General features: G+C 63.3%; 38 protein-coding genes (1 of these 38 cut by a window edge). 19 read left to right on the forward strand and 19 right to left on the reverse strand.

Going from position 1 to position 44,958, the window contains the following annotated elements:
• The 3 genes in view from nirB to VGH41_RS06210 are tightly spaced (at most 45 nt apart) and all read left to right on the forward strand, a layout consistent with a single transcriptional unit that may run on beyond the window.
• Positions 1 to 1,026, forward strand: the 3' end of a protein-coding gene (gene nirB / locus VGH41_RS06200; RefSeq protein WP_331596471.1) for a nitrite reductase large subunit NirB. The gene continues 1,524 nt to the left of window position 1, outside the view; only the last 1,026 of its 2,550 coding nucleotides appear in the window; its start codon lies off the left edge, out of view; the stop codon is at positions 1,024 to 1,026.
• A gap of 32 nt (positions 1,027 to 1,058) precedes the next feature.
• The gene (gene nirD / locus VGH41_RS06205) at positions 1,059 to 1,406 is read left to right on the forward strand and encodes a nitrite reductase small subunit NirD (protein WP_331596472.1); all 348 of its coding nucleotides are present in this window, start codon (positions 1,059 to 1,061) and stop codon (positions 1,404 to 1,406) included.
• A 45-nt stretch (positions 1,407 to 1,451) separates the two neighbouring features.
• A complete protein-coding gene (locus VGH41_RS06210) occupies positions 1,452 to 5,660 on the forward strand; it encodes a bifunctional nitrate reductase/sulfite reductase flavoprotein subunit alpha (RefSeq protein ID WP_331596473.1) in 4,209 nt (1,402 codons plus the stop codon).
• Positions 5,661 to 5,783: 123 nt separating this feature from the next.
• Here VGH41_RS06210 and VGH41_RS06215 read toward each other — a convergent pair whose 3' ends face one another.
• Positions 5,784 to 6,311 (reverse strand): hypothetical protein, encoded by a 528-nt coding sequence (locus VGH41_RS06215; protein ID WP_331596474.1) that lies wholly within the window; start codon positions 6,309 to 6,311, stop codon positions 5,784 to 5,786.
• A 515-nt stretch (positions 6,312 to 6,826) separates the two neighbouring features.
• Here VGH41_RS06215 and VGH41_RS06220 point away from each other — a divergent pair.
• Positions 6,827 to 8,866, forward strand: a complete 2,040-nt coding sequence (locus tag VGH41_RS06220; protein WP_331596475.1) for an arabinofuranosidase catalytic domain-containing protein — start codon at positions 6,827 to 6,829, stop codon at positions 8,864 to 8,866.
• Here VGH41_RS06220 and VGH41_RS06225 read toward each other — a convergent pair.
• On the reverse strand, positions 8,845 to 9,285 hold the full coding sequence (locus VGH41_RS06225) for a YkgJ family cysteine cluster protein (protein ID WP_331596510.1): 441 nt from the start codon (positions 9,283 to 9,285) through the stop codon (positions 8,845 to 8,847). The genes VGH41_RS06220 and VGH41_RS06225 overlap by 22 nt on opposite strands.
• A gap of 672 nt (positions 9,286 to 9,957) precedes the next feature.
• Between VGH41_RS06225 and phoU the strand changes: the two genes are divergently transcribed.
• Positions 9,958 to 10,665, forward strand: coding sequence for a phosphate signaling complex protein PhoU (phoU, locus tag VGH41_RS06230; RefSeq protein WP_331596476.1), 708 nt, complete (start codon positions 9,958 to 9,960; stop codon positions 10,663 to 10,665).
• A gap of 11 nt (positions 10,666 to 10,676) precedes the next feature.
• Here the strand turns inward: phoU and pstS (VGH41_RS06235) are convergent, their stop codons facing one another.
• Together pstS (VGH41_RS06235) and pstS (VGH41_RS06240) are read right to left on the reverse strand one after the other, a co-directional pair.
• Complete coding sequence (gene pstS / locus VGH41_RS06235; RefSeq protein ID WP_331596477.1) at positions 10,677 to 11,711, reverse strand: phosphate ABC transporter substrate-binding protein PstS; 1,035 nt, start codon at positions 11,709 to 11,711, stop codon at positions 10,677 to 10,679.
• 163 nt (positions 11,712 to 11,874) lie between these two features.
• Positions 11,875 to 12,912: a phosphate ABC transporter substrate-binding protein PstS gene (pstS, locus tag VGH41_RS06240; RefSeq protein ID WP_331596478.1), complete on the reverse strand. Its 1,038-nt coding sequence runs from the start codon at positions 12,910 to 12,912 to the stop codon at positions 11,875 to 11,877.
• A gap of 602 nt (positions 12,913 to 13,514) precedes the next feature.
• Here pstS (VGH41_RS06240) and VGH41_RS06245 point away from each other — a divergent pair.
• The gene (locus tag VGH41_RS06245; protein WP_331596479.1) at positions 13,515 to 14,054 is read left to right on the forward strand and encodes a hypothetical protein; all 540 of its coding nucleotides are present in this window, start codon (positions 13,515 to 13,517) and stop codon (positions 14,052 to 14,054) included.
• A 495-nt stretch (positions 14,055 to 14,549) separates the two neighbouring features.
• Here VGH41_RS06245 and VGH41_RS06250 read toward each other — a convergent pair whose 3' ends face one another.
• Positions 14,550 to 14,810, reverse strand: coding sequence for a hypothetical protein (locus VGH41_RS06250; protein WP_331596480.1), 261 nt, complete (start codon positions 14,808 to 14,810; stop codon positions 14,550 to 14,552).
• Between the two features lie 345 nt (positions 14,811 to 15,155).
• Between VGH41_RS06250 and VGH41_RS06255 the strand changes: the two genes are divergently transcribed.
• Together VGH41_RS06255 and VGH41_RS06260 are read left to right on the forward strand one after the other, a co-directional pair.
• A complete protein-coding gene (locus tag VGH41_RS06255) occupies positions 15,156 to 16,511 on the forward strand; it encodes an MFS transporter (RefSeq protein ID WP_331596481.1) in 1,356 nt (451 codons plus the stop codon).
• Positions 16,512 to 16,705: 194 nt separating this feature from the next.
• Positions 16,706 to 17,164, forward strand: coding sequence for a CHRD domain-containing protein (locus VGH41_RS06260; RefSeq protein ID WP_331596482.1), 459 nt, complete (start codon positions 16,706 to 16,708; stop codon positions 17,162 to 17,164).
• Positions 17,165 to 17,206: 42 nt separating this feature from the next.
• Here the strand turns inward: VGH41_RS06260 and VGH41_RS06265 are convergent, their stop codons facing one another.
• The 3 genes from VGH41_RS06265 to VGH41_RS06275 form a co-directional block, all read right to left on the reverse strand.
• Entirely contained in the window at positions 17,207 to 17,899 is a 693-nt protein-coding gene (locus VGH41_RS06265) for a cytochrome b/b6 domain-containing protein (RefSeq protein ID WP_331596483.1), read from the reverse strand.
• Positions 17,900 to 17,964: 65 nt separating this feature from the next.
• The gene (locus tag VGH41_RS06270; protein WP_331596484.1) at positions 17,965 to 19,287 is read right to left on the reverse strand and encodes a TIGR00366 family protein; all 1,323 of its coding nucleotides are present in this window, start codon (positions 19,285 to 19,287) and stop codon (positions 17,965 to 17,967) included.
• Between the two features lie 200 nt (positions 19,288 to 19,487).
• Entirely contained in the window at positions 19,488 to 20,426 is a 939-nt protein-coding gene (locus VGH41_RS06275; RefSeq protein ID WP_331596485.1) for a LysR family transcriptional regulator, read from the reverse strand.
• A 296-nt stretch (positions 20,427 to 20,722) separates the two neighbouring features.
• On the opposite strand from VGH41_RS06275, the gene VGH41_RS06280 reads away from it, so the two are divergent.
• Positions 20,723 to 21,781 (forward strand): aldo/keto reductase, encoded by a 1,059-nt coding sequence (locus tag VGH41_RS06280; RefSeq protein WP_331596486.1) that lies wholly within the window; start codon positions 20,723 to 20,725, stop codon positions 21,779 to 21,781.
• A 112-nt stretch (positions 21,782 to 21,893) separates the two neighbouring features.
• Here VGH41_RS06280 and VGH41_RS06285 read toward each other — a convergent pair whose 3' ends face one another.
• The 10 genes from VGH41_RS06285 to VGH41_RS06330 all read right to left on the reverse strand — a co-directional run bounded on the left by VGH41_RS06285 (position 21,894) and on the right by VGH41_RS06330 (position 31,928).
• Positions 21,894 to 23,066 carry a porin gene (locus tag VGH41_RS06285; RefSeq protein WP_331596487.1) on the reverse strand — a complete coding sequence of 391 codons (1,173 nt, stop codon included), beginning with the start codon at positions 23,064 to 23,066 and terminating at the stop codon, positions 21,894 to 21,896.
• A 486-nt stretch (positions 23,067 to 23,552) separates the two neighbouring features.
• Complete coding sequence (locus VGH41_RS06290; protein WP_331596488.1) at positions 23,553 to 24,578, reverse strand: substrate-binding domain-containing protein; 1,026 nt, start codon at positions 24,576 to 24,578, stop codon at positions 23,553 to 23,555.
• Positions 24,579 to 24,787: 209 nt separating this feature from the next.
• Positions 24,788 to 25,732 carry a ribose ABC transporter substrate-binding protein RbsB gene (rbsB, locus tag VGH41_RS06295; RefSeq protein WP_331596489.1) on the reverse strand — a complete coding sequence of 315 codons (945 nt, stop codon included), beginning with the start codon at positions 25,730 to 25,732 and terminating at the stop codon, positions 24,788 to 24,790.
• A 150-nt stretch (positions 25,733 to 25,882) separates the two neighbouring features.
• Entirely contained in the window at positions 25,883 to 26,836 is a 954-nt protein-coding gene (locus tag VGH41_RS06300) for an ABC transporter permease (protein WP_331596490.1), read from the reverse strand.
• A 102-nt stretch (positions 26,837 to 26,938) separates the two neighbouring features.
• Positions 26,939 to 28,435 carry a sugar ABC transporter ATP-binding protein gene (locus VGH41_RS06305; RefSeq protein WP_331596491.1) on the reverse strand — a complete coding sequence of 499 codons (1,497 nt, stop codon included), beginning with the start codon at positions 28,433 to 28,435 and terminating at the stop codon, positions 26,939 to 26,941.
• Between the two features lie 10 nt (positions 28,436 to 28,445).
• Entirely contained in the window at positions 28,446 to 28,844 is a 399-nt protein-coding gene (rbsD, locus tag VGH41_RS06310; RefSeq protein ID WP_331596492.1) for a D-ribose pyranase, read from the reverse strand.
• Positions 28,841 to 29,731, reverse strand: coding sequence for a ribokinase (gene rbsK, locus VGH41_RS06315; RefSeq protein WP_331596493.1), 891 nt, complete (start codon positions 29,729 to 29,731; stop codon positions 28,841 to 28,843). Before rbsK ends, rbsD begins: the two co-directional genes overlap by 4 nt.
• 221 nt (positions 29,732 to 29,952) lie before the next feature.
• A complete protein-coding gene (locus tag VGH41_RS06320) occupies positions 29,953 to 30,726 on the reverse strand; it encodes a glycosyltransferase family 2 protein (protein ID WP_331596494.1) in 774 nt (257 codons plus the stop codon).
• A gap of 147 nt (positions 30,727 to 30,873) precedes the next feature.
• On the reverse strand, positions 30,874 to 31,590 hold the full coding sequence (gene fabG / locus VGH41_RS06325) for a 3-oxoacyl-ACP reductase FabG (RefSeq protein WP_331596495.1): 717 nt from the start codon (positions 31,588 to 31,590) through the stop codon (positions 30,874 to 30,876).
• A gap of 77 nt (positions 31,591 to 31,667) precedes the next feature.
• On the reverse strand, positions 31,668 to 31,928 hold the full coding sequence (locus tag VGH41_RS06330; RefSeq protein WP_331596496.1) for a phosphopantetheine-binding protein: 261 nt from the start codon (positions 31,926 to 31,928) through the stop codon (positions 31,668 to 31,670).
• Positions 31,929 to 32,616: 688 nt separating this feature from the next.
• Here VGH41_RS06330 and VGH41_RS06335 point away from each other — a divergent pair.
• The 10 genes from VGH41_RS06335 (at position 32,617) to VGH41_RS06380 (ending at position 43,111) form a co-directional block, all read left to right on the forward strand.
• Entirely contained in the window at positions 32,617 to 33,279 is a 663-nt protein-coding gene (locus tag VGH41_RS06335; protein WP_331596497.1) for a hypothetical protein, read from the forward strand.
• Between the two features lie 4 nt (positions 33,280 to 33,283).
• Complete coding sequence (locus VGH41_RS06340) at positions 33,284 to 35,032, forward strand: AMP-binding protein (protein WP_331596498.1); 1,749 nt, start codon at positions 33,284 to 33,286, stop codon at positions 35,030 to 35,032.
• Complete coding sequence (locus VGH41_RS06345) at positions 35,029 to 36,048, forward strand: acyl-CoA synthetase (protein ID WP_331596499.1); 1,020 nt, start codon at positions 35,029 to 35,031, stop codon at positions 36,046 to 36,048. Before VGH41_RS06340 ends, VGH41_RS06345 begins: the two co-directional genes overlap by 4 nt.
• A gap of 3 nt (positions 36,049 to 36,051) precedes the next feature.
• Positions 36,052 to 36,690, forward strand: a complete 639-nt coding sequence (locus VGH41_RS06350; RefSeq protein ID WP_331596500.1) for an outer membrane lipoprotein carrier protein LolA — start codon at positions 36,052 to 36,054, stop codon at positions 36,688 to 36,690.
• The gene (locus tag VGH41_RS06355; RefSeq protein ID WP_331596501.1) at positions 36,690 to 39,239 is read left to right on the forward strand and encodes an MMPL family transporter; all 2,550 of its coding nucleotides are present in this window, start codon (positions 36,690 to 36,692) and stop codon (positions 39,237 to 39,239) included. Before VGH41_RS06350 ends, VGH41_RS06355 begins: the two co-directional genes overlap by 1 nt.
• Complete coding sequence (locus VGH41_RS06360; RefSeq protein WP_331596502.1) at positions 39,236 to 40,099, forward strand: polysaccharide deacetylase family protein; 864 nt, start codon at positions 39,236 to 39,238, stop codon at positions 40,097 to 40,099. The genes VGH41_RS06355 and VGH41_RS06360 overlap by 4 nt, the downstream gene beginning before the upstream one ends.
• Positions 40,100 to 40,207: 108 nt before the next feature.
• On the forward strand, positions 40,208 to 41,476 hold the full coding sequence (locus VGH41_RS06365; RefSeq protein WP_331596503.1) for a beta-ketoacyl-[acyl-carrier-protein] synthase family protein: 1,269 nt from the start codon (positions 40,208 to 40,210) through the stop codon (positions 41,474 to 41,476).
• The gene (locus VGH41_RS06370) at positions 41,473 to 42,294 is read left to right on the forward strand and encodes a beta-ketoacyl synthase chain length factor (protein ID WP_331596504.1); all 822 of its coding nucleotides are present in this window, start codon (positions 41,473 to 41,475) and stop codon (positions 42,292 to 42,294) included. Before VGH41_RS06365 ends, VGH41_RS06370 begins: the two co-directional genes overlap by 4 nt.
• A complete protein-coding gene (locus tag VGH41_RS06375) occupies positions 42,291 to 42,848 on the forward strand; it encodes a hotdog family protein (RefSeq protein WP_331596505.1) in 558 nt (185 codons plus the stop codon). The genes VGH41_RS06370 and VGH41_RS06375 overlap by 4 nt, the downstream gene beginning before the upstream one ends.
• A gap of 11 nt (positions 42,849 to 42,859) precedes the next feature.
• Positions 42,860 to 43,111, forward strand: a complete 252-nt coding sequence (locus VGH41_RS06380) for a hypothetical protein (RefSeq protein WP_331596506.1) — start codon at positions 42,860 to 42,862, stop codon at positions 43,109 to 43,111.
• Between the two features lie 422 nt (positions 43,112 to 43,533).
• Here VGH41_RS06380 and VGH41_RS06385 read toward each other — a convergent pair whose 3' ends face one another.
• Positions 43,534 to 44,565, reverse strand: a complete 1,032-nt coding sequence (locus tag VGH41_RS06385) for an aldo/keto reductase (RefSeq protein WP_331596507.1) — start codon at positions 44,563 to 44,565, stop codon at positions 43,534 to 43,536.
• Positions 44,566 to 44,958: the final 393 nt, after the last annotated feature.

Genomic DNA, 44,958 nt, shown 5'->3' on the forward strand with positions numbered 1-44,958 from the left:
AAGCACGGTCACGGTCTCGGCTGCGATATCTGCAAGCCTGCTGTCGCGAACATTCTGGCCTCATGCTGGAACGATTTCGTGCTGAAGAAAGAACACGCCGGTCTGCAGGACTCGAACGACTACTACCTCGCGAATATCCAGCGCGACGGCACGTATTCGGTCGTGCCGCGTATGCCGGGCGGTGAGGTCACGCCCGAAGGCTTGATTGCCGTGGGTCAGGTGGCGAAGAAATACGGCCTCTATACGAAGATCACCGGCGGCCAGCGCGTCGATCTGTTCGGCGCGCGCGTCGAGCAACTGCCGCTGATCTGGGAAGAACTGATTGCCGCCGGCTTCGAATCGGGCCATGCGTATGGCAAGGCGCTGCGCACGGTGAAGTCGTGCGTCGGTTCCACATGGTGCCGGTATGGTGTCGATGATTCGGTCGGCCTCGCGATTGCGCTGGAGAACCGCTACAAGGGTCTGCGCGCGCCGCACAAGATCAAGTTCGGCGTGTCGGGCTGCACCCGCGAATGCGCGGAAGCGCAAGGCAAGGACATCGGCGTGATCGCCACGGAGAAGGGCTGGAATCTCTATGTGTGCGGCAACGGCGGCATGAAACCGCGTCACGCTGAACTGCTCGCCTCCGATCTGGACCGCGACACGCTGATCCGCTATATCGACCGCGTATTGATGTTCTATGTGCGCACGGCCGACCGTCTGCAACGTAGCAGCGTATGGCGCGACAACCTGGAAGGCGGTCTCGACTATCTGATCGACGTAGTCGTGCACGACAGGCTCGGTGTCGCCGCCGAACTCGAAGCGGAAATGAAGCACGTGGTCGACACCTATGAATGCGAGTGGAAGAAGGCCGTCACCGATCCCGAAACCCGCAAGCGCTTCCGCCATTTCGTCAACAGCGATGCCGCGGACAACAACGTGGAATTCGTCGAGGAGCGTGGCCAGATCCGCCCGGCCACGCCCGCCGAGCGTGCCGCGCAGCAGCGCAAGCCGATTGCGATTCCGGTCGTCGTCGAGACCGTTTGATCAAACCCGTGAGTTATCCAAAGGAATTCATCATGAACAACGACCGCATGGCGAACGCGTGGGTGCCCGTGTGTGCGCTTGACGATATCGTGCCCAACACCGGCGTCTGCGCGCTCGTCGACGGTGAGCAGGTTGCGGTGTTCCACCTCGATGCGGGCGAGAGCAAGGTATTCGCGATCGAGAACTTCGATCCGGCTTCGCAGGCGTCCGTGCTGTCGCGCGGGCTCGTCGGCAACCTCGGCGAACGCGTCGTGGTCGCCTCGCCGATCTACAAGCATCACTTCGACCTGCGTACCGGCGAATGCCTCGAAGCGCCGGAGCATTCGGTGAGTGCCTTCGCGGCGCGTGTCGAAGACGGCCGCGTGTGGGTTTCCCTCTGATTCCGGACAGGCACCGAAGACCCGATTGGGCAGGCCAGGCAAACGATGAGCAGCAGCGTCAAAACGGTGTGTCCTTATTGCGGCGTCGGCTGCGGCATGGTCCTGCAAGTCGCGGACGGCCAGGTCGTCAAGATCTCCGGCGACCGCGAGCACCCGAGCAACTACGGGCGGCTGTGCACCAAGGGCAATTCCGCACACGTCGCGCTGCGCAAATCGGGGCGTCTGGAAAACGCGTACGAGCGCCGCGATCGCAATAGCGATCCGATTCCGCTGCCCGCCGACGACGTCATCACGAATACGGCGCGCCGCCTGCGCGGCATTCTCGATGCACACGGCCCGGATGCGCTGTCGTTCTATGTGTCCGGCCAGATGTCGATCGAGGCGCAGTATCTCGTCAACAAGCTCGCCAAAGGCTTTGTCGGCACCAACAATATCGAATCGAATTCGCGCCTGTGCATGGCGAGTGCGGGCAGCGGCTACAAGCTTTCGCTGGGGGCAGATGGGCCGCCCGGCTCTTACGAGGACTTCGACAAGGCCGATCTGTTCTTTGTGATCGGCGCGAATATGGCCGACTGTCATCCGATCCTGTTCTTGCGGATGATGGACCGCGTGAAGGCCGGCGCCAGACTGATCGTCGTCGATCCGCGCCGCACGGGTACTGCGGACAAGGCCAATCTGTTCATGCAGATCAAGCCCGGCACCGATCTCGCGCTGCTCAACGGCCTGCTGTATCTGTTGCACGAAAACGGCCACACGGATGCCGCTTTTATCGCGGAGTCCACCGAAGGCTGGGACGCCATGCCCGCGTTCCTTGCCGACTACACGCCTGAGAGAGTCGCCGAAATCACCGGCATCGCCGCGGCGGACCTGCGCACCGCCGCGCAATGGATGGGCGAAGCACGCGAGTGGATGAGCTGCTGGACCATGGGCCTGAACCAGAGTACGCACGGCACCTGGAACACCAATGCGATCTGCAATCTGCATCTGGCAACCGGCACGATCTGCCGTAGAGGGAGCGGGCCGTTTTCGCTGACCGGCCAGCCGAATGCGATGGGTGGCCGTGAAATGGGCTACATGGGGCCCGGTTTGCCGGGACAGCGTTCGGTGCTGGTGGAGGCAGACCGCGCGTTTATCGAAGACCTGTGGCAAGTCCCGCACGGCACGCTGAAGACGAAGTTGGGGCAAGGCACGATCGACATGTTCTCGCGCATGTCCGAGGGCGACATCAAGGCCTGCTGGATCATCTGCACCAATCCGGTCGCGAGCGTGGCGAACCGGCAGAACGTGATCGCCGGTCTGCAGGCGGCCGAACTGGTGATCGCGCAGGACGCGTTTCTCGACACCGAGACCAACCGCTACGCCGACGTGTTGCTGCCGGGCGCGCTGTGGGCCGAAGCCGAAGGCGTGATGATCAACTCCGAGCGCAATCTGACGCTCATGCAAAAGGCGATTGATCCGCCCGGCGCCGCGTTGCCGGATTGGCAGATCATTGCGCGCGTGGCCTGCGAAATGGGCTTTGCCGAGGCGTTCAGCTATGCGTCGGCAGAAGAGGTCTTCGCGGAGATCGTGCGCGCATCGAATCCGAAGACGGGCTACGATCTGCGCGGCGCGAGCTATGCCCGACTGCGCGAAACGCCGCTGCAATGGCCGTGTGCGCCTGAGGCCGGGAGCGATCGCAATCCGCTTCGCTATATCAACGACGGCGTCAGTCAAACGCTCAGGCAGAACGTGGACGGCAGCGTGCCACGCGTCGCCTTCCCGACGCCGAGCGGCAAGGCCGTGTTCCTTGCGCGTGCGCATGTCGAGCCGGCCGAAATGCCGGTGCCCGAATTTCCTGTCGTGCTGAACACCGGGCGGCTGCAACATCAATGGCACACGATGACGAAAACCGGCAAGGTGGCGACGCTCAACAAGCTCAACCCCAAGCCGTTTGTCGAGATTCATCCGGACGATGCGGCCGCGCTCGGCATCAGTGAACAAGACGGCGTGGAAGTGCGTTCGCGTCGCGGCCGCGCGGTGCTGCCCGCCATCGTGACGGACCGCGTGCGCCCCGGCGCATGTTTCGCGCCGATGCACTGGAACGACGTGTACGGCGAAGAGCTGTGCATCAATGCGGTGACGAACGACGCGATCGATCCAATCTCGCAGCAACCCGAACTCAAGTTTTGCGCGGTGGCGCTCGCTCCGGTTACCCGCGCCGAGCCTGTGCCGATGAACTCAGAGAGTGACAAGGCGAGCTTCGGCGCGGCGCTGCCGGCACCGCCTGTGTATGCCGATTCGAATCAGGAAATGGATATGCCCCGTGTCGATGCGTTGCTTTCCCAGCTCGGGATAGCCGAGATGTCTGCACCGCAACTGAGTGACGCGGAACGTGCCTATGTCTCGGGCTTCATCAGTGCGCTGCGTTCCGCTGAAGGCGCGAGGAGCGTGGCTGGCGTACCGGTTCTGCCGGTCAGCGCGCCGTTGCAGGCCGCCACACGACTGTGGTTCGACGGCATGCTGGCGGGGCTGTATAGCCGCGTTGAAACAGCTTCGTTGAATACGACGCCCGGGCCAGGAGAGCAGGGCGGCGCGCATATATCGCCTTCTGCTGAAGCGGCATCGTCCAGTACGGTTCGAATCGTGCGGCCGCGGCCGAAGGTGGTGCTGCTGTGGGCCTCGCAAACCGGCAACGTCGAATCGCTCACCGAGCCATACGCGACGCAATTGATGAACTCGGGCTTCGAGATCCGGACCTCGTGCATGGCGGACTATGCCGTGACGTCGCTGCAAAAAGCACAATACGTGCTGCTGATGACCAGCACCTTCGGCGACGGCGATGCACCCGACAACGGCGCGGCATTCTGGAGTGCATTGATGGCCGAGTATGCACCGCGTCTCGACGGCTTGCGTTTTGCCGTGTTAGGTTTTGGCGACCGCAATTACGATCGGTTCTGCGGCCACGCGCGCGAGCTCGATGCACGGCTCGCGGAGCAGGGCGCGTTGCGCCTGCTGGAGTGCGTCGACTGCGACACCGAGTTCCAGCCAACGGCAGATCAATGGCTCGAACGCGTGACCGCGCGCATCAAGGAAGAAGACGCGGCGCTCTATGCAGTTGCCTCTGATGGCATGATTCCGGCGATGTTGCCCGGCACGGTGCCGACAAAGGCGCGGCCCGCTGCCTCAAGGCTCGTGCAGAATCTGCGCCTGAACCGCCAGGGCGCTGCCAAGGACACCCGCTACTTTTCGCTGGCTACGGCGGATTCCGGCCTCGAATACGAAGTGGGCGACGCGTTGGGCGTGTGGCCGAGCAACTGCCCGGACCTCGTCGACGAGCTGATCGATCTGACCGGTCTTGCCGCGGATAGTGCGGTGCACGTGAGCGGCGTCGGCGACATGCGGCTCGCCGACGCACTCGCGAGGCACTTCGAAATTGCCCGACCGAATCCCGATGCACTGGCGTTCATTGCGTCGCGTCGCCCGGACGACGGCTTGAAAAAGCTGCTTGCCGAAGACAACAAGGCGGACCTGAAGAAATGGCTGTGGGGCCAGCAACTTGCCGATGTGCTGCATGAATATCCCGTCGACCTCAGCGCGGCTGAACTGCTCGCCATGCTCAAGCGTTTGCAGCCGCGTTTGTATTCGATCGCTTCAAGCCCGAAGGCGCATGCGGGAGAAATACATCTGACGGTGTCCGCGGTCCGGTACAGCAATGGCCGGCGCCAGCGCAAGGGTGTTTCGTCGACCTTTCTCGCAGATCGTGCCGACGGCATCAGCGTGCCGGTCTTCGTGCAGAAGTCCGCGCATTTCCGGCCGCCGCGTCAGGGCGATACTCCGATGATCATGGTCGGGCCCGGCACGGGTGTCGCGCCGTTTCGCGGCTTCCTGCACGAGCGCCAGGCGCGCGGCGACACTGGCCGCAACTGGCTGTTCTTCGGCGAGCAGCACGCGGATACGGATTTCTACTATCGCGACGAACTCGAAACCATGCGGAGAAACGGCGCGCTGACGCGGCTCGATGTGGCATTCTCGCGCGACCAGAGCGAAAAAATCTACGTGCAGGACCGCATGCGCGAACACGGTGGCGAACTGTTTCGCTGGCTCGAGGACGGCGCGCATTTCTACGTCTGCGGCGACGCGAACCGGATGGCGAAGGACGTGGATGCGGCGCTGAAGTCGGTGGTCGCGGCGCACGGCGGCATGAGCGCCGAAAGCGCGCTCGATTATGTGAACCGGCTTGCTCGCGAGAAGCGCTATGTGCGCGATGTGTATTGATGAGCCTTGCGGGATTCGTGCTGGGTTCGAAAGCGGCCCCGGGCACGGTCACACGCGCCCGGCGGTGATCAGGCGTGAGCCGGCGGCGTGCGTCAGCGCCTGCAGGCGCGCCCGATCTTCCTTCTAGCCCGCGACACTTTTGGTCGGCTGCGCGCCCGAGGGACCAAAGAACATCCTTTTGAGCCGGTCCCTTCCTATCACGCGGGCCAGTTCCGCGACCATGCAATAGTTGGCGATCAGCGTGACCAGCAGGATCTGGATAGCCCAGAAATGCGCCCAGTTGAGCTCGGCGAACAGCTGATGATTCGCGGCGAGCAGGTTGGGCGCTTCCTTCCAGTAATCATAGAGATGCTCCAGGTAGTGCACGAACAGGGCCACCACCGTGTAGATCAGCGTCCTCCAGCCGGCATTCCAGATCAGCGGCTTCTCAGGAAAGCGATTGACGAAGGGCAGCAGATTGGCAAGCAGCACCGATTTGCCGAGCACCAGCGCGGCGATGGTGACGGACGCCGAGGTCGGCAGGGTGATGCCGGTGCCGTGCGTCATCAGCGAACGGATGATCGCGACGATGTGCAGGATAACGAAGAAAAATATCGTCGGCGGCAACATCTCCAGGAATTCATGCTTCATGGTGGCAGTCAGCTTGCTCATCTTCCTCTCCCGGCGTGGTTGAGTTCGGCAGCATCCGCTAGCACGGCCGCACACGACATCCTCCGGCGTATGAGCCGAAAAGACCCGCGCAGCGCATGGAACACGATAGCACCCCGCGAGCGGGCCCGAACAGTTGAAGCGATACTGAACCATTCAACAATGAAAGCTTTTTATTAGCAATAATATTGGTAGACGCCCAACTATGCCGATTGCTTAAATGACAGCAAAGGGGCGAATCATTTGAATTGCGGCACTGCAGCTAGGGGATTATCCTGGCGCGCTACGGCGATAATATTGCCTAATATTACTAATAGACGAGGGCGCCAGCACTCTGCTGGCATCATGCTCCCTCTGCGCGGCGAGTCGCGTCATGCGGCACAACATTCTCTCAAGCGCCGCTAACGAGTAACGGTTCCGCACACTATCTGCTTGATCAGTGACGATTCTGTGTAAATCAGTTTGCATAACTAAGCTTACCAGGTCTAACCCAAAGGGTGGTTCGATAGGAGGAGGTCATGATGTCCAGAGGAGTGGGATTGCTTTCTGTTTTACTGGCGGCCACTGTTGCACTCGCTGCGTGCAATGGCGATAGCGCCGGCACATCTGCAGCACAAGGCGTGGCGAATCTGAGTGCGTCACCCGCCTCGCAAGCAAACACTGCCCAGTCGGATAGCAGTGCGGAAACGGTAGCGGCGGGTGCGCTCGCCTTACCTTGCGACGCCGCCGCATCGGCCAACACACCATGCTCCGCGGCTCACAGCGTGACACGCCTGCTGACGCGGAATTATCGAGGCCCGCTTTTCCAGCTTCAAAGAGCCTCTGACAATGCAAAGCAGGATATCTATGCCTACACGTCGAGCACCTTGCCGAACGGCGCCGATCGGCAGCAGATCGGCTCGACCAACGTTAAAAGCGCAAACGCGTTCTGCAACAATACCTCGTGTTCGGTCTCTTACATTTACGATCAGATCGACTCGGTTGCGGCGCTGAAGGCCGGCGCGTTTGGCAACGTGCCCGCCGTGCTCACGCTCAATCCGGACGGCACGGAGTCACTGAGTTTCACCAGTAGCGCTTCAGGATCGAACAAGACCACGACCGTACCGGTCATCAATGGCTTTGCGACGATCACGCTCCCCGGCACGGGCGGGACACTGATCGTACAGTTGTCGCAACCGCCCACCGCGCTGACCGCGCAGTCGCCCACGCAGCAGATATCCATCGGCAACGATTTGCCGGCGCTGCCGGGCACGTCGGCAAAGCTGGGTTTTGTCCCGCTCGATGGCGCACAGATTCCGGCGTTGAATACGTTGGCGGGGCAGGCTTATCGCAACAGATTCGGCACGGTGAACCAGTCGATCGGCGATACCGATATCGCCGAATACATGGTGGCAGGCGCCCACTATGACCAGTCGTCCACCTGTTGCGGCACCTACGGCAATATGGAGAGCAGCGCCAACCCCAGCACCTATGTTCATGGCGAAGTCGAGGGCGAAATGTTTGCGCTGGCGTTCTCGAACGGCAACGCGGCGGTGTTCGGCTATTGCGATGGTGATTCGAACCAGCCACCCAACGCGAAAGATCCCGTATGTAACGGCCTGGATATCAACTGGCCGGGTGTCGACGCCGAGGCCGGGGTCTATCTGTACGGCCCGCAGCAGCCTAAAAATGAAAAGTTCGTGACGGTGCTGTCCAAGTATTCGCCGGTGAATGCATCGAATATTTTCGTCGTCAAAGGCGGTTCCGCTTCGCAAAACGTGCTCACCGCACTGTTTGATCAGGCTCCGCCAGAAGCCCTTAACTTTGGCGGCGATGCGGGTCACGCCTTCAACGGTCAATGGCAAGGGGGCCTTTCGCTGGGTGAAGGGGGCGACGGTAGCGCTGCGCCGGTTCAGTTCTTCGAAGGCGCGGTCATCACCAAAGCGACCTCCGACGTGACGGACAACGCGATCCAGTCCAGCATTGCGAGTTTCTACGGGCCGCCTGCCAACAAGACCGCGGCCGCCTGCTCTGCAGACAATCTGGTCAATTCGCCGCTGAGTCTCGCCATGCCGGACGCATGGAGCCAACAAAATGGCGGCACCGCTGTGCCTGCCACCGACATCACAGGCAACAGCCAGCATGCGGCGACGGTGATCGGCACGAACGGCTCTTCAGTTGCGAATATCCGCGAGATCATCCGCGTTCAGGGCGGCCAGACCTATAGCTTTACGGACTACGTTTTGGCCACGACCAACGCAACGGTCTTTCCCGGCGGGTCCATCCAGACTGACGATTCGAGCGGCACGGAATTCGGCTGGGTCGTCAACACCAATACAGGGCAGGTCGTGAGGGGCACCTGGGGCGCGGGGCAAGCGAGTTCGCTGAGCGCGGTGCGAGCGGGCAACTGGTGGAAAGTGACGATGACCTTTACTGCGCCTGCGGGATCGAATAACGCCTCCGTCTTTATCGATCCGCCCACCTCGAGTGCCGCAGGAAACCGGTCACAGCAAGCGGCTTATCTGAGCGCCACGCACTATTGCCCGAGCCTCGCCATTCAGACTGCTTCGGGGATGTAAGGCCCGTCAGGTGGGAGCGGCGGCGCCTTGGGTGTGGGCGCCACCGCGCTCGTCGACGACGCGAGCGCGGCATGACGCTGCAACGGAGCGAGCCCGATATTTTTTCGCAAACGCTGACAATCGGGGTTCGGTGTCCCGTCCTCGCGCCACACCCGATATTCACGGCATGGCGTAGGACGAAGCGGGTATATCTCGCAGCGGATGCCGGGTTTGCCCACGACCCCGCGCAAAGCAACGCAGCGGCCGTGGCCCATTTCCGTTCCCTTCATGCAAACGATGAACGGATTGACGGCGCTGACGAGTTCATCCGGCACGGTACCGCCGGGTGAACTCGCCATTTCGCCCATATACATCGACACGCGAAAGTGCTGGCAACACGCGCCGCACGACAGGCAGGGATTGTCTTCCTGGTCAGCCATATCCGCAAAGACACGACTGTCGGTCTGCACGTGGAGTCGTTGAACGGCCTCGCTGGTGGCCGTTTTACGCCTTGACACGTCTTCTGTACTGACTAACTGCGACGACACCATCTTGGGATCGAAAAAGATTGTCTTGCGTTGATAAAAATAATTCGGCATCCGAATTGTGCAGATGCGTCACTTGCCTGGTTTACGACAGCGAGCCGGACTTTTACTTGCTTCGCACGAGGCGTAAAACTCGTCAGATGTTAGGGGCTCTTCAAAGCGCCGGGCAAGTAAAAAGGTAGTAAACAGGGCCGGGACCAGGGCATTGCCGGGAACTCCATTGAACGGGGGCGTCGCCGTACTGGTGTGAGCCGCACGAGCAGCCCGCTCAAACCGGGCAAAACCAGCAAGCCGCAGACGGTGCCGGCCGTTGTCTTGCCGGACAAGTGACCCGAGATTTTCGGTTTCGTCGCGGCGGCCTTCATTGTTTCGATTCCGCTGAACGCCCGCGCGTGCGCGGTGCGGCTTCTTCCTGTCTATCCGACGCAACCGGTCGGATCGCAGCCACTTCGCGACAACCTCAATCCATTCTGGAAAGCACCCTATAACGGGATATACTGTTTATATCGTTTGTCAGGGTAGGGATGAGGATAAACGCGTCGAGCATCAGGAAGTCGAGGAATGGACATGCCGGACAAACACCTTTCAAGCAGTTTTGACGCTGACCTCAACCTGCTATCCACCAGGTTGCTCGAAATGGGCGGACTGGTGGAAGCACAGATTGCGCTCGCGGTTGAAGTCCTGAACACGTTCGATATGACGCTTGTCGAGCAGGTTCTCGACGGTGAACGTCGGCTCAATGCGATGGAGATTGCCATCGACGAAGACGTGTGCAACATCATCGTTCGACGCCAGCCCACGGCTCGCGATCTGCGATTCTTGATGGCCGTCTCGAAGTGCGTCACCAACCTCGAGCGGGTGGGCGACGAGGCTCGCAAGATTGCGAAGCGAACTCGCCGCATTGCGCTCGACAACGCCAGCCGCAGCATCGACATCACCGAAATCAGGGCTTCCTGCGAAATGGCCTTGACCATCTTGCGCAGGGCGCTGGATGCATTTGCGCGGATGGATCATGTTGGCGCCGCGAAAATCGTCACCGACGACGAGGTCATCGACAACGAGTTTCGCGCCTTCATGCTCAAGCTTGTCACGCACCTGATGGCGGACCCGAAGACCATCTCGATCGGGCTCGACTACCTGGTGATCGCGAAGGCCGTCGAGCACATCGGCGATCATGCGACCCATATAGCCGAGTGCGTCGTCTATGTCGTCAAGGGCACCGACGTCCGGCATGTACCGCGCGACCAGCTGGAACGTCATGTGTCCGGCAGCTAAGGTCCGCCGGCTCACGGACCGGCGACCGGCTTGCCCGCGGCGTCCTTCACCTTGGTCTGCCATTGCGAGCGGATTTCGCTGACTACGGAGTCCGGCAATGAAATGTAGTCCAGGTTTTGCGCGGCCGGACCGCCGTTTTTAAATGCCCAGTCGAAGAATTTCAAGGTTTCCTTGCCGTGGTCAGGCTTGTCCTGCGTCGTATGCAGCAACACGAACGTCGCGCCGACAATGGGCCACGCATCCTTGCCCGGCTCGTTGGTCAGGATCTGATAGAAGGACGTTTTCCAGTCGGCTCCCTCCGCGGCCGCCTTGAATGTTTCGGGACTGGGCTGCACCACGGCACCGGACGCATTCTTCATGGCCGCATAGGTCATATGGTTTTGCTTCGTATATGCCCATTCGACATACCCGATGGCGCCCGGCAGGCGCTGCACGAAGGCCGCCACGCCATCGTTGCCTTTGCCGCCCACGCCGGTTGGCCAACTCACCGTCGTGCCTTCGCCAACCTTGCTCTTCCATTCGGGATTGACCTGCGCGAGGTAGTGCGTCCAGATGAAACTCGTGCCTGACCCGTCCGCGCGCCGGACGGTGGCAATGTCGGTGTCCGGCAGCTTGAGTTTCGGATTGAGCGCGGTGATGGCCGGGTCATTCCACTTCTTGAGCTTACCCAGATAAATGTCGCCGAGGACCTGACCCGAGAGCGTCAGATCTCCAGGCTTGATACCAGGAAGATTGACGACCGGCACCACGCCTCCAACGACCGTCGGGAACTGGAACAGGGCGTCTTTCGCCAGTTCGTCGTCCTTGAGCGGCGCGTCGGACCCCGCAAAATCCACGGTCTTTGCAATGATCTGCTTGATGCCGCCAGACGAGCCGATACCCTGGTAGTTCACCCGGCCGCCGCCGCTCTTCTGGTACGCGTCGGCCCACCTGGTGTAGATGGGCGCTGCGAAGGTGCTGCCGGCACCGGTGATGTCGGCAGGGTGTGCCGCGACGGTGACGAGCGCCGCCGCGAGTCCGGCAGCCAGCGTGAGTGCGAGTCTCATGAGTACCCCTTGGGAAAGCGTGGGGGAAGGGTGAATTGAACGTAGACCTGCCCGATGTCAGATTAATGACAGTAAGGGACAAACCGGGGATGCAGGTGCGCGTGAACAGTCGCGTCGCCAAGTCCGGATCTGGTATGGAGAAACCCCGTGCCGGGCTATCGGTTCATTGACCCGCGACGGCCTTCCCCGAAACGTCCTTGAAGTGGCTGCGCAATTGCGTGCGGACTTCGGTGAGTACTGCTTCGGGCAAGGGGATGTAGTCGAGGGCTTCGGCAGCCTGGCCGCCGTTGGCGAATACCCAGTCGAAAAACTTCAGCGTGGCATCGCTCTGCTCAGGCTTGTCGTGGGTAGCGTGCAGCAACAGGAACGTAGCGCCGATCAGAGGCCATGCGTCCTGACCCGGTTCATTGGTGAGGAATTGATAAAGCGACTTCGACCAGTCGGCGCTTGCGGCGGCCGCCTTGAATGTGGCGGGTCCCGGTTCGACCGCCGCGCCCGTCGAGTTTTTCAGGGCCGTGTACGACATACGGTTCTGCTTGGTGAAGTCCCATGCAACGTAGCCTATGGCACCGGGCACGTGTTGCACGTAGGTGGCCATCCCGACGTTTCCTCTGCCGCCAATGCCGCGCGGCCAGCGCACGCTGGTTCCTTCGCCAACCTTGCTTTTCCACTCGGGATTCATCTGCGCAAGATAGTGCGTCCAGATGAGCGTCGTGCCGGATCCATCCAGACGGCGGACCACGGCAATCGGCATGTCGGGCAGTTTCAGTTTCGGATTGAGTGCTGCAATGGCAGACGCATTCCAGTTGATGATTTTGCCCAGATAGATGTCGCCGAGAACCGGACCGGAGAGCGTCAATTCTCCCGGCTTGATGTCCGGAATATTCACCACCGGCACGACGCCGCCGACCACGGTCGGGAACTGGAGCAAACCATCTTTGGTGAGCTCTTCGGCGGTGAGCGGGGCGTCGGAACCCGCGAAGTCGACCTCTCTGGCGACGATCTGCTTGAGGCCATCCGTCGAACCGACGGCCTGGTAGCTCACCTTGCCGCCGCCGGACTTCTGGTAAGCGTCAGCCCATTTGTCGTAGATGGGAGCGGCGAAGGTGCTACCGGCGCCCGCAATGTCGGTGCCGTGAGCCGCAATGGAGAGCAGGGCGGCAGTCAGGCCGGCGGTCAATATTGTTGGAACTTGTCTCACGAGGACCTCACTTTGAATTCTTGTTGGAGATCGCGGCTGTCTGACCACTCCTTCGTGTCGGGTTGCGACGAACTCGACATCATCAATAGATGCGGGCGGCGCGCAAACATAGATTGCATTACAGGACGATGAAGACCGCGATGCAAATTGAATCGCCCTATCAGGCAGGACGTGCGCGAAGGCTCGATTCCGTCACAACGTCGCGCGTCGGATCCGGTGACCGGCCATTCCCGCGCTTGACCTCTTCAACGCACGACTCATCGAGACGTTTCTACGCGTTTTGTGTGATGCAGCCGGCACCGACCGAATGGGCGAGGGCGCTCATCGCGATCGCGCGGCCGGCGATTTCGCTTCCTGGTCGCCGTGAACTGACATGACGAATTCTCGGCGCCGCCGTGTTCGCGACTAAAGATTCCTTTCAATCAGCCGATAACCCGTCACAACACTCAAGTCGAAACCCGGAGCACTAGTTGAACAATACGAGGTTGGCTTCACCCCTCGCGGCAATCATGGCTGCACTCTGGCTGTCCGGGTGCACAACAGGAGGGCAAAGGCAGGTCCCCGTCCAACCCGTTACGCAATCCACACGGGGCGCTGCGACAGTGCCCGTCGCTTCGGCCGCTCGCCCGGCTGTTGCCACCCGGCCGGTTGTCGTCGAACGGGTACTCCCGGACCCCAATGATGTGTATATCTCCGGCGCCGCTAATAGCGACGTCGTGTTCGTCGCGGGCAGCACGTACATCTGGGTGACCGGTCAGGATGGTCGACGGTATCGGCATTTCTACGGCCACGGCGACCGCCGCCGCGAAGTGTTTCGTCGCCGCGATAATCTGCGCTCGGTCGGCGCGCCGCGGCCCGGACATCCGACGACGCGCTACGCCGTCCGCGAACATGGCCCGCAGCGCGAAAACTCCGGACGCGTGCAGCTATTGCATACTCGCGCGACGCTCGCCCACGGTCATCCAGAACAGAAACATCCTCTGGCCTTGAACAATCCGTCGCGTCACGCCGTTCAACCCGGCCATCAGGCGCCAACACAAAACCCGGGTATTCACACGGCATCCGCCGGCAAAGCCAGTCTTCACACGCAGCCTGAGCCTCGCATCTCCGCGGCGAAAGCCGAGGCATCGCCCAGGTCCTAGCAGATCTCACGGGACACGGTTGGCCTCACGAGACGTTTGAGCGGCGCGTGGCAATCTCATCACGGCTCGTCGGCGCGATCCGTTTCGTTGCAGCCATCGCAGCCTCCGGTGGCGGATAACCGGCCACCGGTCAGTCGACGATGGCCCGAAAAGCGGACATTTCTAATGAGCCAGAACCGGACATTTCTAAAAAGCTCTAACATCAAAAAGCTCGCTAATTTATATTATGTCAAATAATAGAATCGGGTCTTCGTCACGATCCCAGTCCAGCACTGCTCGTCCGCATGCTCGCCAAGTCGAACCGTTGCAGCTCGCCGCATTCACCATCGTCACGAAGCGAGTTCTGCCGGCAAGCGATCTACCGGGCTCAGCGGTTCGCCTGAAGCTACGCCTTGCCTGCACATCAATTGATGCCAGCAGTCCCGCCAGAGTTGATCCGCTTGCCGAAACCGGCCGACGCCGCGTCATTGGCGACGGCTCATCGCGGCTCACGTGTCAATGACGGACGTAAATCGACTTCAGGCCCACGTCAGCGGCGGGATTGAATGCGGAGTCGGAAACGGTGCCTGGGTGCGCGTCAGCGTGGTCACCGATCGAATCGATGTGGAGTGGCTTCTGTGCGGAATCCCCACCGACAGCCTCGTACGCGATCATCTCAGTCTGGTTCTCATCGACGTGAGCGATCGGTTGCGCGAACGCCACGGTGGGCAAAACGAATACAGCGGCAAGCAGTGTGGAACGGAAAAACGTGTTCATGGCGACTCTCCTGCGAGACATCGAGCTTCGATGCGGGTTGGGGTCACTCGACCCATGAAAGCGATACTAGGCGCGGACAATTAGGCCAAAGTGAGCGCCGCGCGCTGACGCGTTTTGCCATGGGGCAAAGCCTTCCAGCCACCCGTCAGCACTGTCGGAAAAGCTCTGGTCCACGCCTTCAGAAACCTCGTCGATACAGAAAATCCGGCTTTGAGCTGCGGATGGAATGAAATCTGCTGCGCCACTCGCCAAGGCGCCCGACGACGTCACCTGGCTGCACAACGCCCTCCCCAACCAATTCATGTTTCACCGGAGCCACGCATCCATGGATGGGCTTGACCCAGAATGCCTGCGCCGTTGCGGCGCCGGTCCAGTCGCGGCTGCCAGGTAGCCCGGATCGCAAGGGAAAACATGCCGAGTCCGTATCCAGAACAATCGCGAGCCCGCGACGATGCACCCCGGTCACCGTCATCACTCAGCTTGCGTGGCCTCGACGGGCTCAACTTCCTGATGGCAGACGTGCGAGACGGCCTTGGCCCGTTCCTGTCCGTCTACCTCAAAGGCACGCAACATTGGGGTTCGGGCAACATCGGACTCGTCATGGCGGCGAGCGGGGTCGCAGCGGCGATCTGCCAGATTCCCGCGGGGCTGCTGGTCGATGCGGTCCGTGCGAAGCGTCTGCTCATCACGATATCCGGCTTGCTGGTGGCCACCGGATGCCTTCTGATCGCATTTTTGCCAACGCTGCCAACCGTGTTCGCAGCACAACTCGGCCTCGGCGCGGCCTCTGCCATCATTCCGCCATGTCTCGCGGCACTGAGCCTCGGCGTGGTAGGGCACCGCTTGCTGCCCGCCCGGATCAGCCGCAATGAGGGATTCAATCATGCGGGCAACTTCGCAGCCGCTCTTCTGGCTGGCGGCCTGGGGCAATATGTCGGGGTCATCTGGCTGTTCTATCTGATCTGCGGCTTCGCGGTCGCGAGCGCGCTCGTGGTTCTGCTCATCAAGCCAAAGGAGATTGACCACGAACTGGCTCGGGGATTCGAAAGCGCCGCCGATGCCGTGGGACATCGCAGCCCCATGCCGTTCGCGCAACTGTGGAAAAAGCGCGACCTCAAGGTGTTCCTGATCGCGGTCGCCCTCTTTCACTTCGGCAATGCGGCGATGTTGCCGCTCGCCGGCCAGGTCGTCGCCAGGCTTCACCCCGGGATGGCCGTCGTCGCGCTGAGTGCGTGCGTCATTTCGGCACAACTGGTGATGGTCGCTGTCGCCGCCACGGTCGGCCACGCGATGCGCAAAGGTGTCGGACGAAAGAAAATCTTTATGGTCGCGCTAGCCGTGCTGCCGGTCCGAGGCATTCTCTTTTCGATGACAGACAGCCCCTATGCCGTGGTTGTCATTCAACTGCTCGATGGCGTGGCTGCCGGCATTTTCGGCGTGATCGCCGTGGTCATCGCCTCTGATCTGATGCGCGGCACCGGGCGTTTCAATTTCGCACAGGCACTCATGGCGCTGGCGGTTGGAATTGGCGCAGCGTCGAGCAACGTGACAGGCGGCTATGTCGTCGAGAAGTTTGGCTTTACTGCGGCATTTCTGACCTTGACCGCCATCAGCGTGCTCGCCCTTCTGTTCTTCGCGGTGTTCATGCCCGAAACCCGGCCAGCCTCGCGTGCGATAGTAGCGACCCATGTTACGAGCTGAGCGGACCGGCCCGCTGCTGCGCCGTCTGCACTAGAGTTGTCATCTGGTTGCGTCTATCCTTGTCTCACCTTTAACTGCCAGCAGCGCCTGCGCCGCATCGTTTGCTTTTCGTAAGAAGCGGGCCTCGAAGCATACGGGAACGCAAGCAATCTACCCTGCTACAGCAAGGTAAAAACCAAACAGGAGAACAGCAAATGACCCATTCGATCTCTCGCCGCGCTTTCACGCTTCTAGCCGGTCTCACCCTCGCCGGCGCCATGACCTTCGCCGAGGCGGCGCCCGTTTCGTTTACCGTGCCGCTCACAGGCGACCAGCAGGTGCCGCCGGTGCAGACCCAAGGCAACGGCACGGCCAACCTCACCTACGATGCCAGCACGCATGTCGTCACGTGGGCCATTACGTTCAGCGGCCTGTCGAGCGAAGCCACCATGGCCCATTTCCATGGTCCTGCGCCTGCCGGCAAGAATGCCGGTGTGAAGGTGTGGATTTCGCAGAAAGGCACCATGTCCATGACCAGTCCGCTCAACGGGCAGGCCACTCTGTCGCCGGAGGATGCGCAAATGTTCGAGGCGGGCCAGATGTACATCAACGTGCACACCAAGACCAATCCGGGCGGCGAGATCCGCGGTCAGGTGGTGCCGCCCAAGGGCTAAAAGCCCCCCAGAAGACGACCCTGCAAACGACCGGTAATCAGCCTAAAGATACGTCGCGAGCAGGGTCACGACAGCCGCGCCGACCGCGAGCAGAACCAGCGCCAACCACGTTGGCCTCTGCTGCGGCACGGCGACGGATGGCGGTAATGGCTTGTAGCCGGTCAGCATGGGGCGCACCAGGTTGTGCCCCTTCACCACCGCGTACAGTGCGATCACCAGCACGTGTACGACGACGGCAGCGAGCAGCACGTCCCACCCCAGCGCATGCACGGACGCGATGGCGTTGGCGAGCCACGCGGGCACCCATTCGCTCAGCGGTCCCTCGTCTGCAATGTCGTTGTTGAGGTAAAGACCGCTCAGCGTCTCGATCAGCAGCAACGCGAGCAGCAGCATGACCATCCAGCCGCCGGCCGCGTTGTGGCCGACCTGCGTATCGTCGTCGCGACGAAACAGATGGCGCAGATGCCCGAGCGCCGCCGCGGGTGAGGCGAGAAAGCGGCGAAAGCGCGCAGTCTCGCTGCCGAAACAGCCCCACAACAGCCGAAAGATCAGCAGCGCGAGCAGCGCTTCGCCCACTCGCACATGCCAGTCGATCCAGTTCAGCTTCAAGGTCACGTAGGCCGCCGTCACGAGCGCGACCACTAGCCAGTGAAACAGCCGCGTCGGCGCATCCCAGACGAGCACGCTCCGACGAACCGGCGGGACCGGCGGCCTGACGGGTTCGTCGGTATTCATGGATTGCGCCTCTTTGATCACAGTCGCTACTCGCGCTTCACGCATGCTCGGCAAACCACCAGCCGTCAGAACAGATACAGCCCGGCGACGAACACCACGCCCGAGAACAGCAGCGCCGTCACGCAATAGCCCATGATGTCGCGCACACCGAGCCCTGCAATCGCAAGCGCGGGCAGCGCCCAGAACGGCTGCGCCATATTGGTCCAGGCTTCGCCGTAAGCAATCGCCATGGCCGATTTGCCCAGGTCGGCGTGCAGCGCCTGCGCCGCCGGCATCACGAACGGCCCCTGCACCACCCAGTGGCCGCCGCCGCTCGGCACCGCGAAGTTGATCACCGCCGAGCTCAGGAAGGCGAGCAGCGGGAAGGTGTGTACGTTGGCGATATCGACGAACCATTTGGTGATCACGCCGGCCAGTCCCGAGTGATCCATCAGCGCCTGAATGCCGGCGTAAAACGGGAACTGGATCATGATGCCGGAGGCGCCCTTCGCCGCCACGCCCACGGCGCGTGCGTAGGCCATCGGCGTCTTGTGCAGCACCATGCCGGCGGCAAGGAACACCAGATTGACCGTGTCGACGTCGAGCACGAAGCCCTTTTGCACCGTACGCACCACCAGAAAGATCGCGCACACCAGCGCAACCAGGATCGCCAGCACGCGGCTTTCTTCGAGTCGCTCAGCAAGCGTCGCGTTGGGCGGCAAGATGCGTTCGACTGAAGGCGGTTCCTCGAGCAAGGCCGGATCCACGGCAACCACGTCTTCGGGCCTGGGCATCATCAGGCGCGCGAGAATCGGCAGCAGCACGATCAGGCCAAAGGTGATGAACGCGTTATAGCCGGTGAAGATGGTATGCGACACGGGAATCAGGCCAATGGTCTTCTCCATTGGATTGCCCTTGGTGGCGGCGACGAGCGGCACCGAGCCGGACAGGCCGCCGTGCCACGTCAGAAAGCCCATATACGCGCTCGCCACCAGCAGCCGGTAGTCGGTGCCCTTCACGCGGCGCGCCACTTCGCGCGCCAGCATCGCACCCAGCACGAGGCCGAAACCCCAGTTGATCGCACAGGCCACCGCGCCGCAAAACGCCACCAGCATGACGCCCTGCGCCGGCGTGCGCGCCGAACTCGCCAGCGCCACCAGCAAACGCTTGACCGGTCCGGAACTGGCCAGCGCGTGACCGGTCACGAGAATCATGGCCATCTGCATCGAAAAGGCCAGCAGGTTCCAGAAGCCGGCACCCCAGAACGTCACGAGCTCGGCCGGTGCCTTCGGTGTCAGGCCGAAGGCCAGCAGGAAGGTGGCGATGGTGAGGAAAATTGCAAAGATAAGGGGATCCGGCAGGACGCGATGCACCACCTGCGTGAAGAAACCCGAAATACGCTGAATCAACTGTCTACTCCTCTTCACCAATGATTTTTTCTAATGGGCAGATTCAGGTTCGATTTGCTTTTGTACCCACTAGCCCGGCCGCGATTCTTGCATAAAACAGCGAGATGTTCTTGCGAACCGGCAATCACCCTGCGCGCGTCGTTCCCGCCGGGTTCCGGCGGGAAACTTCAGACGTTTAAAGAGCGGCGCGGGCAGCCTCTTCAGCCCGCCTCTTCGGTGGCCGCCTCAGTTGCCATTTCAGGCAATTGCAGCAGGTCCAGAAAGGCCCGCGCGACCGGCGTAAGCGGCTCCCCTTGCCTGCCCTTGAAGACGGCAGCCAGTTCCCAGCAAGGTTCGTCGGCCGCGTGCAGCGTCGCGATGGCCACCGGCGCGCCGCGCGTATCGCGCGCGCGGGCGGCGGCGACCGACTCGGGCACCAGCGTGATCGCGAGACCCTGCGCGGCGAGGTCGAGCAGCATGGGCATGTCGTTGACCTCGAAACCGGTGCGCCGCTGCAGTCCGGCAGCGGCAAAGCTTTGATCGATCAGTCGGCGCACGCTCCAGTCGGGGCGCAGATCGGCAAACGTCTCGTTGACGAGGTCGGCGAGCCGCAGGTCGCCGGCACCCGCCAGCGGATGCTGCGCCCCGCACACCACCACCATCCCTTCGCAGGCGAACATGCGCGAGCCAAGATCGTCGGGCGCGGGCATGACCGGCTGCGTGAAGGCGATGTCGATGCGCCCGTCGCGCACCTCGTCGATCAACGCGCGCGAGCCGTCGAGCGTCAGTTCGATATCGATACCGCCGAACGCCGCCCGAAACGTGCCGAGCGACGCCGGCAGGTCGATGAACGGCGCAAGCCCATGGATCGCACCGATGCTCAGGCGCCCGCGCGCCAGTCCGTGAACCTGCGTGACGGCGTTGCGCGCGTCGCGCGCTGCGGCGAGCACATTGCGCGCCTCTTCGAACAGCACCTCGCCGGCGGGCGTCAGCGCGACCCGGCGTGTGCTGCGGATGAACAGCGGGCCGCCGAGATCCTCCTCGAGCGCTCGAATCGAGGCCGACAAGCCCGACTGGACGAGGTTCAGGCGTCGCGAGGCGCGCGTGAAATGGCGCTCTTCGGCGACCGCCACGAAATGTTCAAGCTGCTTCAGGTCCAACGGCTTCTCCTGCTTCGGCATTGCGTTACGACACGGTTTGGGTTTGACTACGGGATTAAGCAGAAATATCGCTTAATGCAAGCATATATTTCTGTTGGAATGATTAGTGTATCTCCGATATCGTCGCGGGGTTGGGCTTGCGTGCAAAGGCGGGTGCAGCGCACACCGCGAGGCAAGCTCGAAACATCACGAAATCCCCCAGACAGGCACGGCGTGTGCACAGCCAACGTGGCAAGCCCTGGCCGTGCGGCGGCACTGTCCCGTCCTGAGTCACATTCAACGGAGATCGCTTCATCATGGAATATCGTCAACTCGGCCGTTCGGGCCTCAAGGTGTCGACCATCACGCTCGGCACCATGACAATGGGCGGCAAGGGCAAGTTCGCAAGCGTCGGCGAAGTGGGGCTGGACGACGCGCGCCGGCAGATCGACATGTGCATCGACGCGGGCGTCAACCTGATCGATACAGCCGACGTGTATTCGAACGGCGCGTCGGAGGAGATCGTCGGCGAGGCACTCGGCGGCAAGCGCAAGGGTGGCGTGCTGATCGCCACCAAGGCGCGTTTTCCGATGGGCGACGGCCCCAATGATCGCGGGGCGTCGCGGCATCATCTGATCGCGGCGTGCGAGGCGAGCCTCAGGCGCCTGAAGACCGACGTGATCGATCTGTATCAGATCCACGAATGGGATGGCCTGACGCCGCTCGAAGAAACCCTCGAGGCGCTGGATCAGCTGGTACGACACGGCAAGGTGCGCTATGTGGGTTGCTCGAACTATTCGGGCTGGCATCTGATGAAGGCGCTCGCCATCAGCGAACGCGACCGCCTGCCGCGTTTTGTCAGCCAGCAGATTCACTACACCCTCGAAGCGCGCGAGGCGGAATACGAACTCGCGCCGATCGCGCTCGATCAGGGCCTCGGCATACTGGTGTGGAGTCCGCTGGCGGGCGGTCTGCTGTCGGGCAAGCATCGCCGCAATGCGACGCCGGAAGGCACACGCCAACTCGCCGGCTGGACCGAGCCGCCGATTCGCGATGAAGAACGGCTATGGTCGATCGTCGACGTGCTGGTCGAGATCGCTGCGCAGCACAAGGTCTCGGCGGCGCAGGTCGCGCTCGCATGGACGCTCGGACGCCCCGCGGTCGCGTCCGTGATCATCGGCGGGCGCAACGAGACACAGCTGCGCGATAACCTCGGCGCAGCCAATCTCACGCTGACGGCCGAACAGCGCGCGCGGCTCGACAAGGTCAGCGCACCGCCGCTGCTCTATCCGTACTGGCATCAGGTGCAAACCGCAAGCGACCGCCTCGGCGCCGCCGATCTGTCGCTGCTGGCTGCGCACATGAAAAAGGCCTGAAAGGCGCACAGGCCGCTTGCGTCAAGCAAGGCAAAACGGGTCGTCAGCGCAACGCCGACGACCCTGTTTTACACCGCCCTGCTCCCGCTCACCGCTCCCCGTGAATCCGACCTCAGAACTTGTGCCGCAGGCCGAGGCTGACCAGTTCTTGCGTATTCGTGCCGGGGTAGCCGTACGAGCCCACCGAGGCCTGCGCCCCCACCACCGCCGTGCCGTCCGCGTTAAGCGTTTCGCCGATCGCGTGTTGCCATGCGCCGACCAGATACACGTCCGTACGCTTCGACAGGCTGTAGTCCGCGCCCAGTGAAACCTGGTGGTAGTTCGCGCTCGCCTGGCCGCTCGAATGCGTGTAGCTGTAGCCGGCGCCGAGCAACAAGGCTGGGCTGAGCTGATAGTTCAGGAAGCCCTGCCCCGTATTGAATATTTCGGTCGAGGCGAAGGCCGACTGGCCGTCTGCCCGGTATTGCGAATTGCTGTAGCCGGCGCCGAACGTGAACGGTCCGAGCACATATTGCGCCGCCACCCGGGCAATATTGATCGACTTCGCGGTCTGCAAACCGAGGTTGATCAATGAGCCATCGAACGTGCCGTCCGAGGTGCCGCTCCAGGTGGTACGCACGAGGCCGGTCACGGTCGGATTGTCCGCCACGAAGTAACCCGCAGCGACCGAGAACGGCCCGGTGTTATAAGACGCCGCCGCCGACCAGGTTTGCCCTGAACCGGTGGCCCCCGCGACGCCGCCGAACGCATACATGCCTTCGACCTGGACGCCGTAGAAAACCGGTGATACGTATTTGATCGCGTTGCTGGTCCGCGAACTGTTGTCGTAGTTGTCCACGTCGCCAGCGGTGGCGAAAGTGCTGCCGAAGTAATTATCGGCGGTGATGCCCTGCACCATGTCCACCAGTGGATCGTACTGACGGCCCAGCGTAAAAGTACCGTACTGATCGGCGGTCAACCCGACGTAGGCCTGACGGCCGAACAGGCGGCTACCCTGCCCGAGCTGTCCGTTCGCCGGATTAAAGCCGTTTTCCAACTGGAAGATCGCCTTCAGTCCGCCGCCCAGGTCTTCCTGGCCTTTCAAGCCCCAGCGACTTCCGGAGAGATCGCCGCCGCTGTTATTGCCGATCGACCAGAGATTCTGGCCGGCTGCCCCGTTGGCGTTATGAACGAATGTGATCGAGGTATCGATGGTGCCGTATAGCGTGACACTGCTTTGAGCATGCGCTGCACCGGCTATACCGAGCAGCGCCAGCGAGAGGCTGGAGAGAGCAATTCTTTTCATCATTTCTCCGTGAAGGTGAAAGATTCAGTTATTGCGAAAAGGACAATAACGCTACGAATCCATCCGGGACACAGAAAAATGCACGTTGTTGTGAAAAGTTAACACTCTCTTAAGCCTTGTCACGTATGCCCAGGCTTTGAGCCGCCCTGATTATTGCGCAATGGGAAATAAGTAATTGCCGGGATAGATAGTATTTATGCATCATTTATCTATCAGACGAAAGCACCGGTACGCCTGTCACAGCGGGATCCAGCGGAGAAAGCCCGGAGCACCATTCTTGCAATGCGCCTTCAGTTCGAACCGGATAATATACTGAAAGCAATTTTCATTCTAGGAACTGGGCTCGTATTCGGGTGGGCATCATCCAGAACGCCTCCCGACTCGAACCCTTTTATTATTGCGACGGATTATTCGTACGATATTTAAAACAATATAGGGACGATTACACCGGCGCATTAATTATTTTTATACCGGTTCGCTACCCAATTACACCGGACCGGTATGCGAACGCCGGTAATGAATCTGCGCCGGCACCTGTAGCGAGTCAGGATGCGGCTCGCCTTCGAGGAGCGCGAATACGCAGCGCAGACTATGTTCCGCGAGTTGCCGGCTGTCCTGCACGATCGCATCGATGGACAGCGGCAGACAGTCGAGCAGCTGGTGATCGTCGAAGGTCATCAGCCGGCCGGGCGCCTGCGCCAGTTTGTGCGCCTCGTTCATGAACGACAGCACGCCTTCGAGCAAGGTGATCGAGCCGGCGAACAGCGCCTGCGGATAGCGTTGGTGCGTGTTGAACCAGGCCTGCATCAGCGCATGGCCCGATTCGCGCTGAAAGTCGCGCTGATAGACCCAGCCTTTTTTCTCAGTCACGCCGTGCCTCGCGAGCGCGAGGCGATAGCCGGCCAGACGGTCGCGGCTCGCGGACAGTTCAGGCTGGCCGCCGAAATACACCACTTCGCGCGCGCCCTGCTCGATCGCGTCGCCCACCAGCGTCGCAACGGTTTCGCTCGCGTCGGTCACGACATACGGAATCTCGCTGTCTTCGACGCGGCGATCGGCGAACACCAACGGCAAGCGCTTCACCCATTTCTCGTAGCGCTTCGCGTCCGCGGTGCACGGCACAACCACCACGCCATCCACCTGATGCGACACGAGATGCGCAATCCCTTCGGTCTCGCGCACCGGATCTTCGTCGCTCGTCACGACGACGATCTGAGAGCCGTACCTGGCGCGGCATTGCCATTCCAACGCCTGCGCGAGCGCGGCGTGGGTGGAGTTGGTGAGATCGGGAATCACGAGGCCAATCGTGTTGCTGCGGCGCGAGCGCAGCGCGCGTGCCGATTGCGACGGCGTGAAGTGATGGTCTTTCGCGACCTTCAGCACGCGCTCGACGGTCGCCGCGGAGATCCGATAGCGCGCTGCATAGCCGTTGAGCACCATGCTCGCGGTGGTGCGCGAAACGTTCGCCAGACGGGCGATGTCGTCGATAGTCAGACGCTCGAACTGGGACACGCGGGTTTCCTGGAGGCAAGTTGTCGACGCCTTCGATCACGAAGACTTTGCATCGGCGCAGCGACGCCATTGCATGGGCAACGGGCCATGAGCCAGAAAAACGATGAGGGGGACACGCCGCCACGCCGGTTGATACCGGGTGGCGGCAGGCACTGCGTCGACGTTGATATCAGTGCCAGATGGTACTACGTGCGCGGCGCGCTGAAAACTTACTGCTTGTAGAGGTTCAGCGGCACCGGGATGAACTTGTCCACGGCCTGGCCGTCCACCAGTTTCTTCGCCGTCTGCACGCCGTACTGGCCGATCAGTTCCGGCTGCTGCTGCACCGTGGCGGCCATCGTGCCGGCCTTGACGGCGGCAATCGCATCGTCGGTGGCGTCAAAGCCCACCACGGCCACGTTCTTCAGGCCCGCGGCCTGCAGCGCCTTGACGGCGCCCAGCGCCATTTCGTCGTTCTGTGCGAATACGGCCTGGATGTCCTTGTTGCTCTGGATGATGTTTTCCATCACGGACAGACCCTTCGCGCGATCGAAGTCAGCCGGCTGCTTCGTCGAAATCTTCAGGCCGCCCTTGGCCTCGACTTCCGTGTCGAAACCCGCACCGCGTTCGTTCGCCGCGGACGAACCCGGAATGCCCTGCAGCTCCACCACGTTGCCCTTGCCGCCCAGCTTGTCGAACATGAAGTCCGCCGCCATCTTGCCGCCGGCCTTGTTGTCCGAGGCAATGTGCGAGCTGACTTCGGCGCCGTTCACGCTGCGGTCGAGCGAGATCACCTTGATGCCCTTGTCGGTGGCTTCCTTGACGACGTTTGCGACTGCCGACGAATCCGTCGGGTTGATCATGATCACGTTGACCTTTTTCTGGATCAGATCTTCCACGCTGGCCTGCTGTCTGGCCGGATCGTTTTGCGCGTCGACGGTGATCAGCGTCACGCCTTCCTTCTTCGCTTCATCTTCCGCGCCCTTGCGCAGCGAGACGAAGAACGGATTGTTCAAGGTCGAGATCGACAGCCCCACTGTCACTGTGCCGCCCGCCGCCGGTGCGGATGCGTCGCTTGCGCCTGCGGCGGCGCTCGTGTCGGGACCCTGCTTCGAGCATGCGGCAATGCCGACTACCAGCAAGGCGGCCACCAGCGGCGAAATGATCTTTTTCATTGTCTTCCTCCAGATTTCTGTGTGTAGAGTGTGTTGTGCATCGTTAGTCGTACTACGCGGCTTGCGCCGCTTCCTGGTTAATAAAATCTTCAGAGCGCGCTGCGCACGCGGCGCGTTCGAACCGCGCGCGTGAGCACCGCAGGTATGGGCTTATTTCTTGTTGCCGCGGTCGATCAACACCGCCAGCAGGATCACACCGCCCTTGATGACCTGCTGATAGAACGACGACACGTCGAGCAGGTTCAGGCCGTTGTTGAGCACGCCGATCAGCAAGGCGCCCACCAGCGTGCCGAAGATCCAGCCGCGCCCGCCCGTGAGGCTGGTACCGCCCAGCACGACCGCCGCGATCGCGTCCAGCTCGTAGCCGGTGCCCGCTGTCGGCTGTGCGGAATTCAGGCGCGAGGTCAGCACGACGCCGGCAATCGCCGCCATCACGCCGGAGAGGGTGTAGACCCACAGCTGGATGCGATCGACCTTCACGCCCGAGAGCTTCGCGGATTCGGCATTGCCGCCCGTCGCATACACGTGCCGGCCGAACACCGATTTTTTCAGCACGAACCAGAAGATCGCGAACATGATCAGCATCAGCACGACCGGAATCGGCACGAGGCGCGCCACGTAGCCGCCGCCGAGCATCGAGAAGAAGTCGCTGTTGAAACTGCTGATCGGGCTGCCGTTCGAGACGACGAGCGCAAGGCCGCGCAGCACCGTCATCGAGCCGAGCGTGGCGATAAACGGCGCGACCTTGCCCTTGCTGATCACAAGGCCGTTGAAAAGGCCCATCACGCCGCCGGCGACGATGCCCGCCAGCGTCGCCAGCACGGCCGACGTGCCGCTTTGCATCAGGCTGGCGATGATCACCGACGACAGCGCGAGCACCGAGCCCGCCGACAGGTCGATGCCGCCCAGCAGAATCACCAGCGTCATGCCGAACGCGATCAGTGCATTGATCGACGCCTGGCGCATCACGTTGAGCAGATTGTCCAGCGTGAGGAAGCTCGGGCTGATGATGGAAAGCCCGACTGCCACGATCAGCAGCGCGATAAACGGCCCGAGCTTTTGCAGCGTGGCCTTGGTACTGGGTGTCATGGTGAGTGTTGCCATCTCGGTTCTCGCTCGTGTCTCGCTCGGTTCTTGAGGGCGGCCCGCGCCGCCTTGGTTCAGATCTCGGATCAGGTGAACAGGTGCTGTCTGTACCGCCGTGGCTTACGCGGCAATTGCCGCTTTACCGCCGGTGGCCGCGGTCATGATCAGTTCCTGGGTTGCGCCGGCTGCGTCGAAAATGCCGTTCTGCCTGCCCTGATGCATGACGAGGATGCGGTCGCTCATGGCCAGCACTTCCGGCAGTTCGGACGACACCATCACAATCGCCACGCCTTGCGCTGCGAGCTGGTTGATGATGGTGTAGATCTCGGCCTTGCCGCCCACGTCGACGCCGCGGGTCGGCTCATCCAGCAGCAGTACCTTGGGCGGCTCCGCGAGCCACTTGGCGAACACGACTTTTTGCTGGTTGCCGCCGGACAGCGACTTCACGTCCAGTTCCGCGTCGCGCGTGCGGATCCGCAATTGCTTGATCAGATCGGCGACGGCGTTGCGTTCGGCCGTATCATTGACGATGCCAAAGCGCGCATAGCGATCCAGATGGACCAGCGTGGCGTTTTCACGCACCGACATGCCGAGCACGAGGCCCTGGCTCTTGCGGTCTTCGGTGACGAAACCGATGCCCGCGGCAATCGCGCCGGAGGCATCGCGCACCTCGAGCGAGCGGCCGTCCAGCGCAACCGAACCCGCTGTCTTGCGGTTCAGCCCGAACAGCGTGCGCAGGATTTCGCTGCGCCCCGCGCCCATCAATCCGGCCACGCCGAGCACTTCGCCCGCGCGCACCTCGAAGGAAATGCCGGAGACGTTGCCGTCGTCCGCGAGTCCCGCGACCTTGAAACGCACCTCGCCCGGGGTATGCGCGCGTTTCGGAAAACGCTCGCCCAGATCGCGGCCCACCATCAGGCGCACCACTTCGTCGAAGCTGGTTTCTTTCACGGCGCGCTCGCCGACGAACTTGCCATCGCGCAAGACGCTGACCTTGTCGCAGATGCGGAAAATCTCTTCCATGCGATGCGAGACATACACCAGCGCGACGCCGCGCGCTTTCAGCGCGAGCATGATGTCGAACAGCGTTTCGATCTCGCGATGCGTGAGCGCCGCAGTCGGCTCGTCCATTACCAGCACGCGCGCGTCGAGCGAAAGCGCCTTGGCGATTTCCACCAGCTGCTGCTGACCGATCGACAACTGCCCTGCTTCGGTGGCCGGATCGATGCCTTGCGCGCCGACCATGTCGAGCCACTTGCGGGCCTGCTTGCGCATGGCGGCGCTGTCGACCACACCGAAGCGGCTCGGCTCACGGCCGAGGAACATGTTCTCCATCACCGACAACTGCGCAATCAGGTTCAATTCCTGATGGATGATGGCGATGCCGGCGCGCTCGGCCTCGACGGTGTCGCGGATCTGCGCGGGCTTGCCGTCGATCAGGATGTCGCCTGCGTCGGCCTGGTAGACCCCGGAGAGGATCTTCATCAGCGTCGATTTGCCGGCGCCGTTCTCGCCCATCAGCGCGTGAATTTCACCTGCGCCAATCCTGAATTCGACGCCGTCGAGCACGCGCACAGGACCGAACGCCTTGTCGATGCCTCGCATGATCACTTGCATGAGGTGCCTCTCAGAAGATGACGCCTGAATGGAGGATCACATTCGCGTACGGGCTGCATTCGCCGGTGCGAATCACGGCCTTCGCTTGCTGGCACAGGCGCTTGAAGGTGTCGTGGGGGACTTCGTCAAGCGCCACGCCGGCCGCTTTCATCTGTGCGATGCGCGCGGCCACGGCGGCGTTTTGCGTCAGGCCTTCGCTCGCAAACACGGCGCGCTCCACCTTGAAGTCAGCCAGTACGCTGTCGAGCACGTCGAAGAAACCCGGCACGCCGAGCGTCAGGGAGACGTCGATGCATTCGACGCCATCGGGAACCGGCAGGCCGCAATCGGCGATGACGACACTGTCGGTGTGGCCCATGCCGGCCAGCACGCGCGCGATGTCGCGATTCAGGTGTCCGAGTTTTTTCACGATTGAGCCTGCAAAAACTGTTCGAGTTCGACGAGCGTGGGCATGCCGCCCTGCGCCCCCGCGCGGGTCACCGACAAGGCGCCGGCCGCATTGGCGCGCCGCACGGCTTCCCCGATGCCCAGATGCCAGAACGCGGCCAAGGCGCCGTTGAAGGTATCGCCGGCACCCGTGGTATCCACCGCGTCGACGCTGAAACCGGCCTGATGCACGAGCGCGCCGTCCGCAGCGGTGTAGTACGCGCCGTCCTTCCCGTGCGTCATGGCGATCCGGCCCGGCATGCGCCTGAGCACGTCGGCCCAGTCCGAGCCGGCGGTGTGCAGCGCGGTGGCGAGTTCATGTTCGTTGGGGGTGAGCAGCGTGGCGAGCGCGACCAGCTCATCCGACAGCGCGACGGCCGGCGCCGGGTTCAGGAAGAACGGCTTGCCATGCGTTTTGGCGAGCTTCGCCGCGTGCAGCACGGTGGCGAGCGGCACTTCCAGCTGCGCGAGGACCACGTCGGCGTGGCGAATCGCTTGTTCCGCGCGGTCGATATCCGCCGCCGACAGTTCGTGATTGGCGCCCGGCACGACGACGATGGCGTTATCGCCGCCGGACAGCGTGATCGATGCAATGCCGGTGGCTTCGCGTCCGGTCGAGACCCAGCGCGTGTCGACGCCTTCGCGCCCGAGTGTGGCTTTCAACTGGTCGCCGAAGCCATCCGCGCCGACGCAGCCGATCATCGTGACCTGCGCGCCGAGGCGCGCCGCGGCGACGGCCTGGTTGGCGCCCTTGCCGCCCGGATAGGTGGCAAAGCGCGTTCCGAACAGCGTCTCGCCCAATCGCGGAAACGTACTGGTTGCGACCACCAGGTCCATGTTGATGCTGCCCACCACTACAACGCGCGCCATACCGCTCCTCTGACTGCTGCCCCTGCGGCTGCTTGTAATCCAGCTGAAGGGTCAATATTTGCCGTGCTAAAACGTAATCAGCTTGGGAACGGATTTATACCAGAGCCGTTCGCGCGACGGAAGACATACCAGGGTATTACCCGATATGGCGCGTGTTGGCTTCAAACCGAAAGTTTTGGACGCGGCCGATTGCGCCGGATTGCGTTGCCCGGTTGGGTCGCTCAGTGGCGCCGCTGTTCGAGACGTTGCGAGAGCAACGAGGGCAAGCGGACCAGAAAGCCGAAGAAGAGCCGCAGATGCATCGACGACAACAGCAGGTTGTCGCGCAGGTAATTGAAGTGCGAGACCCCGCCTTCATCGGCACGGAAATAGCGCACGGGTGCTTCGATGTTGACCGGGCGTACGCCGGCCCAGCACAGACGCACCGCTGCTTCGGGATCGAAATCGAAGCGGCGCATCCACGTATGGCGGCGCATCACCTCGCGCAGCGGTTCGACCGGATAGACACGAAAGCCGTACAGCGAATCGCCGATGCCGGACCACAAGGTCTCCAGATGCGCGAGACCATTCGACATGCGCCGCCAGTAGACGCGCAGCAGCGGCGCGTTCGCGTCGAACTTCGGCATGCCGAGCACCATCGCGCCGGGACGTGCCAGCGAAGCCTGCATGAACGTGTCGATCAGCCAGGCCGGATGCTGGCCGTCGGAGTCCATTGTCAGGACGTGTGTGAAGCCGAGCGCCGCGGCCTCGTCGAGCCCGGCGAGCACGGCCGCGCCCTTGCCCTGGTTATGCGGCAGCACGATTATGCGCAGGCCGGAGTCGGCTGCGGCCATCGCCTGCAGACGCTCAGTGCTGCCATCCGTGCTGCCGTCGACCACGACCCACACCGGGTTCCAGTTGTCGCGCGCGCTGCGCACGGTTTCATCAACTTTTACGCCGGGGTTGTAGCTCGGAATCAGAACCAGATGGGTCGACGAGGGACGGGTTTGGGGCATGGAAAACTGCGAGTTGAACACGATTTTTCTGTGGTGTTGCCGGGCCTGCACGCTTATCGAAAGCGCAGGACGTGCCCTCAGCGCCCACTTCACTGCGGCACGAGCTGCCCGCCGCCAGGTTCGCGAAGCCGGGCCGGACTTGCGGCCCTACGACATGCCGCCGTTGATCGACAGCACCTGTCCCGTCACATAAGCGCCCGCGTCGGATACGAGGTACGCCACCATGGCCGCCACTTCCTCCGGCTGGCCGGCACGCTGCGCGGGGACGATCTGTTTGATCCGCTCGGGCGGAAACGCCTGCCCGGCCATCGGCGATTCGATCACGCCGGGCGCCACCGCATTCACGGTGATGCCGCGCGACGCCAGTTCGAGCGAGAGCGACTTCGTGGCACCAATCAGCCCCGCCTTGGCGGCCGCATAGTTCACCTGGCCGCGATTGCCCATCACGCCCGCCACCGACGCCATGTTGATGATGCGTCCCCAGCGGGTGCGGATCATCGGCATCAAAAGCGGCTGTGTCACGTTGAAAAAGCCGTTCAGCGACACGTCGATCACGCGGCGCCATTGCTCTCGCGTCATGCCGGGCATGGGCGCGTCGTCGTGGATGCCGGCGTTGTTGACGAGAATCTGCACCGGCGCGCTTTCCAGCAAGCCTTCGAGCGCGGCCTGGGTGGCATCCGGGTCGGTTACATCGAACGCGATCGCATGCGCGAGGCCGCCCGCCGCGACGATGCTTTGCGCCGTGACCTCAGCCTGCTCGAGGCTCCGGTTGGCGTGCACCCACACTTCGTGGCCGGCTAGCGCGAGCGCCTTGCAAATGGCCTGCCCCAACGCGCCGCTCCCGCCTGTCACCAGCGCTCGCATTGATCCTCCATTACCTTTCGCTTTCAGTGTCCGCCCACGCGCCGTCAGGCGGGATGCCGCGCATTCGAATGCGCGCCCTAACGCACCCGATGCTGCGCGACATAAGCGGCCAGCGAGCCGATGCTGGCAAAGATTTTCTGGTTGTCCGGATTGTCCGAACGCAGTTCGAAGCCGTATTTCTTCGAGATCAGCAGCGCGATTTCGAGAATGTCGATGGAGTCCAGACCCAGCCCCTCTCCGTAGAGCGGGGTGTCGGCCGACAGCGTCTCGACCTGCGCGTCTTCGAGATTCAGTTCGCGCACGATCAGCGCGGCGAGCTCTTCTTCAAGTTTATTCATTGCTATATACGCCGGGATCATTGCCAGTGGATTGAGGTGCAAGGCAGCCACGAAGCTGAACGGGGCGGGCCAGCTTCCAGCAACCTGGGACGGCGCCTGGCGCGGCCTTCACCCCGTCTGACCGGCAATCGGCCCGCATTATTCAAGATTGTAAGTCTGGGGGCGATTCTAGACGAAGCCGTCCCGCCCCGTATACCGCGAAAGGGTTACACGACGTTTTGCGGTGGCGCGCGGCCGCGCCAGGGAGCGAAAGGGCAGCACTTGGCCTGACGCCAGGCACGGGACAGTAAGCTAGAATTGCGCCCACCGCGCGGGACGTGCGGGACACACAAAGAGTTACAAAACCGGTGGCGAACCCAAGGCGCTCCGGTGGGTCTTTTATCGAGGTTCCCTCCGGGAACGAAAAATGCGTGACGCTGGTATCGCCGCACCTGCGCCGCGCCAATCATGTGATGAAAGAACCAGACGGGCCGCACCGGTAGAGAGAGGCGGCGCCGCGCAGAACCGGCTTATAAATAACCCCAGATATGCAGCGTAATGTATTTTTTTCTGTCGAATCGGCTAAGGCGCGCCTGAGCCTCGGCCAGCCTCGCGAGCCGCGTCGCGGCATGGCGGCACACGCAGTGCGCGTTTGCGCTTCGTCCATGATGACACCCGCCCTGCCCGTCAGCTCATGCGGGAGCGAAGCATGACCTCGCCCGGGCAGATCGCGCGTGGCGCCGGCTCGGTGGCCGTCATCGTGGCCTGCCAGGTCGGCACGCATTACGCGGCCAGCACGCCGGGCGAACAGGGCCTCGGTCTGATGCTGGTGGTCGCGCCGCTACTCGCCATTGCACTTGCCGCCGCCGCACGCACACAGCACCGCGTCTGGCTGCTGCCGTTATGGGCGTTGGCGTGTCTGGGCCTCTGGTGGCTGCGCGCGCCGCTCGTGCGTCACTTCGCATGGGGCGCCTATTTCGAACACCTGAGCTTTGTGCTCGCCATGGCCTTCGTATTCGGCCGCACGCTGTCGGCGGGGCAAGAGCCGTTGTGCTCGCAGTTCGCCGCCGTGGTCCACGGCTCGCTCGCGCCGGCAATTGCACGCTACACGCGCCAGATCACTGTGGCGTGGACAGTATTCTTCCTGATGATCGCCGGCATCTCGACGCTGCTCTTCGCCGTGTCGTCGGTCGTTGTGTGGTCAACCTTCGCCAACTATATGACGCTGCCCCTCGTCGCCGTGATGTTCGTCGGTGAACATGCGTGGCGTCGCGTCGCGCTGCCCGACGTGGAGCGCCCAAGCCTGCTGGCGGTCGCGCGCGCGTACCGGCATACCATGCACGGCCGGGTCCACGGCGATGGCCTTTACTGACGCTATGCCAAGCTTTCCTCTGCTGTTCCATACCTCGCCCGATCAGACGGTCGCCTGGCGCGACGGTAGACCGGTTTCCGTGCGCGAATTTCTCGCGGACGTTACGCGGGTCGCCCAGGCGTTGCCCTCTGGAGAACACGTGTTCAACATGTGCACGGACCGCTACCGTTTTGCGGTAGGCCTGTGCGCCACGCTCGTGGCCCGCAAGACCAGCTTGCTGCCGTCGGCGCACACTCCCGCGGCGGTGCGGCAGCTCGCGGCGTTCGCGCCGGACACCTTCTGCCTGCACGACAGCGCCGGGTGCAACGTCGATCTGCCGCGCTTTCGTTTTCCCGAGCCGGACAGCGCCGACACGCCGGCAAACACGCAGGACATCGCCGTCCCGCAGATCGACGCATCGCAAGTGATGGCGTATCTGTTCACGTCAGGCTCGACGGGCGTGCCGGTGCCGCATCGCAAGAAGTGGGGGTTTCTGGTCAAGTGCCTGCGCACGTCCGCTGAGCGTCTCGGCCTGCTGGAAATGGGCAACTGCACGCTGGTCGGCACCGTGCCGCCGCAGCATATGTACGGCTTCGAGACCACGGTGCTGCTGGCCTTGATCGGCGGCTTCGCGTTCAGCAACCGCCAGCCGTTCTACCCCGGGGACGTCGCCAGCGAACTCGCCGCCGTGCCGCAGCCGCGCGTGCTCATCACGTCGCCAGTTCACCTGCGTGCCTTGATGTTGTCGGATCTGACCTTTGCGCCGGTGGCGCTGGCGTTGTCGGCAACCGCGCCGCTCGCGCAGGATCTCGCGAGCAAGAGCGAGGCACGGCTCGGCGCGCCTTTGCTGGAGATTTACGGCAGCACGGAAACCGGCCAGATCGCCACTCGCCGGACGGCGCGCAGCGCGGCCTGGCACCTCTATCCGGACGTGCGTCTCGAGACGCGGCATGGGCAAAGCGATGCAAGCGACGATGAAGACGCTGAGGCCATCTGGGTATCCGGCGGTCACGTCGAACAACCCGTGCCGCTCGGCGACGCGCTCGAACTCATCGACGACAGCCATTTTCTGCTGCATGGGCGCAAGGCGGACCTGATCAACATCGCGGGCAAGCGCACCTCGCTGGGGTACCTGAACCATCTGTTGACGGAGATAACGGGCGTGGTCGACGGCGTTTTTTTCATGCCCGACGAAACCACCACCGGTCACACCCACGCGCGTGGCGAACCCGTCACCCGGCTGATGGCGTTCGTGGTCGCGCCGACGCTCGATGCCCGAGCCTTGCAAGCCGCGCTGCGCGAACGCATCGACGCTGCGTTCATGCCGCGCCCGCTGGTGTTCGTCGAGTCGTTGCCGCGCAATGCCACCGGCAAGTTGCCGCGCGACGTGTTGACGGCGCTGGTGGCGCGACACGCGCGGCGGCCAAAACTCGCAAGCGCCGCCCTCACCTTCACGATCCCGCACGATCACGCGGCGCTGCCCGGCCACTTCCCGGGCCAGCCGATCGTGCCCGGCGTCGTACTGCTCGATCACGCCCTCAGCGCGATCGGCGCGGCGCTGAACCGTTCATTCGACACCTGGCGCCTGAGCTCCGCCAAATTTCCGAGCCCCGCGCGGCCCGGCGAGCCGCTCGCGCTCAGCTACGAGCCGAGCCCGGGCGGCACGATCCGCTTCAAGGTAAGCGCGGCTGAACGCGTGGTGGCAAGCGGCGTGCTGGCCGCACCCACGCAGCCTGAGCAGCCTGCCGAATCCGCAGAGATGGTGCTCACATGAAGCGGCCGGCCTGGACCCAACGCCGGGAGCGCAGCAATCTTCCGCTGATGCGCCTTTCGAGCTGGCTTTCGCTACGCCTTGGCCGGCGCTTGAGCCGCGTCGTGCTGATGCCGTTCGCCGTCTACTTCCTGGTGTGCTCGCCGGCCGCCCGGCAGGCCTCGCGTGACTACCTGACACGCGCGCTCGGCCGTCCCGCGGGCTGGCTCGATGCGTTGCGGCATCTGGTGACGTTCGGCACGACCATCCACGACCGGATCTATCTGCTCAACGACCGCTTCGATCTGTTCGACCTGCAACTGCACGGCCAGCAACTGGTTGGCGACACGCTTGCCGAAGGTCGCGGCGCGTTTCTGATCGGCGCGCATCTGGGCAGCTTCGAAGTGATCCGCACGATCGGCCGCAAGCGACCCGACATGCGGGTCGCGGTCACGATGTACGAGGACAACGCGCGTCGCATCAACGCGATTCTCGCTTCGATCAATCCAGCGGCGAAGCAGGATGTGATTGCTCTCGGTCAGATCGATTCGATGCTGAAGGTGCGCGAGTATCTGGACGGCGGCAGCATGATCGGCATCCTCGCTGACCGTACCTTGCTGGGCGACGCGCGCGATTCGACGCGCCAGGTGGATTTCCTCGGCACGCCCGCCGCGTTTCCGCTGGGACCGTTGCATATGGCAGCGATGCTCAGGCGTCCGGTGATCTTCATGACCGGGCTGTATCGCGGCGGCAACCGCTACGAGATCCATTTCGAGAAGCTGGCCGATTTTTCGCATGTCGGGCGCGGCGAGCGCGCTGCCGAAGTACAGGCCGCCCTCGCCCGTTACGTCGCGCTGCTCGAAAAGCATTGCCGCGCCGCACCGTACAACTGGTTCAACTTTTTCGACTTCTGGCACACCGAGCACGCTGAACCAGCCACGCATGCTGCAGCGGCGCCCCGTCCTGACAGGCCGGCCGCCATGCCTGCGGCTGTCGCCGTGCATGCCACCGCCGATCTGACCACCACCAGGAACACCTGACGCATGACTGCAGCACGCCTGATGCCCCGAGTCCGTTGTTCGTTAAAGGCGTTCGCGCTGGCCACCACGTTCGCCGCGCTCACCTTGAGCGGCGTATGTGCCGCGGCCCAGCCGGCCAGCGCCACTGCTTCGGGCTGGACGCTCGACCGGCTGATGAACACCCTCGGCCAGAAGAAATCCGGCCATGCGAGCTTTGTCGAAACCAAGTACCTGTCGATCGCGGCGCAGCCGGTGACCTCAGCGGGCATACTGGTATTCACCGCGCCCGATCACCTGGAAAAGCGCACGGACACGCCGAAACCCGAAGACCTGGTGGTCGACGGCGACAAGCTGACGGTCTCCCGCAACGGCCACACGTTCACCATGGCGCTCACGCAGTATCCGGAGCTGTCCGCGTTCATCGAAAGCATTCGCGCAACCCTCGCCGGCAATCGTTTCGCGCTCGAACAGGTTTACCAGGTGGCGGTCACCGGCCAGGGCGACGACTGGACGCTCACGCTGACGCCGCTCGATTCGCGCATGCGCAAGAGCATCAGCACGATCACGCTGACCGGCACGCGCGAGTTGCTGCATACAGTCGCCATCCAGCAGGCCGACGGCGACCATTCGCTGATGCGCCTGCAAAACGACACGGCTAACTGATGTCCGGAATCACGCCGCAAGCCACGCCCGACGGCACGCCACCGCCCGGCCAGGGCACCTCTGGCAAGCCGCTACGGCAAGCCGCGGTCCTGCTGTGGATCGTCTTTCTGCTGGCCTGCGCGGTGGTGATCAGCCGGACCAGTTTCACCGCGGACCTGTCGGCTTTCCTGCCGCGCTCGCCGAGCGAAGGACAGCGCGTGCTGGTCGACCAGTTGCGCGACGGTCTGGTGTCGCGGCTGATCCTGGTCGGTATCGAAGGCGGCGACGCGCAGCAGCGGGCGGCGTTGTCGCGGCGCACGGCGGCCACCTTGCGGGGCGATCCACAGTTCGCGTCGGTGAATAATGGCGAGCCGGTCAGCGAGGAGCGCGATCAGCGCTTTATCTTCGAGCATCGCTATCTGCTCAGTCCTGCTGTCACGCCGCAGCGCTTCTCCGCCGGCGGACTGCATCAGGCGCTGGGCGATAGCCTGGATTTGCTGGGGTCGTCAGCCGGTTTGTTTGCCAAGGCGTTATTGCCGCGCGATCCGACCGGCGAAGTGACTGCGCTGGTGAACCGGCTCGACAGCGGCGCGCAGCCCGCCTCGCAGGATGGCGTGTGGGCCTCGCGCGATGGCCGGCGTGCCGTGCTGGTCGTGCAGACCGCGGGCGCCGGCTCCGATACCGACGCGCAGGCCCGCGCCATCGCCAGCGTGCGCAGCGCCTTCGAGGCTGCCACCCGTGGGATGCCGAACGCGGCGTCGTATCACCTGCTGATGACCGGTCCGGGTGTGTTCTCCGTCGAGACGCGCGACAACATCAAGCATGACGTCGCGCGCCTTTCGGTAGTCAGCCTCGTGCTGATCATCGCGCTGCTGCTGATGGTCTACCGCTCGCCGCTCACGCTCGTGCTGGGCCTCCTGCCGGTGCTGTCGGGCGTGGCCGCAGGGCTTGCGTCGGTCAGTCTTGCATTCGGTACCGTGCATGGCTTGACGCTCGGTTTCGGCACGACGCTGATCGGCGAAGCGGTGGATTACTCGATCTATCTGTTCGTGCAATCGTCGCAGGTGCGCGGCGCATCCGCGGCACAAAACGAAGCGGCCTTGCGTGGCTGGATCGCCGCCTACTGGCCGACCATCCGGCTCGGCGTGCTGACGTCGGTATGCGGCTTCGCGTCGATGCTCTTCTCCGGCTTTCCGGGTCTCGTGCAACTCGGGCTCTATTCGATCGCGGGCCTCGCCACGGCGGCGCTCGTCACGCGCTATGTACTGCCGCATCTGCGTGGCGCGCGCTTTGCGATCCGCGACGTCTCGAAGCTGGGCGCGGCGCTCGCACGCTTCACCGCCGCTGCCCCGCGTTTGCGCGGCGCACTGATCGTCTTGCTGGCGGTGTCGGTGGCGGTGCTCGGATTTCATCGCGAGCACCTCTGGAGTCACGAACTGGCAGCGCTCAGTCCGGTGTCCAGAGCAAGCCAGGCGCTCGACGAGAGCCTGCGCGCCGATGTCGGCGCACCCGACGTGCGCTATCTGGTGGTGATCTCCGGAGCGAGCCAGGAGGCCGTGCTCGAAGGCGCTGAAAAGGTCTCCGCGCACTTGCAGCCTTTGGTGGACGCGGGCGTGCTGGCCGGCTACGAAAGCCCGGCGTTGTATCTGCCAAGCGTGGCCGCGCAGCGCGCCCGCCTCGCCAGCTTGCCGGACGCCGGCGAGCTGACGGCACGCATGCGCGCGGCGGTGGCCGGGCAGAGCATCAGCGTAAAGCCGGAGATCTTCGCACCGTTTATCGCGGATGTGCAGGCCGCTCGCCAGCAAGCACTGCTGCAACGCGCCGATCTGCGTGGCACCTCGATGGCGCTCGCGGTCGATGCGCTGCTCACCCAACGCGACGGCCGCTGGAGCGCGATGCTGTCGTTGCGGGCGCCGCCATCCGGCGCGCGACACGCCGCAGACAACGCCTCACAAGGTGCAGCCGCCGACCAACCCAGCCTCGACGCCGACAAGATCCGCGCCGCGGTCGCCAGCGCCCAGGTACCCGACGCGCTCTTCGTCGACATGAAGGCCGAGGCCGATCGTCTCTACGTCAACTATGTGCGCGAAGACATCCACCTGTCGCTCGCCGGTCTGGGCGCGATCGTCGTGCTGCTGCTGATTGCGCTGCGTTCGCCGCAGCGTGTCGTGCGCACGCTCGCACCGCTGCTTGCCGCCGTGCTGGTGGTCAGCGCCGGTCTCGCGCTGGCGGGCGAGCAACTGACCATCCTGCATCTGATCGGCATGCTGCTGATCGTCGCGGTCGGCTCCAACTACGCGCTGTTTTTCAACAAGCCGACGCACGCCGCCGGCTCCGCTCACGCAAGCATCGCGCCGCAAACACTGGTCTCGCTGCTGATCGCCAACCTCGCAACGGTGGCCGGCTTCGGGCTGCTCGCGTTAGCGCGTGTGCCCCTGCTGAAGGCGTTTGGCTTGACGGTCGGCCCGGGCGCGATCCTCGCCTTGCTGTTTTCCGCGATCCTCGCGCCCGCCATCACGCGGGTTAAAACGCCTGCTAGCGCGGAGCTGCCCAATGGAGAACGGGTATGACCGCGCCGCTGCCGCGCCCGCTCACGACACGCTTTGCCGCGCCCGGCTCGGCCCGGCGCTGGAAACCTTCGCCTTTCATCACCGGCACGGCGGCCCTGCATGCCGCTGCCGCGGCGGGCGTCGTACTGCAGCCGGCCCTGTGGCCCTGGGCAGTGGGCAGCGTGATGGCCTCGCATCTGGCGGTGACCGCGGCCGGATTGTGGCCGCGTAGTGCCCTGCTCGGTCTGAACTGGACGGTGCTGCCGCCGAGCGCGGAAAAACAGATCGCGCTCACCATCGACGACGGCCCGAATCCCGAGGTCACGCCGCGCATGCTGGACCTGCTCGATCGCTACGACGCACGCGCAACCTTCTTCTGCATCGGCGAGGTGGCGCGGCGCTATCCGCACTGCGTCGAGGCGATCGTCGCGCGTGGCCATGCGGTGGAAAACCACAGCCAGCGGCATCGTCATAATTTTTCGTTGCTGGGCCCGGGTGCGTTGCAGCGCGAGATCGAAGCGGCACAGCGGACGCTGACCGACATCAGCGGCATGCGTCCGCTGTTTTTCCGTGCGCCGGCCGGCCTGCGCAATCCGTTCCTTGAACCGGTGTTGTGCCGGCTCGGCCTGCATCTGGCCAGCTGGACGCGGCGTGGCTTCGACACCCGCACACGCGATGCCGCCGTGATCTCGGCACGCCTGCTGCGCGGACTGGCGCCGGGCGACATCCTGCTGTTGCACGACGGCCATCCGGCGCTCGACGCCCGTAACCAGCCGGTCGTGCTGGACGTGTTACCGGCCGTGCTCGAAGCGGCGGCGGCCGCGCAATTGCGCTGCACGACCTTGCGCGCTGCGATTGCGCCGGATGCCGTAGCGAGGTGAAGCGTGCATGCTTTTTGCTACCATTAAAAAATATTGCGCAGCCACGCTGTCATTCGAACGACGGGCGACCGTCACGGAAGACAGGTTGAACCACAGGACCGAAACGTAGTGAAACCCATCCTGCTCACGCACTTTACTGCCACGAGTTGCGCCGGCCGCGGCCTCGACGCCACGCTCGCCGCGCTGCGCGGGCAACGCGGCGGCCTCGTGCCGTGCGGCTTCGGGCGCGCCACGCTGGATACATGGATCGGCGAGGTGGCAGGCGTCGACGATCAGCCGGTGCGCGCGGACCTGCACGACTTTGAATGCCGCAACAACCGGCTGGCGCAGCTCGGTCTCGTCCAGGACGGTTTTGCCGCAGCCGTGCAAGCCGCGCGGGAGCGCTACGGCGCGCAACGGGTCGGGGTGTTTCTCGGCACCAGCACGGCCGGCATTCTGGAAACGGAGCTTGCCTATCAGCAACGCGATCCGCAAAGCGGCGCCCTGCCCGCCGGCTTCCACTATGCAGAAACCCACAATCCGTATTCGGTCGCTGCGTTCGTGCGGGCGTATCTTGCGCTGCAAGGACCGGCGCTGGTGGTGTCGTCCGCCTGCTCGTCCGGCGCGAAGGTGTTCGGTTCGGCGCGCCGCATGCTGGAGGCGGGACTGATCGACGCCGCCGTGGTGGGCGGAGTGGATTCGTTGTGTCTCACCACGCTATATGGCTTCAACTCGCTCGAACTGCTGTCGCGCGAGCCGTGCAAGCCGTTCGACAGCGCCCGCAGCGGCATCTCGATCGGCGAAGCGGCGGCCTTTGCGCTGCTCGAGCGCGCGCCCGATGCAGCGCAAACGCCGGGCGATGCGATCCTGCTGCTGGGCATCGGCGAATCGAGCGACGCTTATCACATGTCGTCGCCGCATCCGGAAGGACTCGGCGCGCGTCTGGCGATCGAACAGGCGCTCGCGTCCGGCGGCGTCAGCGCAAGCGAAGTCGATTACATCAATCTGCACGGCACGGCGACGCCGAGCAACGACGCCGCCGAGAGTCTCGCGGTCAACGCGCTGTTCGACGGCACCCCGTGCAGTTCGACCAAAGGTGCGACCGGCCATACGCTAGGTGCGGCCGGCGCCCTGGAAGCCGTGATCGCGGCGCTCTCGTTGCGCGAACAGATGATGCCGGCGGGCATCAATACGACCCAGCCCGATGCGCAGTTGGGGCTCAACTATCTGCTGACGAGTCGCGAGGCCAGGTTGGGCGTGGTGCTCAGCAATTCATTCGGTTTCGGCGGTACCAATTGCAGTCTGCTGTTGGGGCGTGCCGATCGTACGAATCGCACGAGTCACGCCGGCCCTGCGAGCGACGCGCCTGAAGCAGGTCAAGGGAGTGCAGCGCGATGATCCGGCTGAGCGCTTACATCGAAAGCATCGGCTTGCTCGGCCCGGGCCTGAACGGCTGGGCCGAAGCACGTGAGGTCCTTGCCGGCCGCGCGCCGTACGTCGCCGCGCGCACGGTCATTCCCGCGCCGGCCAGCTTGCCGCCTGCCGAGCGGCGCCGCACCGGCGCGGGCGTCAAGCTCGCGCTTGCAGTCGGTCTGGAAGCCGCGGCAGCAAGCGGTCGCGCTGCCGCCACACTCGCCACCGTGTTTGCTGCATCGGGCGGCGACGGCCAGAACTGTCACGTGATTTGCGAGACGCTCGCGAGCGAAGAGCGGGAGCTTTCGCCGACGCGCTTTCATAACTCAGTGCATAACGCCCCGGCCGGCTATTGGAGCATCGCCACCCGTGCGATGGCGCCTTCCAACGTGTTGTGCGCGTATGACGGCAGCTTCGCGGCCGGTCTGCTGGAAAGCCTCTGCCAGGTCGCCGTGGACGGTGTGCCGACCCTCCTGCTCTGCTTCGATACCGACTATCCCGCGCCGATGCGCGACGTGCGCCCCATCCCCGACGCGTTCGGCGTGGCGATGGTGCTTGCGCCCGAGCCCGGCGTTCGCACGCTGGCGCGCATCGAGGCGCAGTTGAGCGGCGCGCCCGCCAGCGTGCTCGCGGCGGCGCAACTCGAACAGATGCGTGTCGACAACCCGGCCGCGCGTGCCTTGCCTCTGCTCGATGCGCTGGCCCGGCAACGTCCGGCGAGCGTCGTGCTCGATTATCTGCAGGATGTCCAGTTGCAGATCGATGTCACGATGCCCAACGGTGCAGGGGAGTCCGCGCCATGAATTCGAGCTTTCCCCTCGCCCCGCCGCTCGATCGCGGATGGATTGCGCAGCACATTCCGCATAGCGGCTCGATGTGCCTGCTCGACCAGGTCGCGGCGTGGGATGCCGAAAGCATCCACTGCACGGCGACCAGCCATCTCGATCCACACAATCCGCTGCGCGCGCACGGACGGCTCGCCGCGGTGTGCGGCGTCGAATACGCAGCGCAAGCAATGGCGGTGCATGGCGCGCTACTGGGCGCGCTCTCGGGCGCTGGGCATGATCGGCCGCGTGCCGGTTTTCTCGCCAGCGTGCGCGATGTCGAAGCGCACACCGCGAGCCTCGATACGGCAGAGGGTCCCCTGCTCGTGGAAGCCGAACGGCTAAGCGGCACCGGCAACACGATTCTTTACCGCTTTGCCTTGCGGTCTGGCGAACGGCTGCTGCTGACGGGCCGCGCCGCCGTCATGCTCGATGCAGCCGGTATGATGCAAACGGACCTTCCCGCAATGGACCGTCCTTCGATAGACGAACCCGCACCGCCGCACGTGCTGCAAGCCGCGGATCAATCATAGGATTCTGTGACATGAAGAAGCTCACCCTCGTGCTCGCTGCACTCTCGCTCGCCGCACTCAGTCCCATGGCGAACGCGGACATCAAGGAAGGCGCGCATCAGTTCAAGGCCGACGTGAAAACCGCCGGCAAGGAAACCGGTCATGCGTTCCGCAACGCCGGGCATGCGATCGCTCACGGCGCGAAGACGGCCGGTCATGCGGTGGCTGACACCACGCGCAACGGCTATCACGCAACGAAGCGCTGGGTGAAAGAAAAGACCTGAAGCTTACCGGCCACGCTCGCCGGCCTGGTTCGATAAGGCACGACGCTCAGAGGGTGGGATTTCCCCAGGTGTTGATGAACTCCAAACCCTTTCTTTTTGCTTTCAAATTTATTTCGTTTGAAGTTAAATGAGGTCTTCCATGATTTGCCCGGAGACCTTTATGTCGGACTTTATGCGAGGCGCAGTGACCTTGGGTGGCTGCATTGGCTTGTTCACGGTAGTCGTCACCGTGATCGAGATGCTCGGAGGCTGAGTGCCACCTCCGGCCTTGCATTCAGGAACCTGAGAGCTGGCACTCTCATGGGCCGCCGTCAGAGCGGCTTGCTAAATGGTGTGACGAGCGCCGCCCTCTGCGATGATGCATGAGGGCGGCATTCGCATTACGTTCCACTCGCCTCAAACTGCCAACCCGGGCGAAGCCATCACGCGGAGACCGGCGAGGGATTGCGCTCCGCAAACCCTTCCTGATGCCAATACGGGTACACCGGTCGCACGTCGCTCGCTGCGTCGAGCTTAGCGACCTGCTCCGCGGTGAGATTCCAGCCCACCGCACCGAGATTCTGGCGCAGCTGTTCCTCGTTACGCGCGCCGATCAGCACGGTCGACACGGTAGGACGTTGCAGCAGCCAGTTCAGTGCAATCTGCGGCACGCTCTTGCCGGTTTCGGCGGCAACCTCGTCGATCGCATCCAGCACGCGGAACAGATACTCCTCGGGCACCGGCGGCCCCATGTCGGCGGTCTTGTGCAAACGGCTCGTTTCCGGCAACGGCTGGCCGCGCTTGAGCTTGCCGGTCAGACGTCCCCAGCCGAGCGGGCTCCACACCACCGCGCCCACGCCCTGATCGACGCCGAGCGGCATCAACTCCCATTCGTAGTCGCGTCCCACCAGCGAGTAGTAGGTCTGATTGGCGACATAGCGCGGATAGCCGTAACGGTCCGCGACGTCCTGCGACTTCATCAGATGCCAGCCGGAGAAATTCGACACCCCCGTGTAGCGGATCTTGCCCGCGCGCACCAGATCGTCGAGTGTCGAGAGCACTTCGGCGACGGGTGTTTTAGCGTCGAAACCGTGTAGCTGGAACAGGTCGATGTAGTCGGTTTGCAGCCGTTTGAGCGACGCATCGACCGCCTGAATCAGATGAAAGCGCGACGAGCCGACACTGTTCGGGCCGTCGTCGAAACGAAAGGTGGCCTTGGTCGAAATGATCACCTGGTCGCGCTTGCCCTTGATGGCTTCGCCGAGCACCGCTTCCGACGAGCCACGCGAGTAGATGTCCGCGCTGTCGAACATGGTCACGCCTGCATCGAGGCAGATGTCGATCAGCCTGCGTGCTTCGGCCACATCGGTTGCACCCCACGCCTCGAAAAACTCGCCCTTGCCGCCGAACGTCCCTGTGCCGAAACTGAGAACCGGGACCTTGAACCCGGACGCACCCAAATGTCTGTATTCCATTGAAAATCCTCCAAAGGGTTGCCACCGACCAACGAACGATGAGTCTACCTTTGTCTGACGGATCGCGTCGGTGCAGCGGCAGGCCTGAAATGCAGGGGAAGCCGCCCACGGCGCCCCACCCTGCGGGCTTGCGGATCGATTGCATGACAATGCGAAACCGAGGCGCGCAACGCGACTCGGCGCAGGTTTGTGGCGCAGGTTTGTGGCGCGGGTTCGCGGCGCGGGTTCAGGGTGCGCCTTCAGGGTGGGGGTCGTTCACGGCTACACGAGCAGACTACGTTACTCGCAGCTCACCAGCGCGTGCAGTTCCTCGATATTGAACGGCTTGGCCAGGATGGCGACGCCGATATGCTTGGCGCGCTCCAGTTCGTCCGCATAGCCGGTCATGAGCGC

This window comes from Paraburkholderia sp., assembly GCF_036488795.1.
Taxonomy (GTDB): Bacteria; Pseudomonadota; Gammaproteobacteria; order Burkholderiales; family Burkholderiaceae; genus Paraburkholderia.

Bases quoted from the DNA above. Each gene is read 5' to 3' on its own strand.
- VGH41_RS06225 (WP_331596510.1), bottom strand. From the start codon at position 9,285: ATGGCTGACCAGGAAGACAATCCCTGCCTGTCGTGCGGCGCGTGTTGC.
- VGH41_RS06350 (WP_331596500.1), top strand. From the start codon at position 36,052: ATGACTGCAGCACGCCTGATGCCCCGAGTCCGTTGTTCGTTAAAGGCG.
- VGH41_RS06280 (WP_331596486.1), top strand. From the start codon at position 20,723: ATGGAATATCGTCAACTCGGCCGTTCGGGCCTCAAGGTGTCGACCATC.
- VGH41_RS06305 (WP_331596491.1), bottom strand. From the start codon at position 28,435: ATGCAAGTGATCATGCGAGGCATCGACAAGGCGTTCGGTCCTGTGCGC.
- VGH41_RS06345 (WP_331596499.1), top strand. From the start codon at position 35,029: ATGAAGCGGCCGGCCTGGACCCAACGCCGGGAGCGCAGCAATCTTCCG.
- VGH41_RS06300 (WP_331596490.1), bottom strand. From the start codon at position 26,836: ATGGCAACACTCACCATGACACCCAGTACCAAGGCCACGCTGCAAAAG.
- VGH41_RS06380 (WP_331596506.1), top strand. From the start codon at position 42,860: ATGAAGAAGCTCACCCTCGTGCTCGCTGCACTCTCGCTCGCCGCACTC.
- VGH41_RS06370 (WP_331596504.1), top strand. From the start codon at position 41,473: ATGATCCGGCTGAGCGCTTACATCGAAAGCATCGGCTTGCTCGGCCCG.
- VGH41_RS06285 (WP_331596487.1), bottom strand. From the start codon at position 23,066: ATGAAAAGAATTGCTCTCTCCAGCCTCTCGCTGGCGCTGCTCGGTATA.
- VGH41_RS06250 (WP_331596480.1), bottom strand. From the start codon at position 14,810: ATGAACACGTTTTTCCGTTCCACACTGCTTGCCGCTGTATTCGTTTTG.
- VGH41_RS06220 (WP_331596475.1), top strand. From the start codon at position 6,827: ATGATGTCCAGAGGAGTGGGATTGCTTTCTGTTTTACTGGCGGCCACT.
- rbsB (WP_331596489.1), bottom strand. From the start codon at position 25,732: ATGAAAAAGATCATTTCGCCGCTGGTGGCCGCCTTGCTGGTAGTCGGC.
- phoU (WP_331596476.1), top strand. From the start codon at position 9,958: ATGCCGGACAAACACCTTTCAAGCAGTTTTGACGCTGACCTCAACCTG.
- VGH41_RS06255 (WP_331596481.1), top strand. From the start codon at position 15,156: ATGCCTGCGCCGTTGCGGCGCCGGTCCAGTCGCGGCTGCCAGGTAGCC.
- VGH41_RS06375 (WP_331596505.1), top strand. From the start codon at position 42,291: ATGAATTCGAGCTTTCCCCTCGCCCCGCCGCTCGATCGCGGATGGATT.
- fabG (WP_331596495.1), bottom strand. From the start codon at position 31,590: ATGCGAGCGCTGGTGACAGGCGGGAGCGGCGCGTTGGGGCAGGCCATT.
- VGH41_RS06215 (WP_331596474.1), bottom strand. From the start codon at position 6,311: ATGAGCAAGCTGACTGCCACCATGAAGCATGAATTCCTGGAGATGTTG.
- VGH41_RS06210 (WP_331596473.1), top strand. From the start codon at position 1,452: ATGAGCAGCAGCGTCAAAACGGTGTGTCCTTATTGCGGCGTCGGCTGC.
- VGH41_RS06385 (WP_331596507.1), bottom strand. From the start codon at position 44,565: ATGGAATACAGACATTTGGGTGCGTCCGGGTTCAAGGTCCCGGTTCTC.
- VGH41_RS06340 (WP_331596498.1), top strand. From the start codon at position 33,284: ATGCCAAGCTTTCCTCTGCTGTTCCATACCTCGCCCGATCAGACGGTC.
- VGH41_RS06260 (WP_331596482.1), top strand. From the start codon at position 16,706: ATGACCCATTCGATCTCTCGCCGCGCTTTCACGCTTCTAGCCGGTCTC.
- VGH41_RS06335 (WP_331596497.1), top strand. From the start codon at position 32,617: ATGACCTCGCCCGGGCAGATCGCGCGTGGCGCCGGCTCGGTGGCCGTC.
- nirD (WP_331596472.1), top strand. From the start codon at position 1,059: ATGAACAACGACCGCATGGCGAACGCGTGGGTGCCCGTGTGTGCGCTT.
- VGH41_RS06360 (WP_331596502.1), top strand. From the start codon at position 39,236: ATGACCGCGCCGCTGCCGCGCCCGCTCACGACACGCTTTGCCGCGCCC.
- rbsK (WP_331596493.1), bottom strand. From the start codon at position 29,731: ATGGCGCGCGTTGTAGTGGTGGGCAGCATCAACATGGACCTGGTGGTC.
- VGH41_RS06355 (WP_331596501.1), top strand. From the start codon at position 36,690: ATGTCCGGAATCACGCCGCAAGCCACGCCCGACGGCACGCCACCGCCC.
- VGH41_RS06320 (WP_331596494.1), bottom strand. From the start codon at position 30,726: ATGCCCCAAACCCGTCCCTCGTCGACCCATCTGGTTCTGATTCCGAGC.
- VGH41_RS06265 (WP_331596483.1), bottom strand. From the start codon at position 17,899: ATGAATACCGACGAACCCGTCAGGCCGCCGGTCCCGCCGGTTCGTCGG.
- pstS (WP_331596477.1), bottom strand. From the start codon at position 11,711: ATGAGACTCGCACTCACGCTGGCTGCCGGACTCGCGGCGGCGCTCGTC.
- VGH41_RS06330 (WP_331596496.1), bottom strand. From the start codon at position 31,928: ATGAATAAACTTGAAGAAGAGCTCGCCGCGCTGATCGTGCGCGAACTG.